The organism is Psychrobacter sp. TWR1-1-1 (assembly GCF_049895865.1).
GTDB classification, from domain to species: Bacteria; Pseudomonadota; Gammaproteobacteria; order Pseudomonadales; family Moraxellaceae; genus Psychrobacter; species Psychrobacter immobilis_A.
Genome location: NZ_JAFCTE010000013.1, coordinates 1 through 57,671, shown reverse-complemented (window position 1 = coordinate 57,671; position 57,671 = coordinate 1). Strand labels below are relative to the sequence as shown.

The window sequence follows — 57,671 nt, the reverse complement described above, 5'->3', positions numbered from 1 at the left end:
AGCTTGAGCGGTACCGATGCGGCAAACTATGACTTAGTCAATACCACAGCGACCACACGTGCGGATATTTATGCACCAACGCCTATCGCTTCTGCACAACCAACAGCGGCTTATCTGCAAGCCTTACCAACCAGACAAGTACAGGCACTACCTGTCGCTTCTAGCCTCACCATAGCAGCCATAGACGTCATCAATGGCGGTGTTAATTTGACTGGCCTTACTACGTTAACTGGAGTGCGTTAATCCATGAAATCATACTATCAATACAGCACCCTTGCGTTATCCATCACGGCTTGCTCCATGCTGATAAGTACCATGAGTCACGCAGCGCCCGTACCTAATTCAGGCCAGTTGCTACAGCAGCAGCAACCGCCTGTATCTACGCTACCACAAACTGCTGTCGATGTTGAACGTGCACAACCTATCCCGAGTATGACAGACTCAACCTTACAGATACCCGTACAGAAGATTACGATTGAAGGCAATCGCCAGTTTAGTACTGACCAACTACACGCACTTGTTACCGATGCTGAAGGTCAACGCATGAGTCTGGCCGGTCTTCAAGCATTGGCCCAGCGTATTACTGACTTCTATCAAAGCCAAGGCTATATCTATAGCCAAGCGTACTTACCACAGCAAACACTGAGTGACGGTGTGGTACGAATAGCCATATTAGAAGCGGTTTATGATCAAACTCAAATAAACAATCAAAGCCGAACGCAAGATTGGCTGCTTGATGCCACTGTTGCGCCCTTAACACCTGGTAGCCATATCGAACAGCAACAGATGCAGCATCAGCTTAAACGACTAAATCGTTTGAACGGTGTCACCACTCGTAACGTACTGATGCCTGGCACTACCACTGGCAGTAGTCAGTTGAGTATAGACGTGCAGAACACCTCGTTAGTAACAGGTTATTTGGGTGCAGATAACTTTGGTAATGAATATACAAAAGAAGCCAGACTGAGCGCAGGTGTCGCAGCCAACAATCTTGCCGGACTAGGCGATCAGTTTAGCATGGAAGGACTGACAACAGGATCAGAACTTAATTATGGCAAATTTGGCTACGAATTTACCTTTACTGGTATGGGGACACGTGCAGGTGCAAGTCACTCTTATCTAGATTATGACCTAGGTGAAGAGCTTGAGGATATTGGGGCTGAAGGCAGCGCAGCTCAAACCAGTATGTGGTTATCACAACCTGTTTTACTCAGCAACTCAGCCGAGTTGTCAGTGTCATTACAATATGACTATAAGCAACTCGAAGATGACATTAGTGTTAGCCAGTACTATAATCACCGTGACATCGATCTGATTACGGCTCGTTTAGATGGGTCGCAGTATGATCAGCTCTTTGGTGGTGGTCTGAGTCAATATGGGGTGTTTAGCAGTTACGGACAGGTTGACTTTAAAAACGACGATGCTGAGGCGTTAGATGCGCAAGCCGCTGACACTCAGGGCAGTTTTTATCGCATTGGAGCCAATCTTTCTCGACTACAAAATCTTGGCAGTAAAGGTACCCAAGCGTATGTAGGGGTGTACGGTCAATACAGTCCTTATAACTTAGATACGTCAGAACAGTACATTGGGGGTGGCCCATTTAATGTCCGTGGTTATGACTCTAATGTATTGGCAGGCTCAAGTGGTTATTATGCTACCTTAGAGCTGCGTCAAATGCTTATAAGTGATGAGAGCAATCAGCTTGGTGCCAAAGCCTTTGTCGATACAGCGGATGTGACGCTCAATGCTAATAAATGGGAGGGGTTAACCGGTAGTAATACAGGCCGATTAAGCAGTGCTGGAGTGGGCTTTAATTGGAATAGTGCCTCAAATATTCAGGCCAGTGCTGAGGTGGCTTTTCCTATTGGTAGTTTACCGGATCAACTTCAAAGCCGTGATGATGGACAGTACTGGTTAAGTCTGCGCAAAAATTTTTAGGCGTATAATAGATGAATTGTAGTCATCCATTTTAAAAATGCCTTGCTATTGTTGAGTCAAGCCATCAATATGATAGATATTGATGTAGGAGGTTTGAATAAAGCCTCCTAATGATAAGAATCAGTGATTAATAAGTAGTATTTCAATATGTTTTTAAAAGAATGTGCGTTTAGATTTAGCTAAGGCTCACCATCTAATCAGCTTAAAAAGCTGAGAAAATAGATTGATATTTGATCTCTATCTACAACAATATCCTGTCCTAGTTAACCAAATACCCGCCATAATATCCAAAATAATCCAGCCATAATGATGGCAATCACCAATAGCCGTTTCAGCCAATAGGGTATCAGCGGTTTTTTATAGCCTAAATCATTAAGCTGGCTGTCCACACCATTTTGTAGGCTCTTGAATCCTCGACTTTGCTTAGTTGTTTTGACGCGATTTTTTATCAGCTGTCCAGTTTCATCCTCAGCACCTTGCTCTCTATCAAAGCTAATAGCATGGTTAGGAATGCCTTGCTTACTGGCGATAGTGTTGAGTTTTTGCTGCTGCTTTACCTTTAGTTGTGTCTCATAGGCATCAATCCTATTCTTGGCATCATCCATACTAATGTCTTCATCTGCCGCCAAAGTTTTGATCGCCATCACTAAATTGTTTTTTTCGATCATCATGATGACGTCTCTTGACAGCTTCGGATTGACTGATTTTGAGCTAGGGTCGGGGTTAAACATGACTGTCCTTATGGCGATATGAAAAATAGGCATCGATAGTGTTGATTATTATAACCATTTTACAGCAGTAATATTCAATCAAAAAAATACCGCAATCACGATAATGACTGCGGCATTTTAATAGTTATCCTTTATTAGCATTTCTGCCAATTTTTGATGGCCTATAGGTCTTTCCAGCGTTGGATAGACTCTTTGATGACTTCTTTTGCTTCTGCAACGTCGCCCCAAGATTCAACGACCGTAGTGCCTGGTTTTTTCAGATCTTTATAGTGGCTGAAATGGAACTCTAACTGGTTGATTAGCTGCTTTGGTAGATCCGCTAGGCTGTTATAAGCATTGCCTGTATCACGGTCGTCAGCAGGTACGACGACGATCTTGTCATCGACTTCGCCATCATCAACGAATTTCATCACACCAATGACTTTGGCTTTTAAGAAAATACCAGTTGGTAGCGGCTGCTCAGTCAGTAATAACACATCAAGCTCATCACCATCTTCGTCAAGCGTTTGCGGGATAAAACCATAGTTACAAGGCTTGGCAAAAATCTGTGGATCAATACGATCAAGCTCAAATACCGCCAGTTCACGATTCCACTCAATTTTATGGCTGCTACCAGCTGGGATTTCTACTACTACGTTGATAATACCGCCGTTTACATCGCCTGCGTCCAAAATTTTGTTAAAATCTGCCATAAAGTACTCCAATTTGCTTTTGTTTTAAGTGCTTGAATAATAAGTGATGATAAAAGAATAACGTCGCGGCACTGCGATATTATCACTGTGCCCAATATGTGCCGCCTGCGATTATAACAAGTTTGACTCAAATTTTCTCACAATGCTTAAGTCTAAGCGTGCACGATATTATGCAAAAAAAGATTATGCAAAAACGGACTCAAAGAACTCACTTGGGTACGAGTGCGCGTAGCTCAATGAGTCCAGCATGACGCTTAGCAATGTTATCAATAAGTTTTTGGGTCACTTGCTCATAGCTTAAGGCTTCGCCAGTTTGTTCATCTGAAGCTTTTTGCATAGCCACAAAGTCGGATAACCGTAACATTTGCATCCCCGCATAGCCGCACGGATTAATCGCATTAAATGCGGACAAGTCACAATTTAAATTAAGCGCGATACCGTGATAGCTAAATCCATGTTTAATTTTGAAGCCTAACGATGCCATTTTTCCAAGCATAATTTTATCATCCGCTACAGATGTATCAGCATATAGATAAACACCGGGTGCGTCACGGCGCGCATGGGCGCTGATGGCTGTTGTGTCTGATGAAGCAGGATTTTGCAAACAGTCATTAATGACATCTTCGATTGCTTGCTCGGCATGCGAGACCAAGTTGCGCACACTCCAGCCCAAGCTATTCAAATCGAACAACCAATAAATAACTAGCTGCCCGTGACCATGCCATGTCACTTGACCGCCGCGATCCGTTTTTATAATAGGCGTATTGGTACGTTGCAAGATGTGCTCTTCTTTACCTGCTTGCCCTAAAGTATAGACATCATTGTGATCGACAATCCATAACTCGTCAGGTGTGCGCAGTCCTTGCTGTTTTTTTAAGTCAATACGCGCAAGTGTACGTGCTAGCATCCCATCGAGAGTGGGAACGTAATCGGCTGTTGTTAGAGATTTGCTGATCAGTGTGTCATTAAGCTGTTGCGTGGTGTTTTGCATGAGAGTCGCAGTCTTATTGTGGTCTGGTTCGAAGAGGTGTATCACTGATATTCAGTCGTGATATCGATAGTGAGTGTAGCAGTTTTTGCGATTGGCACCCAAGATTATCTCTGGTTACGCTGTAAAATTCAACAATCAAAACACTGATAAATGCCCTAACGGAGTAGCCATAATAAGCAAAATTTCTCATTGCTTAATATGAAATTTCTAGCATTGTGATGCGTGTTTCTAGACACTTATTTCATACAGACGCAGTAGTCAACTTAATGTGCTGTTCATTGATTCGTTGATGCGCTACATTAAAGTGCAATGAATGGAATCGCATTACTTATATTCAGGGGTGACCATCAATGTAACCCGCTGATTAGGGCGTGTCCTCAATTCAATCGATTATGCTTTAAATGGGCTAAAAATGGGCTAAATTTTGCCAAACATCGTCAAATAGCTTCTTAATATCTCGATATTATTTGCGCTACTTTCCTTGTTTGACGGCAATTTATCTCATGTTTATCACCATTTTTAAAATGAGGACAAGCCCTAGAAATACAGAGTCTCTAACCCAATATAATATATTGACTCCAACGCAGATGACAAGGAAGATAAATGACAGATAATAATCAAAACATGAATGAGCAGACCTCAATCGACACGGATATGTTGCAGCAACCAGTGCCAAAATCGCCTAGTATTGCTAATACGGTTGATGAGATGCGAGCGCAATTTTCACGCTTACAAACACTCAGTCGCACGCAGCCAATCAATGACTGGGCCACCCGTGAAACCCAACTAGACAGTCTAGAGGTTATGCTTAGCGATAACCAAGCCAGTTTCGCCAAAGCGATCAGTGCCGACTTTGGTTATCGTAGCGAATCAGAGACCCAGTTCGCTGAGTTGTTTCCTAGCTTTACTGGTATCAGTCATGCCAAAAAGCACGGTAAAAAATGGATGAAAGTTCAGCGGGCTTCTATTTCAGCGCTGTATATGCCAGCTCATAATGAAATCCAGCCTCAGCCATTGGGCGTGGTTGGTATCATGGTGCCTTGGAACTATCCGCTATTTTTAGCAGTAGGACCGATGATTGATGCACTCACTGCTGGCAACAGAGTTATGATCAAGATGAGTGAAGCGGCACCGCAGTTCGCCCAAGCATTTGCCAGTGCGATTGCTCGTTATTTTTCACCAGACATGATTTGTGTCGTATTGGGTGAGGTAGACATTGCGGTTGCTTTTAGTGAGCTGCCTTTTGATCATCTGCTTTATACGGGCTCTACAGCTGTGGGCAAAAAAGTCATGGCGGCGGCGGCTCCTAACTTAACACCCGTCACGCTCGAGCTGGGCGGTAAATCACCGGTCGTCGTGTTAGAGGGTGCAAACTTAGAAAACGCTGTCAATCGTGTGATGATGGGCAAAACACTAAATGCGGGTCAGACTTGTATCGCCCCTGATTATGTACTGATTCAGCGCCAATATCATGAAGAGTTTATCCGTTTAGCAAAAGAGTGGATGGAAAAGCACTATCCAAATATTGAGAGCAATCCAGATTACTCACGTATTATCAATGGCGAGCAATTTAAGCGTGTCAAAGGCTATCTAGATGCATTATCGAGCGATGGGATCCATAAGCTCACTGATGCTGAGTCTAATATCGAAACGCGTCTAATGCCGCCTGTCATCGTGAGTGAGCCTGCCCCTGATAGTGATGTGATGCAGGACGAGATTTTTGCGCCGATTTTGCCATTGATGCATTACGATACGCTTGATGATGCCATTCATTTTGTCAACGAGCGACCACGCCCACTGGCGTTATACGTTTTTGGTGATAACTATAACGCCCTAGAGAAAGTACGTAACAATACGGTCTCTGGTGGCCTATGTATTAATGAAGTGCTGATACATGTTGCCCAGCATGACTTACCGTTTGGCGGGGTTGGCGACTCAGGAACCGGTGCTTACCATGGTAAAGCGGGATTCGAGCGTCTTAGTCATATGAAACCAGTATTTGTACAATCCAAGTTGAATGGGTTGAATTTGTTGTTGCCACCTTATGGCGGGTTGTTTAAAAAAGCCATGGCAATGTTTTTAAAACAACAAATGCTAAAGCGAGCAAAGTTGACATAGCTTTCTTTCGAGCGAAAAAAACACTTAATCATTGTGAGCAATCATACAAGCAACATTAAAAAACAGCATCTATCTCAATAGGTGCTATTTTTTTGTATAAAAGTAAGCGATAAAAAATTAATGAGCATTTGTCATCTTGTCTATAAATCGCTACACTTTGTAGTAAGCCTAAACGATAGTAGTTTTAGATGAAGGCGTTGCCTAGTCTTCAACGACTGAATGAGCCATCAGCAGTATACGCTTGATGTAAAGCAATAATATTATTGCCTTGGGCGTTCATTTCCATAATAAAAATTATAAATAGGACATCTTATGCGCCAATGGATTGCGTTAAGTTTACTATGCATGAGCGTGTTGTTACTGCCAGTATCGGCATCAGCAGCCTGCGAATCACCAATCAAATTTGGCGCTCTGACATGGGAGAGCGGTCAATTTATCTCTGGGGTGCTTAAGTACATCGCTGAAGATGGCTATGATTGTACAATTGAAGAGGTGCCGGGTGCTGGTCCTGCACTCGAAACGGCATTGTCACAAAACGACATTCAAGTGATTGGCGAGCAGTGGGTTGGACGCTCGCCAATTATGGAACAAGCCATCGAGCAGAATAAAGTGGCGGTCATCGGTGATACGCTCAAAGGCGGCGCAACTCAAGGTTGGTATGTACCCAAATATGTATTAGAAGAAAACCCAGGTCTACGCCGCTATCAAGACTTGCCTAAATATGCTGAGCTGTTTAAAGATCCCGAAGACCCTAGCAAGTCACGCTTTATGAATTGTCCGTCTGGTTGGACGTGTGAGATTTTCAATACTCGCTTGCTGAAGAATACAGGTTTGGACAGTATCTTTAATAATGCCCACCCCGGCACTGGGGCGGCGCTCGACGCCGAGATTGCCTCTGCTTTTGAGCAACATAAACCACTACTGTTTTATTACTGGCAGCCTACGGGCTTGATGGCAAAATATGACTTTGCGCCTCTGGCGTTTCCAGATCATAAAGATGCCTGTTGGCAAGACTTGTTACGAGCGGATGGCACCGCCGATTGTGTGTCTGGATTCCCTATCTCACCTTTAGGTATCGCAGTATCTACCCCTTTTATTGAATCCAATCCAGAGCTTGCTGATGTTTTTAAAAAAGTTCAGTTTAGCTCCGATGAGCTCAATGGCGCTATCTTGGAGATGAGTGAAAATAAACGCAGTGGTGATGAGCAAGCACTAGCATTTTTGCATAAATATCCGAGCGTCTGGCAAGCATGGTTGTCTGATGAAGCAGCCAGTAACCTTGCGGCTAAGCTAGGCATCAGCTTAACGGGCGAGGCTATCACTGCAGATGCAACCGCCTCTAGCACTAATCGAGCGACCTCATTATCGAGCTTTCCTTCTTGGTCACTTGAGACGCCGCTTAATAATACATTGGCAAGCGTTGTCCAAAATTATGGCGATGTGTTTCGTACTGTCAGTACCATGGCGTTAACCTATCTATTGCTGCCGATTGAGCGTCTATTAACCACTATGCCGCCTTGGCTTATCATTGCGCTTGTGACCGTATTGGCATGGTTTGGCGTCCGTAAAATCTGGTTTGCACTGGCATGCGGCGCAGGACTGTTTCTCATTGGTGCATTTGGACTATGGGGCGCATTGATTGATACCTTGGCACTGCTCATCGTATCAGTGTTGGTGACCGTCGTGATTGGTATTCCTATTGGCATTGCTATGTCGGGCAGTAAAATTCTTCGCAAGGTTGTGACGCCGATACTGGATGTGATGCAGACCATGCCAAGTTTTGTCTATTTGATACCCGTATTGATGTTGTTTGGGATTGGCAAAGTGCCTGCGCTATTTGCCACTATTATTTATGCCTTGCCGCCACTGATTCGGCTGACGACATTGGGGATTACCCAAGTCAATCACGAGATGGTCGAAGCAGGGCGCTCGTTCGGTAGCACACACTTGCAGCTGCTCATTTGGATTAAATTGCCGCAAGCATTACCTAGTATTATGGCGGGCGTGAATCAAGCGGTGATGATGTCGCTCTCTATGGTGGTGCTCGCTTCTATGATTGGCGCACCGGGGCTTGGCGAAGATGTGTTGCAATCGATTCAAACGCTTAATATCGGTCAGGGCTTACAAGCAGGCACGGCGATTGTCATCGTTGCCATTATCATTGACCGTATCACCCAAGCATTTGGTCAAGGCAAGCGTGCTCGGCAAAAAACCATCGATGCTGGCAGGCATCCCATTGGTTAATTATCAGTGCCCTGGTCGAATGTTCAACACGCCCTAATCATAATGATAACTAGAAAAATAAAAATGAGAGCCATCATGAATCATATTCAATTGGAAAATATCAGCAAAATTTATAATGCCAATAGCTCGCAAGCAAAGTCTGCATTGGCATTATTAGCAGAAGGTATGGATAGTATTCAGGTAAAGGAGCAAACAGGCTATTCGGTCGGGCTTTATGACATCAATTTGAGCGTTAAAGCAGGTGAGCTGCATTGTATTATGGGCTTGTCAGGTTCAGGAAAATCAACCTTGATACGCCATATCAATCGTTTGATTGACCCAACCAGCGGTAAAATATGGGTTGATACTTCTATTAATGCTAAGCCGTCTACTATTACTAAGCCCTCCACTAATGCCAAACCCTCTGCTGATTTATTAGAAAATGGAAAGTCATCGCCTGCTATTAATATTTTAGAGCTAAATGATAAAGCGCTACAGCATTATCGCCAGCAGACACTCAGTATGGTTTTTCAGCATTTTGGTTTGGTGCCACATATGACGGCGCTGCAAAACGTCGCTTACGGCTTGCGAGTGCGAAAAATGAGTATCAAAGAACGCCACGAGGTTGCTCGGCACTGGCTTAATGAAGTTGGGCTAGCAAATTTGGAGAAAAGTTACCCTGATGAGCTGTCAGGAGGGATGCAGCAGCGTGTCGGGCTGGCGCGTGCCTTAGCAACCGATAATCCGATATTGCTGATGGACGAGGCTTTCTCTGCCCTTGATCCGCTCATTCGTGCCCAATTACAAGACCAACTACTTGAGCTACAAGCACGGCTAAACAAAACCATCGTCTTTATCACTCATGATATCGATGAAGCGATTAAGGTCGGTCAGCGGATTAGTATTTTAAATGGTGGGCGTTTGGTACAAACGGATACACCCAGTGAATTGCGCCACAACCCAGCTGATGAGTATGTGGCTCAATTTATGGGTGCTAAAATTTAATTTAAAAATAACACGACGTTGTTTTATAAAATGTTGTTTTATAAATTACACCTGCAAAATGATAGATTTCTGTCTATATCATTATTCTTACACTGTTGTTAAAAAAGTGTAGCAGCCCATTAGTTACTATTAAAGTAAACTCCATCATCGATGTATACTATTAAGATACTCTAATAGTGTATTAGATTTGCTAAAATTTCGATTTATCCACTCTCATTGATCACGTAAGAAGACCATGAGCGAGCATAAAAACTCAGTATATGATCGTAAGACTTCGTAAAAAGGACCTCGCATGCCGCATAAGAAAATTCGCCATAATGATCGTAGTCATACTAATAAGTTAGCGACAGACTCACCACGTGATTCATCACGTTGGCTAAAGAATGTCAGTGCCGTTGGTGTCACGACAGTGCTGAGTGCTGGCATATTAGTCGCTTGTGGACAAATGAGTAGTGCGGAGAGCAATGCAAGTAGCACGACTAAATCAGCCAAGCAAAACAGTGGAGTGACTAGCTCACGTGATATGTTGCCCTCCGATATGCTTGGGCAAATGCGAGCGCTGCCGCAATTGACAAAAGGCTTAGGTGACACGGGGACAGCAGTCATTGATCCTAATAAACCAACCTTGATTAAATTTTGGGCAAGCTGGTGCCCATTATGCTTGGGCACGTTGGCAGAAACCGAAGAATGGCGTACCGATCCCACGTTCGCTGATTTAAATGTCGTGACTGTTGTCAGTCCCGGTCATCTAAACGAAAAAGCCGATGGCGACTTTAGCACTTGGTATGCAGGCGTCCAAGCTGACTATCCAAAGCTACCAGTATTGTCTGACGCTTCAGGCGAGCTGATTAATAAGCTTGGTGTACAAGTTTATCCAAGCTGGGCGATACTCGATAAAAGCGGCAACTTGGTACATTTGGTGAAAGGTAATATATCGGCAGAGCAAGCCTATGCTCTCGCTGAAAATGCCAATAATGATTTTGCTGAGCTTAAAGCAGGGAGCGCTAAATCAGCAAATGCGCAAACCTTAGACAACAACAGCAAGATTGAAACCATCAAACAAAAAGATGGCGTTTATTATAACGATAAAGGCAAAGCGATTAATACGCGCTCAATCTATTTGGCAGGCGGCTGCTTTTGGGGCGTAGAAGCTTATATGGAGCGCGTCGAGGGTGTGGTCGACGCTGTATCAGGCTATGCCAATGGCGAGACGGCCAATCCAAGCTACGAGCAAGTGATTCGTGGCTCAGGTCATGCCGAAGCTGTCAAAGTCACTTATGATGCGGACAAAACAGACCTTGATACTATCTTAAAATACTACTTCCGCGTGATTGATCCAACCAGCCTCAACAAGCAAGGCAATGATCGCGGTGTGCAGTACCGCTCAGGCGTTTATTACACCGATAAAGAAGATAAAGCAGTGATTGATGCTGCCCTCAAACGTGTGCAAAGCCAGTATAAACAAAAAATTGTGGTAGAAAATGAGCCGCTAGATAATTTCTACTTAGCTGAAATGTATCATCAAGATTATCTGGCAAAAAATCCAAACGGCTATTGTCATGTTGATTTAAGTTTGGCTGATGATAAGCCAGAAGGCACTGCGCGTACCAAGCTTGCACCTGTAAGTACCGTTGCTGAGACCTTAGATCCTAAGCGTTACGCAGGATTTGATAAAGGCGCATTGAAAAATACGTTGACCAAAGCACAATACAATATCACGCAAGATGCCGGTACTGAGCGCGCCTTTAGTCATGAATACGATAATTTATTTGCGCCGGGTATCTATGTCGATGTCGTAAGCGGTGAGCCGCTATTTTTATCAACTGATAAATACCAATCTGGCTGCGGTTGGCCAAGCTTTACCAAGCCGATTGATATGCAAGTCATTACTCAGCATGAAGACACCGCTTTTAATATGGTACGCACTGAAGTTCGCTCGCGAGTAGCAGACTCACATCTGGGTCATGTATTCCCTGATGGGCCAAAAGATCGTGGCGGGCTGCGCTATTGTATCAATGGCGGGGCGCTACAGTTTATTCCAGTCGATGTGATGCCGCAGTCAGGCTATGCGCCATTAGTGAAGTTGGTTAAGCCTGCAAAACCTTAACTATTAATACTGATAATCGACTTTATAAAAAGACGTTAAGGTAATTCTTAGCGTCTTTTTTATGATTGATGCCTTGAGCATAATTACTATCACAGCATGATGGTTCGTTTTATTATCGTTGTATTTTTGCTGTTATAGCCGTTGAATTATGAAAAACCAACCAAACTTCGTTATACTCAAAAGCTGAGCGTTTTCTATTATTACTACTTTTATCATCTAGCGCCGTAAGACCACGTCCTTCTAGGGCGTGGATATCAGGCGTCAACCGTTGTCACCTAAGATTGAACATACCTTGATAACCAAATACATTGAGATCATAATTACCCCATGAAAACGCTCAAACTACGCATCAAAGACAAACATGCCACTCAGCTAAATATCTTAGCGGGGTCGGTTAACTTTGTCTGGAATTACGTCAATGAGCTAAGTTTTAAACACCTCAAGCGTACTGGTCAATTCTTTTCGGCTTATGATTTGGCTACTTACACCAAAGGTGCGGGTGAATATCTAAACCTACACAGCCAAACCTTACAAGCAGTGACCGAAACCCATGCCAAGGCTCGTAAACAGTTTAAAAAAGCCAAACTCAACTGGCGCACCAATAATACTAAAGCCAAACGTAGTTCTCTTGGTTGGATTCCGTTTAAAAAGACCGCTATTAAGCATATCAGCACCCGCCAAAGTGGTAAAAAGTGTCTAAAAAGCACCCTGCAATTCAGCTTAGCTAAAGGTAAAAAACTCACTATTGACCTATGGGACAGCTATAACTTAGCGCTCTACACCATCAATACTTGCGAATTGGTACAGGACAATCGCGGTAACTGGTACGTCTGTGTGACGGTTAAAGAATTTCCAAAAACAGCGTGTGGCACTGGTCAGGTCGGTATTGATTTAGGCTGCAAAGATTCAGCAGTCAATAGTGATGGCGACAAACTACAAACCAAAATCACTCATCAATACGCTGAAAAACTGGCCACTGCTCAAAGAGCTAAGAATAAAAAGCGGGTCAAGGCCATTCATGCCAAGATTAAAAATACTCGTCAAGACCTCATTCATAAATTCACATCAAAGCTTGTCAAAGCCAACAGCCTAATTGTTGTTGGTAAAATAAAATCAACATCATTCACTAAGGGCAAACTTGCCAAATCCGTCTATGACGCAGGTTGGCTTGAAATTAAGCGGCAACTGGATTATAAATGCGCGAACGCAGGTTGCCACTATATCGAAGTGAATGAAGCGTACACCACCCAAACCTGCTCGTGTTGCGGCTCTCGTCAAGACAGTCCGAAAGGTAGATCAGCGCTTGGTATAAGAGTATGGTTTTGTCGTTCTTGTAAAACGACCCATAACAGAGACGTTAATGGAGCAAAAAACATTCTTGCGGTCGGGCTTGGCCGTCTTTAGTAGGAATCCCCTTCCTTTGAGGGCGGGGAGGAAGTCAAAGTTATGTATACCTATTTCGTCGCTGGATTTATTTGGCGGCTTTTCATTTTTGTATTTAAGGCTGTAACATGACCGTTACTCATACCTCTAAACCTTTTGAACCTATTATTACTTCTTTACTCGATAATGATTTATATAAATTTACGATGCTGCAAGCCATGTTGCATCAGTTTCCACAGACACATGGTGTTTATCGCTTTCGCTGCCGTAATAACAAAGACACGCTGTATCCATTGGCTGATATTAAAGAGGCGCTAGAGCAGCAGTTAGACAATTTATGTGAATTACGATTTTTAGAGGATGAACTAGAGTACTTACGTGGTTTGCGCTTTATGCGCTCAGACTTCGTTGACTATCTAGAATTGTTTAAGTTGAAACGTCGTTTTATTACCGTCAGTACGGATGATAAAGGTCGCTTATTTATCGATATCGAAGGGCCGATGATTCAAGCGATGTTCTTTGAAGTATTTGTACTCGCCATCGTTAATGAGCTGTATTTTGATGCGCTATCGAATGCCAGTGTGATTGAAGAAGGGCAGCGCAGATTGGATGAAAAAGTCACATTGTTGCATCAATATGCGATAGAGCAGGAAAAGTGTGATGCTAATACGCCGCCATTAATCATCGCTGATTTTGGTACTCGTAGACGTTTTAGCAAAGCTTGGCAAGCCCATGTGGTTGAGACTTTGCATAAAGCGGAACCAAAAATAGTGAGCGGTACTTCTAACGTGTATTTAGCGAAAAAGCTGGGAATGACACCAATCGGTACGATGGCACATGAGTTTATGCAGGCATTTCAGGCTTTGGATGTGCGTTTACGTGATTCACAAAAAGCGGCGCTTGAAGCATGGGTACATGAGTATCGCGGCGATTTGGGTATTGCGCTGACCGATGTCGTTGGCATGGATGCGTTTTTACGTGATTTTGACTTGTACTTTGCCAAGCTATTTGATGGTCTGCGTCATGATAGCGGCGACCCGTATATCTGGGGTGATAAGGCGATTGCTCATTATAAAAATCTTAAAATAGACCCAAGAACGAAGATTTTAACCTTTAGTGATGGCTTAGATTTAAATAAAGCTTGGGATTTACATCAGTATTTTAAAGGTCAAATAAAGACCAGCTTTGGTATTGGTACCAACCTCACCAATGATATGGGTATTACTCCGATAAATATTGTCTTAAAATTGGTTGAATGCAATGGGCAGCCGGTCGCTAAACTGTCAGACAGTCCAGGCAAGACCATGATTAATAACGACACGTATCTTGCCTATTTGCGCCAAGTATTTGAAGTCGATGAGCCAGAGTAATATTTTTTAAATATCGCTCTTTTCAGTGTTATCTTCTTCAGCGAAGGCGGCATCTAGTGCTTGCTGTACCGCATTGATACGGGTTTCGCAAACGCGATAAGCAGCAATTGACTCTTCCACTGTGGTCATCAGATTATCAATATCTGGCTCATCTTGTTGCTGTAATTCAGCGGCATTGGTTTTTAGAATATCATAAGCCGCCTTAAAGGTTTTTGGGGCGGCCTTTTTGCGTTTGCGAGTAGGGGTTGTCATAAGGTTTCCTAATTTTAAAATAAAGTTTTTGATTAAGTTGAATCGACGGTAGGTTGTACTTCTTATTTATTAATATTTACGTCAATAATCTGTGCTTTTGCTTTACCGTCCTTTAAGAGGATGTGCACCGTTTGTTCTGGATGGAGCTGCGTACCGCTGGTCAGTATTTGCTTATCTTTTGCATCAGTAAGCATGGTATAGCCTTGCTTGAGCACCCGAGAAGGACGGTGCAGGAGCACAATATCACGCAGATGTTCGCTATCACGCTGTGCTTGTATTAACTGCTGCTGTGCCGAATGCATAATCGTTTTTTGGTTATTTTGACTGGCGCTAGTAGCCACTGTTAACTGCTGATAGGCCGCCGCTTGAATCTGTGTGCGTAGCTCACTGGTGAGTCTGGCGGCTTGCTTGACCTGTCGCTGGGCGCTTTGCTGAATACTACGCCACGCATAATCACTGTCTTTTTGCAGAGCGGTTAATTGACCAATCGTTTGTGATTGTATTTGGCTCAACTGGCGTGTCGTTTGTTGTTCAGCGGTGTTTAATTGACGCTGAGCAGCTTGTTTGATTTGCGCTTGGTATTGCAGCGTTTGAGTGACGAGCTGGGCTAAATGCGTCATGATAGCGGCAATCACCTTTGATGGGGTATCAAAGCTAGTATGCGCGACTTCATCTAAGATAACTTTATCACGCTCGTGACCAATGCCAACCCAGACAGGGATGGGCTGCTCGGCAACCAATGCTGCCAATTCATAATCATTTAGATAGGCTAAATCACCGACCGCACCGCCGCCACGAATAATGACTAATAAGTCTGGCAGGTGCTCATAAGTGCCGTAAAACTGCTGTTGGGCGTTAACGATTGCTTGGCGGATTTCGCTTGGCGCATGATTACCCTGAAAGGTCGCGTTATGATAATGGAAATGACAGGCACCTGTGCGCGCTAAGCGATCAGCGTCGGCTTGAAAATCACCTAATCCGGCGGCTTTTTCAGGGGCAATGACCAGCACATGCTCAATATCAAACGGAACAGGCAGCTGTTGATTCAGGTTTAATAAACCTTCTCCTGTCAAGCGATCGACCATCTCTGCATATTGCCGCGCCAAGTCGCCTAACGTGTAGCTAGGGTCAATATCTTCAATAGTGAGAGAGAAACCATATTGCGCATGGAAGCCTGCGGATACTTTGAGCAATACCGTCAAATCACGGTCAAGCGGCATGCCAGTTGCGCGCTCAAATTTTGCTAAGACGCGTGCTGCTTTAAAGCGCCAAAGATTGCCGCGGCAGCTAGCAATGACCTTACCGTCATCATCTTTTTCTGCCAGCTCAAAGTAATAATGCCCGCCTTTGCTAGATAGATTACGAATCTCTGCTTTCACCCATACACGGTGGTTAAAGGTCTGTTTGATAACCATATCAACGGCTGATAAATAGTCACTCAACCGCAGAACGGTATCTTCTAAATTGACTTCTATATTGTTTTCTTGCTCAGCTAACTCGGCTTCCAAGGTCGCTAAATCTTTAGCAGGCGCTAATACCTTAGCTGGTTTCATATTTGACAGGTTGGGTTTGCGCATAATAATAGACCAAAAGTGAGGGAGCTTAAAAACGGGCTGTTTATAGAGTAAGAGTCATAAAAAATCAGAAAGGGTAGTTTACCCCAAAAGTGAGCACACAAAAAGAGAAGCCAACCCGTCAGCGACTAATATATTCTTATCGCTGATTGGTTGACTACATACTTTATTAAATAACAAGCCGCCAAATAAGTGCTTTATGAAATGATAATTATTTTATTGGCAACGAAAGTTGATTTTATACTCGTAATCGTCGTCACGTGATAAGTTCGGCGAGCCCGTACCAAGGATCGTACCGAGGACAGCACTGGCTTGCCCAATCATCCGACCGGTATTTTCATCTAAAATACCGTTATAAGTGACTTTGTCATCGACGATAATAACTTGCTTACCTCTGCAAGTCTTTTGTGCGCTGTCTATCGCATTTTGCTGTGCTTTTACTTTGCTATCGGCGATGCCAGTCGTCTCATAAATAGAGTTGGCACGCTGGATAACTGGTGATGAAGGCGTAGTTTGGCAAGCACTTAGGGCGAGTGCTGCCGCCAAAGTAGCAGTCAGTGCAGCGGTTTTATTAATAGTATTCATAAACGATTCCTAATGTCTGTCTGTCAGTCATACATAAAGTTGAATATCACAGCAAAGTTGAGGATACGCCATGCACGTATCCGTCCATAGGTGGCTCAACAACTATGATGAATCTACCCTATTCGGCTCTGGGGTGTCTAGTCGGTTATTGTGTGCGGTATTGCAGAGACCGCACATATTCATCATATATTCATAGGCGACGTTTACTTATGATGAGCGAAAATGAAAATAAGCGGTACTATGACACAGCAAATCACTTGAAATATAAACCATATCTAGGATAATTGACCTATTCATTTTTAATCAATAAGTAATTTTATGCCATTAATTCCTGCTCCTGCTGGCGTGCTCGAAGTCGACGCGCTTTGGCAACAAGACAATCCTAACAATCCAAATACCGATACAGTGGCGTTACTGTGTCATCCCAATCCGTTATTCGACGGCACGATGAATAATAAAGTGGTGACGACGATGTATCGCTTTGCTCGTGATAATGGTATGCACGTGGTACGCTTTAACTTTCGCGGTGTCGGGCAGTCGACTGGCGAGCACGATTATGCGGATGGTGAAGTCGTAGATGCAATGACCGTGCTACAATGGATTGCAGAGCAAACCAATGCGCGCAAGTTATGGTTGGGTGGTTTCTCTTTTGGCGGTTATGTGACAGCACGGGTGGCTGAGCAGGTACTTGAAGCCCCTCATATTTGGGGGCTAGGCGATTTTGAGATTACTAAAATCGCCCTTATTGCTCCATCCGTTGAAAAAAATAACAGCAGTGATATAAGCTTGCCAGCCGATAAAACGTTTGAGATTTATGGCAATGCTGATGAAGTGATTGACCCTGATAATATGCAAGCATTTGCGGAGCGATTAGGAATTGCTGTTAGCGTTGTAGATGGCGCAGGGCACTTTTTTCATGGGCGTCTGTCAGAATTGAAAGGCTTATTAGAAAAGCATACCTTTGGTAGCGACGCTTAGTTGTTACCTAGGGCGTGTCATCAATTAGCACATGAATACATTTAGTGGTCTTAAAATGGCTAAATTTTGCTAAACATCGTCAGAAATTTTGTCAATATGTTCATATTAACGGCAATTTCTTCCTTGTTTATCTACAATTTTTCTCATTTTAAGCCTCACAATCTAATTGATGACACACCCTAGTAATATTAGGATAGAGAACCGCTATTAAGTCATGAGCTCTGATCGCTTCACTTTAACGAGTTCATGCAGAATCAACCATTACTTTACTATTTATTTTGTCTAATGATGAGTCGTATTATGAGTTTATCTCCATTGCAACGTTACGAGCAAGCCGTCAGTACAGATGAGTTTACTCGAGATGAGCAGCAATTTAAGGCCATGAGCTATCTTGATGAGATACATCATCAGCTCATCAATAGTGCGCCACAGAAGAAAGGCTTTTTTAGCTTTTTAAAGTCCAAGCCGACAGCACCAACGGGTTTGTATATGTGGGGCGGGGTAGGTCGTGGTAAAACATGGATGATGGACATGTTTTATGATTCATTGACCATTGATCGCAAGATGCGTCTGCATTTTCATCATTTCATGCAGCGCGTTCATCAAGAGCTAAACAAGCTGCAAGGTGAGAGTGACCCATTAGAAAAAGTCGCCGACATCATTTATGCAGAAGCGGTTATTATTTGTTTCGATGAGTTTTTTGTTTCTAACGTTTCTGATGCCATGATTTTGGGTGATTTATTTACCATGCTGTTCAATCGTGGTATTACATTGGTCGCCACCTCAAATATTGAGCCATCAGGATTGTATAAAGACGGCTTACATCGTGACCGTTTCATGCCCGCTATCGCTGAAGTGGAGCGTCATACTACGGTGATGAATATCGATTCTGGTATCGACTATCGTTTGCGCGTATTGCAGCAGGCAGAGCTATATGAATCGCCTATGACGAAAGCGAATCATCATTGGTTAGCCAACCGTTTTGCCAGTTTATCTAATAATCAAAAAATCAGTAATGAGCCGATTACGATTAATGGTCGCGAAATTAGAATTAACGCTCGCACTGAGGATATTTTATTCTGTGATTTCCGTCATTTATGTATGGAGCCACGATCAGCGTCTGATTTCATCGAAATTGCCAAGCAGTTCAGTACAGTATTGGTCAATGCCGTGCCTGCCTTAGACGATGACTTACGTGATCCGACCCGTCGGTTTATTTATCTGGTTGATGAGTTTTATGATCGCCGTGTTAAGTTGCTGGTTAGAGCGCAGCAGTCGATTTTGGATCTATATCAAGGAGAGAAATTGGCATTTGAGATTGAACGGACACGCTCGCGCTTGCTTGAGATGCAGTCAGAGGATTATCTGCGCATGGAGCATCGGGTCGATGATGCGGCATAATCAAAGCCTCTTCATAGCCGATGGTAATCTACAAGTTGTCGATTAAAGCACTCATGGTTTTTCATTCAAGTCACTCACACTCAATATTGATATATATTCGTTTGACATAACGTGTTTTTTGACAGTATTGAGAGCCAACCAAAGCATTGGTTTTTTGCATAAAAGATAATAATAAATAAGGAGCGGTAATGACTACATCCGACGAAAATGATAAAAAACTGTCGACCAAAGACATCACCACAGACAGTATGCCGATTAGCAGTGAAGAAATGATTGGTTGGATCAACTCAAGGCGCAGTATGGGAAATTTAGATTTGCCCGCACCGACACATGCCCAAATCGAAATAGCGATTGAGTGTGCAACGACAGCGCCAGATCATAAAAAACTGCGTCCATGGCGTTTTATAGTGACACAGGGGGATGCCCGTCATGAATTGGGCAATGCTTTGGTCGCAGCGGCTCAAGCCAAAGCAGTGCAAGAGGGCGAAACGCTGTCCGAAAAGGACATCGCAAAAACTCAGGCCATGCCATTAAGAGCGCCCGTCATCATCACGGTTGTCACAAAAATACAAGCGCACAAAAAAGTTCCCCCTTTTGAACAAATGCTAAGTGCGGGTGCAGCTGTACAAAACCTGATTTTGGCGCTAAAAGCCCAAGGTTTTAGTACAGTGTGGCGTACGGGACTGCTATGTAATGAACCTGCTGTTAAATCATATTTTAACGTTGGTCCAGATGATTATGTGACGGCGTTTGTTTATACTGGCACCAGTCCCAAAAATGAACCCGCCCGTAAACCGATTGATATCGAGTCTTTAGTGCGATTTGAGTCATAATATATCTAAGCGCTGTTTAGTGGCGCTTTTCTCTTGACGAATACCGCTCTCTAAAAAGACAGTCGGTCGTATAGCAAAAAGATAGATAGCCTCAATACTCAATACTCTAAGCTCTAAAGCGTCATAAGTCATGATAAATAAACCATGATAAATTCTATTAATAATAAATCAGCCAATACGGATAACAGCAAATGACCAGCCCTAATGATAGCAACAAAGACATCAGTAGCGATAATACTGAGGTGAATACGAATGCCCCTGAAAAGCAAAACAGTCTGCTGGCAGGTATCATCGAACGTGCTACCAAATCGGGTATTGGTCGTAAAAAACTCAATCCTAGCGCGGTAGAATCAGCAGTGGCAAAAAACATGGCGGATATTCACAGTAATCCTACCAAGCTACGTTTGGCGTTTTTAGGCGGTGGTAGTTTTGGTACAGCAATGGCAAACTTGGCTGCACGCAATGGCTGTGATACCACGCTGTGGGTACGTAACAAGCGTACGGTAAAGGCGATGATAAAAACGCAGACCAATAAAAAATATTTACCAGGTTATAAGCTTGATGACAGCCTTAAATATAGCCATGACTTGGCAGCAGCCGTCAAAGATAAAGACATTATCTTTATTGCGGTGCCTGGTTTGGCTTTTCGTGAGACCCTAAAGAATATTGCACCATTTATCAGTGGTCAGTCTATTGTGTCATTGACCAAAGGTATGGAAAAAGATACTTTTGCCATGATGAGCGACATTATTAAAGATGAGCTACCTGAAGTGAATTTTGGTGTCATGTCGGGGCCAAACCTTGCGATAGAGATCATGAAAAACATGCCATCGGCGACCGTTATCGCCAGTGAGTCTGAGCCATTGCGCCATGCCGTACAAGCCGCGCTACATAGTGCGTTTTTTCGAGTGTTTGCCAGTGATGATGTTAAAGGTGTGGAGCTTGGCGGCGCGCTAAAGAATATCTATGCGATTGCAATGGGAATGGCGGCGGCCTATGATGTTGGCGAAAATACCAAAGCGATGATATTGACTCGTGCTTTGGCAGAGATGAGCCGCTTTGGGGTTGAGGCGGGTGCGAATCCGCTTACCTTCTTAGGATTGTCTGGTGTGGGTGATTTATACGCCACTTGTAGCTCAGAGCTCAGTCGTAACTATCGTATCGGCAACATGCTCGGTCGCGGTATGAGTATTGAGGCCGCGGTGAAAAAACTCGGTCAAACGGCTGAAGGGGTTAATACTATTCAGCAAGTGCATGAGAAAGCTACCAAGCAAGGCATCTACATGCCTATTACCCATGCATTGTATGCGGTCATTTATGAAGATAAAGCAGCATTAGGTGTGGCGTTACATCTCATGGAAGCTGGCTTCCGTAGTGACGTTGAATTTGTAATGGCGCATGATCATAGTAATGCGGCGCTAACTGCGCAGATGAAGACGTCAAGCGATAGCACTGATGATGAAAGTGGCGATACTGACAGTAAGTAAAAACCCCAATGTTAAATGATGACGTTGTTTTAAGAATTATTATTCTGCAAACAACGTCATCATGACAATGCATAAAGGAAGGTTATGAAAATTATACTAGTACGTCATGGTCAAGCAGAAGATGAATCGCGTCCAGACAGCGCGCGCCAGTTAACTGACTTTGGTCAACAGCAAGCAATGCAGACGGCAGAGTATGTGATGACTCACTATCATCCTGACTATTTTGTCGTCAGTCCTTATGATAGAGCGCAGCAGACGCTAGCAGCATTTCAGACGCGCGCGCCCAAGGTTCCAGCAATCGTACAGGAAAATATCACGCCTTCTGATGATGCGCGTCAAGCTTTAATAGATATTGCGGATATTGACGCTGAGTGTCTGGTAGTGGTGTGTCATATGTCTATCGTTGCTTATATCGCTGGTCTATTGACTGGTGATTATCCTGAATCATTTTCTCTTGCAGAAGCAAGGGTGTTTGAGATGGAATTTGTAATGGCAGGTATGGCAAAAGAGATTGCTCGTTTTGTGCCCGAGCAGCCGTATTGAGATTAGGTCGAATCGTCAGTGATACTGTTGACACTTAGTCTATTGACGCTTAGTGGTGTTAAATTGGTTAAAGAATGAAATTGTCTGAATCCTACCTTTAAAACAGCTTTAATAATTAAGGACACGCTTAGTGTTACATGTTTGGTTACGAGCGCAGCATAGCCCGCTAGCTGTCTGGCATGAAGATATTCAGCAATGGCAAACGGTTGATGGTTGGCAACAGCTGCAAACAATCTATGGTAATTATAAAACCAATGCGCAGAAGACTTTGTGTCTATATTTTCCATCAAGCCATATATTGCAGGTAGATACTGAGCTGAATGCGACTCAGCTTAAACAGCTGGGCAATAGCGGCAAGCAATATTTGTTTGAAGAGACATCCTTGACCCCTGTTGAGCAATTGGCGATTCGGCAAATCAGTGAAGCTGATAATCACCAACTGTATGCACTGGCGCAAAGCGATATCGAGTCATGGCAGCAGAGTGCTAAGCTCGCTGGCATGAGCATAACGGCGTTACTGCCTGATTTTTTATTGTTGCCAACACCAGATGAAGGGGCAGGTCAGCAAGTAACACTGTATCAAGATGAGCAAACCATGCTACTGCGTCAGTCATTGCGACAAGGTATGGCTGTCAGTTATTTGCCCTTAATTTTTGAACGTTTCCCGCATTTAAGTGAAGTGAATATATTGCCGCCCATAACGGCTTTAGATGATTTTTCAAAGCCAACAAATTCGGCAATGCCCATGAGCTTTATGGCAGAAACGGCCGCGCTTGTTGCAGATCACCAGTTATTATTAACCACATTGACCACGACGCCCAAGCCTGTTGACAGCCCTGAGCGTCACGCGCTTAACTTCTTTATTAAATCAACGGACTCAAAGCTCTCACCGTATTTGCGTGTGGCAGCGATGGTCGCGTTATCGGCACTGGTATTACAGATGGCGACCGATGGCCTGCAGTGGTATCAATATAATAAAGCGGCGGTAGCGACCAAAGCTGAGATTGCGGCGCAGTATCAAGCTTGGTTTCCAAACGAGCCATTAAGCTCGCGCACCAAACTGCAAGTGCAATTGCAACCAAAGCTGCGCAGTGACAGCCAAGCACCAGCCTCTCATATGGCAGCATTGACTCGCATATCCCCGTTAATCAAGCAGTCTTCACTGCGGGCGCAAGCGTTAGTGATGGAGCCATCAGCACTCAGCTTTACCTTGATTGCCCCTGATCGTAATAGTCTTGATAAATTTACGAGCACACTTGTTGCACAAGGTTTAAATGCCAAGCTTGCACAGGTAAACAGTAATGAACAAGGGCAGTTTAGTGGTCAGGTTACGGTGAATGTCGTAGAAAATAATAACACGACGCAAACCAATGTAGCGGCATCATAATTTATTTGCCAACTAGGCAGTGGTAATAAAAGTCAAAAAGGTTGGAAAATGAAACGATTGCAGCGCCGCACCAAACGTAATAACATCACGCCAGAGACCAGTAACAGTATTGGAACCAATGTGCTGTCAACGCGTGTAAATAATTTTCAACAGATGCTATCGTTACGCTGGCAGGCACTTTCGCCGCGTGACCAGTTGGCATTGGCCGTACTGTCTATGTTCTTATTATTGTTCATTGGTGGCTATGGTGGTTATAGTATTCATCAAGCGGCAAACGACAGTAAGCGCGACTATCAAGAGCAAGTGGCTGATTACTTTTGGTTGCGTGCCCAAGCTGGCAATATCGATAGTAATGCGATGAATGCAGCGGATGGTGAAGCGGCCATGCCACCTGCCAATAGTATCAGTGCATTGTTAAACAATTCAGGTATTGCCAACGCCCAAGTCGTTGCAACGGGTGATGCCGTGCAACTGAGCTTCAATCATGCCAGTCAAGCAGTGGTCAGCACCGCACTTGGCAAACTCGAACAGCAAGGTTGGCAATTCAGTCAGCTATCGATACAGCAAGACTTGGTTACCAAAGCCATTCAAGTACAAGCGACTGTCACCTCATAAATCGATATGCTGTGGAAACTGGAAGTATTTTAATTCTTGTCTATTGTCGCCCCAAATTAACTGATCATCAATTTCTAAAATAACCATTTGTCATTAGTGTCATTGAAAAATTGCACGTTTGACACAATTAATTAACTATCACACAGCCAGAGATGGATATTTAAGATGAATCAATCTTCTGATCGCAAACCTGACACGCGTAGTCATCAGCAGACCAGAACTGCTGAATACCAGAGTAATTCGTCAGTTGAAGCTGCATTTGATCATGAAATGACTCAGCAAAGGCAGAGCTATGGGGCGAGTGACAATATGAGCAACGGTAAGCGCCGTTCTTTAATCACTTATAATCACATTACTTATTTTTTATACGTAATCAGCTATTTTACCGCTGGATTACTGTGGGTTGTACCAATTGTGATGAACTATGCGAAGCGCCATGACGCAGAGGGTTCGTGGTTGTCCACGCATTTCGATTGGCAGATTAAGACCTTTTGGTATAGCATCGTATTTTTCTTCTTAGGTATTATTATCATTACCTTTGCATTAGGGGGGTTTGGCATTAGTATGCTGGCTGATAGCAATAATATTGCCATTGGTTCGGTATTATTAGCGGTATTTGGCCTGCTAATCATGATTTTCACCTTCATATGGCATCTTTATCGTATCGTCCGTGGTTGGATAGCCCTGACGGATGGTCGTCCTGTACCTTAGGGACTGTAGAATACATCTGTCAGTTCCTTAGCCAATATGTAGGTATAGCTATTAGCACTCTAATACAGAAATTTAGCGCATGAAACTTTGCTCTTATTTCTGTTAAGCTGATATAATCGCAGCGCTTGATTTTATTCGCACTATTCACTCACTATTTCTTTCGAGCAGGGTCTGCCATTACTATGTCTTATGCCTTACTTCGCCCTTTTTTGTTTAAGATGGATCCAGAGCACGCCCACGAGATGACCTTATCTTTATTAGATAAAGCACATAAAGCACGTGTTTTAGGTTTGGTATACGGTCAGTCAATGCAGCCAACAGACTGCATGGGCTTGCAATTCACCAATCCGGTCGGCCTAGCGGCAGGACTGGATAAAAATGGTGATTATATCGATGCGTTGGCTGAGCTGGGCTTTGGTTTTATAGAAGTGGGCACGGTCACGCCAAGACCGCAAATAGGCAATGATAAGCCAAGGTTGTTTAGAATCAAGCAAGCGGATGCTATCATCAATCGAATGGGTTTCAATAACCAAGGTATCGATTATCTGATTGAAAACGTCAAGCGCTGTCAATACAAAGGCAATATTGGGATTAATATTGGTAAAAATGCCGATACGCCAGTAGAGCAAGCCGCCGATGATTATGTCTATTGTTTAGAGCGTGCTTATCCGCATGCCTCCTATATCACCGTTAATATCTCCTCACCAAATACTAAGAATCTGCGTGATTTACAAAGTGGCGAGGCCTTGACTCAGCTTTTGGATACGATTAAAAATCGTCACAGCCAATTAGCCACTGAATATGGTTTTTATGTGCCACTGGTATTGAAAGTTGCGCCTGATCTAGAGCCGCTACAAGTGGATTATATCTCGCAGCAATTGCTCGATTTTGAGATTGATGGGTTGATTGCGACCAATACAACGTTGAGCCGTGTTGGTGTTGAAGATTTACCTGATGGTGAGCAAGCAGGTGGTCTATCCGGTCGCCCAGTCAGCCACATTAGTACCCAAATTTTACAACAGTTCTCCGATCAGCTAGATGGTAAAGTCGCTTTAATAGGCGTCGGCGGTATTGACAGTGGTGCAAAAGCCGTCAAAAAAATCGAAGCGGGTGCAGATATGGTGCAGCTCTATACGGGGCTCATTTATCGTGGTCCTGGGCTGGTACAGTCTTGTATTCAAGCAATCGGTGGCTATTACGACGCGATGGAGCTATAGCGGATCAGTATTCCTAGCTCATTACCTATCAGATGCACAAGACGACTGTATTTTGAGCTGAGTCATCAAAAATTAATATGTCACGAAAACGAAAGTAAACATCCGATAAAAATCAATAAGGTATGAGGCGTAGAACATGAGTGGTCTGGATATCGTGATTGCTATTGTTGTTTTGATCGGCTTATGGCGCGGCTTTCAAGTCGGATTGATTAAAACAGCCGTTGGTCTAGTCGGTTGGTTTATTGCCTTGATTGCTGCCACGCGTTTGGCAGGAGTGGTTTCGCCGCAACTATCAGGCATGGTACAAAACCCTGTTTTACAAATGGCAATGGCATTTTTATTGGTGGTGATAATCATATTGGCCATCATGCACTTAGTGGCATTTGTATTCTCAGGCGTACTTAAAACCTTACGCTTGGGTGTCGTTGACAAAATGGCAGGTGGTGTACTGGGTGCTGCTAAAAATGTACTGATGGTCTTAGTTGTGCTTAGCGTCAGCGCGCCGTTACTGGTGCAAATGCCACAATGGCAAACGTCAGTGCTCGCGCCTGAGCTATTGCCTTATGCCCCGATGGGTAAAGCGTTGGTCTCAGATGTGTTAGGTATGGCTTGGGATCAAGTCAATCAATCGTAAGTATTTTTACGGTTAACCTTTAATGTCTCAATGCTTCGATGCTGATAGCTTGGGTTTATGGTGCTAGAGGTTATCGCTTCTATCATATCCTCTTTGTAAGTTATCCTTGATAAAAAATTATTTAATCGCATTTAGAGACCACAAATGCCAATAAATAGTGCATTTTTCTAATAGTCAAAAGATAAATATTCGTTAAATTCTGAACAACAATCATCAGGTCGTCGGTGAGTGACAGTACGCATTTTTGATAATCTACTGTTAGCAGTCTTGCCACTATTGTAGTACTAATTAATGAGTCAAAATAGGATATAGCTATTATGTGTGGAGTCATTGGAGTTGCAGCTCACGAACCAGTCAATCAGATTCTTTATGACGGTTTGACGATGCTACAGCATCGTGGGCAAGATGCAGCGGGTATTGTCACTTTGCAAGATGGACGACTCTATCTACGTAAAGAAAATGGCATGGTACGTGACGTATTTATGAATCGTCATATGATGAAATTGGTTGGTAAGTTTGGTATTGGTCATGTGCGTTATCCAACAGCAGGCACGTCAAGCAGTGCCGAAGCTCAACCATTTTATGTCAACTCACCTTATGGTATTACCCTTGCACACAATGGTAACTTGACCAATGCTGAGAGTTTAGCCAAGTCTTTATACATCGAAGATCGCCGACATCTTAATACCGATTCAGATTCAGAAGTATTGCTAAACGTACTTGCCCATGAAATGCAAAACTTGGGTAAAACCAAAGCAACGCCTGCTGATATCTTTGAAGCAGTCACGGCTGTATATGGTCGCGTCGAAGGCGCTTATGGCGTGGTCGCTTTGATTACGGGTCATGGTTTGCTCGCATTTCGTGATCCAAACGGTATTCGTCCGCTTATTTTCGGTAAGCGCATGGCACCGAATGGCGGCACCGAGTACATGGTTGCCTCAGAGTCAGTTGCGCTGACAGGATCAGGATTTAGTATTATCCGTGATGTAAAACCTGGCGAAGCCATATTCATTGATTTAGATCATAAATTACATACCCATCAGTGTGTTGAGCAGCAAGAATACACGCCTTGTATCTTTGAATATGTGTATTTTGCCCGTCCAGATTCTATCATGGACAACATCTCAGTTTACAAAGCACGCTTACGTATGGGTGAAAAGCTGGCTGATAAAATCCTTGCTGAATGGGGTGAAGATCACGATATCGATGTGGTGATTCCTATTCCAGATACCTCGCGTACGTCAGCGATGGAGCTGGCACTAAAAATGAATATTAAGTACCGTGAAGGGTTTATGAAAAACCGCTATATCGGTCGTACCTTTATCATGCCAGGTCAACAACAACGTAAAAAATCAGTTCGTCAAAAACTCAGCGCCGTACCACTTGAGTTCAAAGGTAAAAACGTACTGTTGGTTGATGATTCTATCGTTCGTGGTACCACTTGCCATGAAATCATCCAAATGGCACGCGATGCTGGTGCGAATAAAGTATTTTTTGCTAGCGCCGCGCCACCAGTTAAATATCCAAACGTCTATGGTATCGATATGCCAGTACGCAGTGAGCTTATTGCCTCAGGTCATACGGTAGAAGAAGTACGCGATATCATCGGTGCTGATAGATTGATTTTCCAAGATTTGGACGACTTGATTGATGCGGTAAAAGATACCAAGTACAGCAAAGTTGAAGGTTTTGATTGTGCCGTATTTAATGGTTGCTACATCACTGGGCAGATCAATGAAGCGTATCTTGAGCACTTACAAGAGCAGCGCAATGACACTGCCAAAACAGGTAAAAAAGGCGTACAGATAGTGGCTGATACCCCAGTTGATATGATGGGCGTCGAAGAGCTTTAAGTTATCAATTTCTTAAAAGTATCAGTTTTTTGCAGCACTGTTAGAAAGTAAAAGGCTGGATTCTCATAAGAATCCAGCCTTTTTTCTATTTTGAATATAGTTCAATTACAGGGTTTAAAATTATTCATATGAACTATATGCTGTCATCCATTCATGTGTTCATCAATTTTCTAGGACACGCCCTAGTATCCACTTAAAAAATTGGTAAATACCCATAGCAAGCCATTAATGGCAGCGATGCCAACGACCATACTGACCAATAATTGACGGCTGATATGATAAACGAACAACACCAAAATAAGGGCACCAATTTGTGCCATCAATAAATGGAGTTCAGCGTTATTTAGCCTAGTCGTTGCCGATAAATTTTGATAAGAAAGGCTGGTTAAAATAAGCAATACCATGACTGATAGTGGCAAGCTCTCATTGAGCCGATGCAGCCAAGGTGTGTCTAACAGCTTTCTGGGTATTAAGGCGGGTAGCGCACGGGTAATAAAGGTCACGGCGGCCATCGCAAAGGTTGCGAAAATAAGGTAACTACTGGTCATTGTTGGCTCCTGTCATATTACGCTGCGTCCAAAACCCACGAGCTAAAATCAATAGCATACAGATGGTGATTGCCACCAATAACAACCAATTACTAGTAAATAAAGATGCCACCGCTAAAGAAATGACAGCAATAGCAATGGGGAAATAACGTTTGATACTTTGGAACTGCTCATAAGCTAAGATCGCAAACAGACAGACTAAGGCAAAATCCAAATGTGGTACCAAATCGCTCAGAGTACTGCCGATCATGACACCAACTGTGCTTGCTAATACCCACCAGCTTTGATTAAATAAGCTCAATGGTAGTATCAACGCTTGTCTTGACTCATTAGGTAAACTGGTCATAACAGAGAAAGTTTCATCAGTCAGGGCAAATAGACAATAGGTTTTGGCAAGCTTATGTTCTGGTAGGTATTGCAATAATGGCATACCATAAAATACATGACGTAAATTAATAGCGGCAATATTGGTTGCGATGCTACCAATCGGTAAACCAGCGCTCAGCATTGGCAAACAAGCATATTGAGCGGCGCCCGCATACAGTACAACACTCAACATAATCGTTGCCCACACAGGGATGCCGGCAACTTGTGCCAGCACACCAAAGGCGATACCCGCAGGTAAATAGCCCATCGCCACAGGCAGGCTTTTTTTGAACCCCGCCACCCAGTCGTAGCTGGTCTCATGCTGTTGATGTAATTCTTTTGAATGAGTAGTCACATGACATCCTAATTTTTGCTGTTTTTTGGTTATTATTAATATTTTGCTGAAAGATTAATGTTAGAAAACTGGTTTTAAAATGAAGACAAGCCCGAGCAATGGCAAAAACACCCTAGAAAAAATGCACTTAATCGAAGAACATTACACAGTTGGTTGGAGTTTTTCATAGCTGGCTGTTTGATGAGCTCGGTACAAGAAGCCACCCAAAATAACCAGCCGAAGTAATAATAAACACCACACGCTTAGCCAAATACCAGTCATATCCCACTGTTGGTAGAGCAACCAGCTGAGTGGAAAAAAGATAGCGGCGAGTATCAAAGCTGCGTTACGAATCACATTGCCGGCAGTTAAGCCAAAAAATATACCATCTAGCCAATAGGCACCAACGCCAACGAGAGGTAGTAATACCGCATAAAGGTGGTACTCATATGCCAACGTAAAAACGGACTCGATATTGGTCATAAATTGCAAATATGTTGGCATTGCCAGCCACCATATCGCACTTAACATGATGGCTAAACCATAACTGACGATACCGGTGCGCTTGACGATAATACGAAAACGTGGCCAATCCCGTCTTCCTGCTGCTTGACCGCTTAACGTTTCAGCCGATACCGCAACGCCATCAAGAGCAAAGGCTGAGATACTTAATACTTGAAGCAAAATAGCATTGGCGGCTAGGATGACGTCACCACTTTGAGCCGACAAGCGGGTAATCCAAGCGAAACTCAACGTCAAGATCAGAGTACGGATAAAAATATCTTTATTTAATGAAAATAGCCTAAGCATTTTTTCTTTAGAAAAATGTTGCTTGTCGGCAGTGAATAAGGCTTGCCAAGATATTTGCAAATGCTGACGGCTGAGCCACAACGCTAATATCACGCCCAGCCAAAAGGCAATAGTGGTTCCTAACGCCACCCCAACCAAGCCCATCTGCATCCCGTAGACAAAAAACAAGGTCAGAACGATATTCAGCATGGCGATAAAGCCTTGCTGGTAAAGCATGTAGCGAGTCTTACCTTGACCAGCAAACCAACCAATAAAGGCAAAGTTCATTAGCTCAGCGATGACGCCCCAAAAGCGTACATCCAAATAAGTCTTTGCCGCTTGCCCACTGTCGGGGTTGGCAGATAGAGCTTGCAAGCCAAAATCTATCAACCAAGGCTTTGCCAGTAACAGAATGCTACCGATAGCAAACGCTAATAACAAGGCACGTTGCAAGATTGATAGTAGGGGTGATGGGGTTGGGGTTAACAACTTTGTGGTATGAGTAGAATTATCAACATGATTGAGCGATTGTCCTAGCGCTTGAGCCGATAGCCCAGACGAGGCATATTGTAAAAAGTTAAAACTCACGAGCAATAAAGACAATAATTGTATCGCCAAGCCCATCCCGGCAAGTTTAGCCGTGTCATTCATATTACCCACGATCGCGGTATCGATGACGCTTTGTAGTGGCATTGCTAGGTTGGCTAATAAAACGGGCAACGCAATAGCAATGATACGTGTATAGCGAGTATCAATCGGTGGCATAGCACTAGGTGGCGAGGTGGTCATTGACATTTTTGGCTCGTTTATCGATGAAAAACAAGAAGGACAGAGTTAATGTCATTAACGCTATGACATTACCGTATAGTCAATTCACTATAAAGGCATTACGGCATTAACCTTACTTGAAGTATGACTTATATATTTGTACTTTGTTGCCTTGACTCTGTTTTAAATGGAGTTAGCTCTAGCAAGTGTGATATTCAAGGCAAAAATAGCTACAAAGACAAAAGCACCTAGACTCATTATTCACGAGTCAGGTGCTTTTTTTGATGCTTGCTTAAATACTATCTTAGCTAGCGATTAGCTTTAGAAAGTATAAAATTTATTAAGCATTGTCTTGTTCAAACATTTTTGGATCATTGAAAGTGACAATTTCTTCTTCAAACTCAGGTTTTACTTTCACAATAAAGTCATCGCGTGATAGACCCATACGTAATGGAATCGAGCTTGCAATATACGTTGATGAGTAAGTACCGGCAAGCAGACCAATGAAGAGCGCTACTGAGAACCAGAACAGTCCATCGCCGCCTAAGAATAGCATGGCAAGTACAACCAGTAAAACAGTGGAAATGGTCATAATGGTACGGCGCAACGTTTCGGTCAAAGACAGGTCAACGGTCTGGCGAGGTGTGATACCACGGACACGACGAAAATTCTCACGAATACGGTCATACACAACAATTGTATCATTGATAGAATAACCAACCAGTGCCAAGACGGCCGCCAAGACGGTTAAGTCGAAAGGAAAGCCAAATAAGGCAAAAACACCAATGGTCACGATAGCATCATGAAACAGCGATAATACCGCACCAAGAGCGAGTTTAAATTGGAAACGTAAGGCAACATAGCCCAACATACAGACCAATGCTAATACCAGTGACATGACTGAGTTTAGATAAATTTCATTACCAACTTGGCTGCCAATAATATTAACGTTACTGATTTCAACATTATTATTAGGCAGGGTTAATGCTTTAGTCAGGCTACTATTTAGGCCGTCTACGTTATCAGACTGTGGTGGCAAGCGTACGAGGAGTTCTTCTCGCGTACCAAGATACTGTACCACGGCATCATCAAAGCCATTATCGGCCAATGCTTGTACGACTTCAACTTGCTCAACAGGCTGCTCGTAACGCACATCTGCGGACACACCACCCGTAAAATCAAGTCCTAAGTTTAGACCGTTTACTGCAATTGCAATGATACTACCAATAACCATCAATAGAGATAAAAGTGCCATTGGCTTTTCTATCTTCATAAACGGAATAATACGCTGGTTGCCAACGGCTTTGATACCGCCTTCAGCGATTGCAGCAGCATCATCAGCGGCATCACCCGATTCTATCTCAGGATTGGCTGACAGTGCTTGACTGCCTTTACCCGCATCCTTACCACTGCTCAGAGCTTTGTCTTTTTTTGATTTAGCGGTAGTTGGGTTATTGGCTTTGGTATTACTACCTTTCCCATCACGGCGTGGTTTTTTACGGCGGTGTGTGCTTGCCTCAACATTTGAGCCACTTGAACCATCTCGATCTGGATTATTCTGCTGTTCTAAAGGATTGTTCTTATCAATCGTCATAATGTTCTCCTAACCGATGCTCAAACGTTTGATAGATTTACGCTTACCATAAGCAATCTGTACCAGCGCACGTGTCACCATAATAGCGGTAAATAGTGAGCTGACAATACCAATAGCCAATGTAACCGCAAAGCCTTTAATCGGACCCGTGCCAATTGCAAATAGAATAAAAGCAATCAATAGGGTGGTGATGTTGGCATCGAAAATACTACTAAAGGCTCGATCAAAACCTGCCACGATGGCGGATTTGGGCCGTACCCCGTTTGCTAGCTCTTCACGTATTCGCTCAAAGATCAGTACATTGGCATCGACGGCCATACCGATGGTCAAAACGATACCAGCAATACCAGGCAAGGTAAGTGAAGAGCCTAAGATTGACATAATAGCAATGATGATAATAACGTTCACGGCCAGCGCCACGTTGGCAATCACGCCAAATAGACGATAGAAGATAATCATAAACGCAAACACTAATAGATAACCGACTTGCGTAGAGAATAGACCTTTATCAATATTGTCTTGACCTAATGATGGGCCAATAGTGCGTTCTTCTACAAAGTACATCGGTGCGGCAAGTGCGCCTGAGCGTAGCAGTAGTGCAAGCTCGGCAGCTTCCGCGCTACTATCTAGCCCAGTAATACGGAAAGAGGAGCCAAGGACCGCTTGAATATTGGCACGGTTAATGACTTTGGTTTCAGCATAAGGCGTTCTAACTTCGCCAGTTTCGCCAGTTTCTGGATCTTCTTCGTAAGTGATTCTTTGCTTGTTTTCGATGAACAATACAGCCATCTGTTTGCCAACGGCGGTACGAGTGGCATTTTGCATGAGCTTACCACCAGCACTATCTAAAGTAATGCTGACTTCAGGAGAGCCGCTTTCATCCACACCAGTTTGAGCATTAGTGACTTTATCACCCGTGACAATCGCTTGACGTTCAAGCAGTACCGGCGGACCATCAAGCGTCTCAAACGGGAAAGCTTCGGTACCCGCTGGAGGGATGCCGCCCGTATAGTTTTCGCTGTCTTCAGCAACCATACGGAACTCAAGGTTTGCAGTGCGCCCTAAGACACGTTTTGCCTCAGCAGTATCTTGTACACCAGGAAGCTCGACGACGATACGGCTAGCACCTTGAGACTGTACTAAAGCTTCAGTCACACCAAGTTCAGCAATACGATTGCGAAGGGTGGTCAAGTTCTGATTAACCGCATAGCTATTGATTTCATCAAGCGTTGCATCATTGTACGCTAAAATCAGCGCAGGACCTTGCTCATCAATAGAGGATTGCAAGCTAAACGTATTGCCCATTGAGCCTTGCAGAACATTCTGTGCACGGTTACGAGCATCTGTATCAGCGAAATGTAATACCACACTTCGATCTTCTGTCTTAATGCCTTTGATCGCAATTCGCTCAGCACGTAGCTCGCGACGCATGTCACGACTGGCACTGGTCAAACGCTGTTCAAGCGCCTTGTCCATATCGACTTCTAGTACAAAACGTACACCGCCACGTAAATCAAGGCCGAGCTTCATCGGTTTTGCCCCGATATCACGTAGCCACTGCGGCGTCGTTTGCGCCAAGTTAAGCGCGACGACATAGTCTTCGCCCAAGTTTTGACGCAGTACTTCCTGAGCTTTGAGCTGATCGACTGGATTGTCAAGACGTACCAGTGCACTGTTGCCCTCAAACGTTCCATCGTGGTTATTGATGCCAGCCTCTTCAAGCAAGCTTTGCGACTCAGTCAAGATACCTTCAGACAGCTGTGTACCTGCAGCGGCGCTTGTAATTTGCACGGCAGGTTCATCAGGATAGAGGTTAGGAGCAGCATATAGACCGGCAATGATTAGCACGACGGCAATAAGTAAGTATTTCCAAGCGGGATATTGCATAATCACTTCTTTAGGTTGATAAACGACTGGCGACGTAGGCCACAAGTTAGCAGATGGGAAGTTAGCGATAGCAATGGTTGAGTGCTGTATCTAGCAGTCGTCATCATGCACCATTGCGATCATCCGCGATGATAGTAAAACAGTAGAGCAAATAATACAGACGTATCTTTATATAGTCATCAAAAATATATAGTCAGCAAAATATCACTGATAAAATCAATAAAGAAAGCATGGTCAAAAGCATAAACATAAATTGTCTATACTCTATGAGACTGTTTTTACATCATTGCTCTATAGCGAAAAATGACCGTAAATAAGGTACGGTCATTCTTAGGCACTGTATTAATCACTATATTTATTAATGACAGATGAGGGCGTGTCCTCAATTCAATCGATTATCCTCTAAATGGGCTAAAAATGGCTAAATTTTGCCAAACATCGTCAAATAGCTTATTAATATCTCGATATTATTTAAGCTACTTTCCTTGTTTAACAGCAATTTATTTCATTTTTACCACCATTTTTAAAATGAGGACATGCCCTAGTAATCATTAATAAAACGCGACTAATATTTCAATCAATCATTAAACGCTTTCGATTGTGCCAGCAGGTAACACTGAAATAACAGAAGCACGTTGTACTTTGACATCAGTATTATTGTTCAGGCTGACCACCGCATAGTCACCTTCAATGGCTTTGATACGACCCATCAAACCACCAGCAAAAATGATTTCGCTACCGACAGTCAATGCATTGACCATGGCACGATGTTCTTTGGTACGCTTAGATTGCGGACGAATGACTAAGAAGTAAAAAATCGCAAAAAAAGCAACAGGCAATAGTATTTGACTAAATAGTGACATCGCACCAGCAGCTTCTGGTGCAGCATGGGCAGCTTGGATAAATAACAACATAATTTCTCTCAGTAAGTCATAGATAATAATAAAATTAAACGCATAGTAACAAAAAATCCCAGACTTGGTAACTGTTAATCATAGGCTGAGTATGTTTTTCTTAAGGTAATGGCATGCTAGCGGTCATCACTTTTTGCGGCAATATTTTTGCCACATCATATAAGTGACGCCAAAGCGCTGAGAGTATAACAAAATTCAAGCAGCGAATGGATGCTAGGTAGTAGTAGCGTAGCAAAAGGTATGGTCAAGGATACCAAAAAACAAAGACTTAACAATAGCGTCTTATTGTGAAATGGCATCATCAATGCTACTATCAAATGGCAATAATTCCCTGCATTTAGCACACGGTTTATTAGTATATAATAGATCCTATTATCTGCTGCTAAATCAGTTTTGAGCAGCGAGTTACCATCGTTTTAGCAGATAACTAATAGCTAATTAATCATGTTTGTTTTGTTGTTTGCTGTTAATGATTTAGTATCGTTTGCTCATTATATTATTATCCCTTTTACTTTTTTCTGTTTAGGTTACCTAACTTGTTTACCACTTTTATGTTTGTACCTCGTTTGTGTCGTCCGCGCGCTTGTAAAGAAGCGTCTGCTAAACCTCCTCCGACATCACGCTATTCAAAGCGTCTTCGTCGTACCAATTCAATTGCTGGGTTATCAGCGCTGACGGCGATGCTGCTATTGCCATATCCAGCTTTTGCCGCTGATGCTTTAGCAGAGCCTACCGCGATCAGTGTGCTATTACTCATACTTTTTGTGGTTGTCGCTATCGGTATCTCGTTTGTCTGTTCATTGGCTGAGTCTGCATTACTGAGCATGACGCCGTCTTATATCGCTGATGTTCAAGAAAGCAATCCGAAAAAAGCAAATATGCTAAGACGCTTAAAGGTTGATAACATCGATCAGTCATTGGCGGCTATTTTGACTTTGAATACAGTGGCTCATACATTAGGTTCTATCGGTGCTGGTGCCCAAGCCACGATTGTGTTTGGTAGTGCATGGTTTGGACTGTTTTCTGCCATTATGACATTGGCGATTTTGTTTTTATCTGAAATTATTCCAAAAACGCTTGGGACACTGTACTGGCGTCAACTAAGCGGTATGGTCGCTTATTTCGTTCGAGGCATTATTCTGCTGTTGTATCCACTTATTTGGATATCAGAAAAGTTAACCAAATTGCTAGTACGTGGCAAAGAACCCCAAGCATTCAGTCGTCGTGAATTTGCGGCACTTGCCAGTATCGGTGAAGAGTCAGGACAGATTGACCCATTAGAATCGCGCATTATTCGCAATTTGCTGGCATTTGGTGCGATTAAAGTCGAAGATATCATGACCCCGCGTTCGGTGATGCTGGCGTTTGAAGAAAACAAAACAGTCGCTGAATTGTTGGTCGATCGCCCAAAACTGACATTTTCACGACTGCCAATTTATGATGGTGACTTAGATAACATCACAGGTTTTGTATTAAAAACAGACATGTTATTAGCAAAAGTAAACCATGCGATGCACAAGCCATTGACTCAGTTTAAACGTGACATTACTTTTGTTTTTTCAAAAATGAAACTGTTTGATTTGTTAGAGCTGATGCTAAAAAACCGTATTCATATCGCTATTACAGTCGGTGAGTATGGTGAAGTCAAAGGTTTGGTTACTTTAGAAGATGTGTTTGAGACTTTATTGGGACTTGAGATTGTGGATGAAATAGACCGCGTCGAAGACATGCAAGCACTAGCTCGACAAATGATGGACAGACGAGTAGAGCGATTGGGTATGAAGCTTAGTGATGATGAACAACAATACGAAGATAATAGTACGGACGCTAAGTAAGATTCCGTTTGGCTTATTAAATTGAGATTGGATTGACAGAAAGTGAATCAAAACTGGAGCAAAAACTGAGCTGTGTACTGCGTAAGCGGCTCAGTTAGTATATTTTGTATTTATGATAACGATGGGCAGTGACTCATATTTTCAGAAATAATTGTGCCATATGGTTGGTATTTTAGTATTCGCAATAATTACACAGGGTGTCACATAGCTGTGAGAATTGAATGATAGTCTCACTCTATGGTAAAAGTACACTGTGATCATTAATAAGTAGGTGATGATTAAACAGATATTTTTCACAAGTAAAATGAAGAGGCACACGCTAGCTAGTGCTTGCTTCATTTGTCATGATGTTAATGAGTAATAAACGACTACTATATTTAATCAATAAAAAACGTTAGTCATCAAAAGATGGCAACAACGATAACAGCATTGCTAAGGATTATGATGAAACGATTATGGGGAAAAGGGCTTTTGGCATTATTGCTAAAAAGTGCCAGCGTGGCGGCGGTAGTGACCGTTGTAAGTACTGTGAGTATCAGTGCACAAGCGGCAGCCATGACCGAAGCTTTGGTGCAGAATTATATAGCAGCAATGAAGTCATCAGCGAATAGCCAAAATGTCAATCAGGTCGCCCGTCTTGTCTCTGACGATGCACTGATTTCATTATCTAGAAAAGGTAAGTCTACCAGTTTAGATAAAGATGCCTATTTGAAGTTGTTGCAAAATAGTTGGAATAACACCTCTAATTACCGTTATGATATTTCTGTGGATAATATCATTATTACGGGCGATCAGGCCAAAGCCAATGTAACGACCAATGAGAGCTGGGTAAAAGATGGTAAAAATGTCTCATTTGTCACCACTTCAAGAGTGACGCTGACGTTATCGACTGGTAATGCGGTACTGCTACGTGCCGTATCACAAGTAACGATTAATTAATCGTTACTCGACCAATAACTCAGTACGAGCTAGTCAGCAATTAGGCATTATCAACAATTAGGTATTAATGGATAAGCATTGATTAAGAAATGTCTTGATCAGTGGATGATCAAAAAAGATAGTGCATTAATCAGGCTCTTCGAAAGCTAAGCATTCCATCATAAATAGCCATACAGATTCACAATGTTGAATAACTAAATGATTGATGGCATTTCGTGAGAGGTCTGAAAATTGACTCAACTTATGATGATTATCTTTTTATATTAGACTGGTCTTTGCTTCACATTGCATACTATACTAGCAAGCAACTTTATCTTATCATTTTCTGTCGTTAGGAAACTTCCAATATCATGTCTACTGTGCTATCAAAATCTCGCTCATTTATTGCGTTGCCATTGACGCTTGCGGTATCAACTCTACTTATCAGTGCTTGTAGCAATACGTCAGCGGTAAAAAAGGGTGCGACCAATAGCTCATCTGTTATTACTAAACGCCCAGCTACTAAAGCGCCTGCAGCAAGCAGCAGTACGGACTATTCAACGGCATATTTAGATGCAGATAGCTTGGATGAGTTAGCCGATTTACTCGAAGCCACTGACATGACTATGGTGGAAGGCAACAAACTTGCTATTCAGCAGTATGGTGATTTATGGAGTCGCTTACGTGCTGGCTATCGTATGAATGGCGGTCAGCCGACTTATAATCAACGTATCGAAGGGCAAAAAAGCTGGTTTACCAGTCGACAAGACTATTTAAACCGTTTAACTGCACGTGCTAGTCGCTATATCTATCACACTGTACGAGAAGCTGAGCGTCGTAACATCCCGACAGAGCTGGCTTTGTTACCTGTTATTGAGAGCTCTTACGATCCAAGTGGTACCAGTAGTGCAGCAGCAGCAGGCTTATGGCAGTTCATTCCAAGTACGGGTCGTATTTATGGTTTGAATCAAAGTAGTACCTATGATGGTCGCCGTGATGTCATCGAATCAACTCGCGCCGCTTATGACTTCTTGACCGCACTACATAACCAGTTTGGCAGTTGGGAGTTAGCATTAGCCGCTTATAATGCGGGTCCTGGCCGCGTGCAAAAGGCCATTGATGCTAATAGAGCTCAGGGTTTACCGACAGATTATTGGTCTCTGAGATTGCCTACTGAAACGATGAATTACGTGCCGCGTTTCTTGGCGGTAGCGGAAATTGTTGCCAAGCCTGAGCAATATGGTGTTTATTTGCCAGCCATTGCCAACCGTCAGCATTTCCGTAGTGTACCTGTGAACTATGGCGTGAGCTTGGCTGAAGTTGCGCAAATGACAGGCGTGAGCTACGACGAATTAGAAAGGTTAAATACGGCCTTAACGTCAGGGCGTGTAGACTCTTCTGGTCCCCAGCGTATTATTATTCCTAATGATGTGAGTCTTAATACCGATGCTAAATTGAGCTCATTGAGAGGCAATGGTACGGGCAATATACTGGCATCGAGTAATACAAGCACACCAAGTAGCACGACCACGACGCCAAGCTATAACAACAAACCCTATACTGGCTCCTCATTACCATCGACAGGTAGCGCCTTGGCTGATTATGCTGCAAGTGCTAGTGTGCCGCAGCAAACGACCAGTTATATATCACCGTCAGCCACGCCTACTAGCAGCTCTGTCTACAGTAATAACGCCTCGGTGCGTACTGAGCCACCATTGAGCACGGCAGAAACCAACAAGATCAATGCTGAGCTAAAAAGCAGCAACAGTCTACCGACCACCTCTGCTCAGATTACACAGAATAATACGATTGTCCAAGAACCACCACTGAGCAAAGAAGAGCGTGATTTTATTGCCAATCAAATTCGCAGTAACACGCCTGAAACCAATGTGATCAATGCTGATGGTAATATTAATTTATCCGCAGTACAGACGCAGCAGTCTATTCTAGAAGCCAGTGGCGAAGAGAAAAAGCTTAGCTTTGCAAAAACATCAGTAAGCAAGCCAAAACCCCAAGGTGCACGTACCACTTATACCGTCAAGCGTGGTGATACCTTGTCTAATATCGCCAGTCGTGCGGGTGTCAGTTGGCGCGATATCGCTGAATGGAATCAAATAGATGCCAGCTCTAAGCTGCTATCAGGCAGTACCTTATACTTATACAATGCAAAAACCATCGAACCGTTGAGCACAGCTAACAATGCCGCGGCAAGCCAACCAGAGAGCTATGTAGTACAAAGCGGCGATACGCTAATTGGTACTGCTAACCGCTTTGGTCTATCGGTGACTCAGTTGGCAACCTACAATAATTTGAGTAGTAGAGCGGATTTACTACGTGGTCAGAAGCTATGGCTGATACCAGGTAAGGTGACTGCGCCAGTGACCACGCCTGCTGCTCCCTCGACCAAGCCAAGTAAATCAAGCACCGCTACTAAGAACTATAAAGTAAAAGCGGGCGATGGCTTGATTGCTCTCGCACGTCAGTTCAATGTTTCAACTGATACACTTGCCAGCCTCAATAATATGAGCACTACAAGCTCACTATATGTTGGTCAAACTCTAAAAGTACCTGCAAGTGTCGATTTCGATGCAGCAAACACCTCAAGCTCTAGTAGCCGTAACAGCAGCTCAAGTTCGGTGGCAACCACCAACTATAAAGTAAAATCTGGCGATACTTTGATCGGCATTGCCAATAGCGTGGGTATCAGTCCAGCTGAGCTTGCGGCGGTGAATAGCAACTTTGATGCAAAAGCACGCTTACAACGTGGTCAAACCATCAAAGTACCCGTGTCTAAAGGATTGGTTGATCGTCAGCTAAATGATAAAACTGTCAGTTATAAAGTAAAATCAGGCGATACGTTAACAGGCGTGGCGCAACGTTATAATATCGGTCTTAGTGACTTGGCAACAGCGAACAACCTGAAAACCAACTCTAATTTGATACTCGGTCGTACGATTACGATTCCTGCCAGTGGCAGCGTTGTAGCTACCTCTAGTAGCAATAACCAAAGCAGTAGTTCGGCTAGTAGCACTGCCGCAACTAGCACAGCGAGCAGTGGCAAAAAATTGGGCAACACCGAGAGCTATAAAGTTAAATCAGGTGATGGTTTGATTGCTTTGGCACGTCAATTTGGTGTTTCGATAGACGATTTGGCTGCCACCAACGATCTCGCGACTAATGCCCAGTTGCAGCGTGGACAAACGCTTAAAGTACCAAAGCTCACAGTGAGCTACACCGTTGGGTCAGGAGACAGTTTGATTGGCTTAGCACGTAAATATGGCGTCTCTACGCAAGAATTGGCTGAAATGAATAATATCGCGGCGGATACGATGCTACAGCGCGGTCAGCGCTTGACCGTACCTAATCGTTAAGAGTAAGTTGCTTAGTGAAATAATAGCTAAGTAAATACGATTAAGACAGATCATTCTGCACAAAAAAGCTGCTCTTTATAAGAGCAGCTTTTTTTATCTGTGACATTCAATTCTCAAAATATTTAATAATATTTATCAACTAAACGGTTTGAGTTTTGATAGTTTCAAGATAACTTCTAATATTGCTAACATAATGCATCGCTTGACCATAACGACTATTGGCAGCTTTATTATCAGCTAAGTACGCATAAACGTTCGCCCAGTTTTTATCATCAATACCTTGATCTCGCAGTTTACGCTGAATACTCTTTACTGCATTTGGTCCCATGTTGTAGCCGGCAAGCGCAAACCAAATACGATCTGTCTTTGGCACATCAGCAAAGTCATCTTTCATTTGCTCTAAATAACGCGCGCCGCCGCCGATACTTTGGTAGGGATCGACGCGATCTGAGACGCCCATTGCTTTGGCTGTATTATTGGTCAACATCATGAGACCACGCACACCCGTTGGCGATACAGCATTGGCATCAAGGTGTGATTCTTGATAACCCATGGCCACCAATAATTCCCAATCATGATTATAATTGCGTGCTTGCTCTTCAAAAGACGATTGATAATCAGGCAGTTTTTCGGTCAACGTTTTTTGGAAATGATCTTGGCTATAGGCGTCTTTCAGCAAGTTTTGATTGTAAAAGGCAGCAAGTTTTTGTGTGTTTTTCAGCTTAATGCTGTCACATAAAAAGTAACTGGCTTTTTGTGATAATGGGTCATTGGATGAATTGAACGTCCAACTGACTTTTGGATGTAAACCATTCTTTGTTAAGCTGGCGTCATAGCCGCAACTGATGTTGATAGACGATAAGTTAAACTTGCTCTTTAACTGCGTACTGGCCGTTGTTAATGCCATGTCTACCTCGCCCGATCTCAGCGCCTTTAGGGCAGTTTCTTCATTGGCATACGCTTTTAGATCGATATCAACGCCAAGCTCGTCAGCATAAGTACGTACCAAATCAAAACCAAAGCCATGTTGAAAACCGTCAGTCGCAAAATAAGTGCTGTCACCGGGGACGGCAGCGATGGTTAACGTGCTTTCTAGCATGACGTTATCATAGGCTGGCACTGGCGCACGCATCGTCGTCAGACTCTCAGCAGGTAAAGAGAGAAGGGCGATACTAGAAACTTGCGCAAGCTTTTTGGTTCTAGAAAAACGACTCGATGTCGTCGGGGTAACGGATGAAACGATGTTACTTTTAGTGTTCGGTAGGCGTTTAGATGGACGAAGTAAATAAGAAATACGGCGTCTAGCCCCTTGCGCAGATACTTTCACACGATAAGTAATACGCTGCATGGATGTCTCCTGATTTTAGCCATCCTGCTTACCGTAAAACGCTTATGAATGTATGCTTATAAAGTAGTCATACATTGATGTCGCATTTTAGACAACCACACACTTCTTAATAAGATAAGTGCGTCGTCATCTTGTTTAATAATAGTGCCGCTAATGAATTTTTATCAGATGTAGCGGTGCAGTTTTTAATTAGCTGGTTATCTACTGGCGTATTCAGTGTATCAGGTAAGAGGGCTAAAAAATCTCTCAAAATATCAATATAAAACATCGATATAAAGTATCAATACAAAATGATGAACGCACGACACCACGAAGGATATAAATCGGATGATTCCTTCATCGATGCATAGATAGGGCTAAGAATAAAACAACTATATATTAAACATAGGTAAGGTCATGAACTAAGTTATTGAGACAAAAACATAAAATGAGCGGGGTGCTTATACACTCAGCTTTTCTATGCTGATATTAATGACCATGTCGTCTTTAAATCATTTGTAATAGAGTCAACAGTGATTAATTTTTTGTCCAGCAATAAGGGTAAGCAAGTCACTATTCTCATTATTAATAAAAAAATGATAGAAAATTTACTCAAACATTCTATCAATCAGCGGTTGCTAACCCAGTATCGCGACACTTAAATCAAGATAAACCATGCTGCTGAAAATATATCACGCACAGTGTGTCTATTAGTAAACCGTCCAAAATCTCGTTATCTATATGACCTCAATAGCTATACAACATAGTGAGATTTTAGGCGGCTATACTTATTTAAGTACCATAACCGGAAGCTGTAATAAATGGGAAGCCTCATGACAAGACATTCTTTCTTCGGATATTAATATGCGGATATTCCCTGGATTATTCAAGTGTGGTTAAGAAATTAGCGATAAAACTTAACAATTGGGCTATAGACGGTTAAAAATGCCCTTGTTATTGGTACACCATTGAAAATTGAAGCAGTAAAAATCATGCATACTGGGCAACCATACTGCTTATTATTAGCTTTTTTTTCTGAAAATTATTCTAAATTTAGATAGCTATGAGTAGAGTTGAGGGCACAGCTTAAGCAGGGTTATCAATATCTATAAAGGTCACGGGTATGCCAAATGCCTGAGAAACTAGGTGACCAAGTGCTTGAATACCGCCGCGTTCTGTCGCGTGATGTCCACAAGCGAAATAATCAATGCCCAGCTCACGGGCAATATGGGTGGTACGTTCTGATATTTCGCCAGAGATAAAAGCGTCACAGCCCATCAATGCAGCTTGTTCGATCATATCTTGTGCGCCGCCCGTACAAATGCCCACGTGTTCGATAATTCTGTTATTATCGATATGAGCGCTTGTACTATTCGGTGCGCTATAATTGGCAGAGATATGCAATGGCAATCGTCCTAGCGTCTGAGTAATGTGAGTAATGAGGCTTTGAGCATTCTGCGGGGTACAAGTGGCGATATTACCCACTGGATGCGACTCACTAGGGTATAAAGCGCCGATAACGGTCATGTTTAATGCGTCAGCCAGCTTGGCATTATTACCAATGACGGGATGGGCATCGAGCGGCAGATGATAACCAATCAAAGAGATACCATGCTGCATAAGTTTACGGATACGCTGACCTTTCATACCAGTGATGGGGGCAGGTTCGCCTTTCCAAAAACAACCATGATGCACCATAATGGCGTCTGCATTATCAGCAATCGCCGCATCAATCAACGCCTCACAAGCCGTTACACCAGTGATGATGCGTTTGATAGGTCGACCCCCATCTACTTGTAAACCATTAGGGGCATAATCTTTAAAAGCATCTGCTGATAAATAGTCATCACAGAATGTGGTTAGCGCTTGAACGGTAATGGCGGTATTTGAGGGCTCGGTTGCGATATTGTGTGTGGTCATGGTATTCCTTTATAATTGATTCAGTGGGGCAAGCATTTATCGCTAACATGTGGCTTTTGATAATGAGTATTTTAACATGTGGCTACAGTAGGATAGACAATCCTACTCACTGAAATGGTACACGATACGTTACAACTGGGTAGTATTGGCGGTTATAATTTATACATGTAAGCGTGCCGTATAGATAGTGCAAAAAAACAACCATCTAGTGGACTGTGAACGTTTGATAAATGCTGCTCAATGCGTCCTAATATATACCATGCTTCTCACCTTATTTATCTTCGTCTGTTTGTATCAAATTTATAGAGGTTTTATATGTCGTCATCTCGGAACACCAGCAGCAAGGCGTCTGTATTAAAATGGTTACCTTGGGTTTTATTGCTAGTCGTGATTGCCGCATTTATTTGGTTGTTTGCGAGTATGAAGACGGCATCAGAGCAGGCATGGGAGCCGCCCAGAACCACACCTGCTGAGCAGCAAGCGTCAGCACCGGTTTCTGATACACCCGCAGCGATTTCTTCTTATCATAATGCGGTTGCTCGCGCCTCACAATCAGTCGTGAATATCTACACCACGCAAACGATGGCAGAGCATCCTTATATGAATGATCCTGTGTTGCGCCGCTTTTTTGAGTTCCATGGTGCACCGTCAGAAGAGCAGGGCAATACCAATTTAGGCTCTGGGGTGATTGTCTCAGAAGATGGCTATATCGTGACCAATGCCCATGTGATCGAAAAAGCCGATGAAATTACGGTCGCCTTTAATGATGGTCGTAAGAGCCGCGCTAGAATCGTTGGCACAGATCCAGACAGTGATTTGGCAGTGATTAAAGTAGATATGACCGGTTTGGCACCACTTGGTTTTCGTAAAGAACCTATCCGAGTTGGCGATGTTGCATTAGCGATTGGTAATCCGTTCGGTGTCGGTCAAACGGTAACGCAAGGAATTATCTCGGCGACAGGACGTACTGGGCTTGGGGTCAACAAGTTTGAAGACTTTATCCAGACCGATGCAGCGATTAACCCAGGTAATTCGGGCGGCGCACTCGTTGATGCTTATGGCGAATTAATTGGTATTAATACGGCCATTTACTCACGCTCTGGCGGCTCTATGGGTATCGGTTTTGCTATTCCTACCGCTATCGTTGAGCAAGTGATGAATGCCATTATCAAAGATGGTAAGGTGAGCCGTGGTTGGTTGGGGATTGAGATACAGTCACAGTTACGTGACCCAACGCAGCTTGAAACCTCGACTGGGGTAGAAGTGCTTAATGTCGTTCCTAAGAGTCCTGCTGCTAAGAGTGGTCTGCGTATCGGCGACATTATTTTGACGATTGACGGTGTTGAGATGACGGATGCCAATACCTTGATTCAGTATGTCGCTCGTAAAGCACCGAATACCACGCTGAATGCGCAAATATTACGCCGTGGCAAAAATGCCCAAGTTAAAATCCTGTTAGAAGAGCGTCCAGCGCAAGAGCCGATGGAACGTCCGGTCGTGATTCTTGATGAAAATGTTGGTGGTATAGAAGATCCAAATTTACAAGGTGAGAGACAAGATGTGCCGATGATGTCAGAAGCCGAGCGCGACCGTATGCGTGAAGAGCTGTTGCAGCTGTTTGAAAGAGATGGCGCGCCTTTATAAGGTGATTCTTCATCACATAAAGCTCAATCAAAATAAGCTTAGTCAAAATGGCTTGAACGATGTATAGACAGTAAAAAAGCGCGTTATCTTGAAGATAACGCGCTTTTTGTTTCGAATTTTTTAGCACTACTTTTGTTAGTATTACTCTATAGTAGGCTCGTGATTGATATAAATCACACCCTGCACACGGCAACAGCAGGGCAGTATCTCGTCTTCATCAATCATGGCAAGGGGTGCAAACGGATAGTCAATAACGTGTGAGCTGGCGATACGCTTTATTCGGCAACTGCCACAATAGCCTTCCTTACATTGATAATTTATATCATGTCCGGTGCGTAGCAATCCATCAAGCAAGCTTTCATCGTCATGCAAGTAAAATTGTTTCTTACTCGTCATTACCCAAGTCATAGTTTTATCCTGTTTGTTTCCCTAGCATTTTTCGCTGTCTTTCATACTGCCTCTAAAGCTCAAAATCATCAAAATCACTGTCTGATAAGTCTGAATCAATTTGACCAACCAAGTATGAGCTGATTTCCGTCTCTTGCGGGGCAACTTGTACGTTGTCAGAAGACAACCATGTATTAATCCACGGGATTGGGTTTGATTTAGAATTCGGGAATGCGACTGGTAAGCCAACCGCTTCCATACGTAAATTGGTGATATATTCGATATATTGGCACAGAATGTCTTTATTGAGACCAATCATTGAACCGTCTTTGAACAGATAGCCTGCCCATTCTTTTTCTTGTTCAGCTGCTTTACGGAATATCTCGATGCTTTCTTCATAGCACTCTTTGGCAATGTCGACCATCTCAGGATCATCACGACCGATGCGCATGAGATTCAAGATATGCTGAGTACCCGTTAAATGTAGCGCCTCATCACGAGCAATCAATTTAATAATCTTGGCATTACCTTCCATTAACTTACGCTCGGCAAAGGCAAAAGAGCAAGCAAATGACACATAAAAGCGAATGGCTTCTAAGACGTTGACTGCCATCAAGCACAAGTAAAGCTGCTTTTTCAGCGATTTTAAATCGACGGTAATTTGCTTGCCATTGATCGTGTGTGTGCCTGCACCGTATAGGTTGTATAGCGATGAGTTATAATATAAGTCATCGTAGTACTTGGCGATGTCTGCGGCGCGCTCTAGGATATGATCGTTTTGCATGATGTCATCAAAGACGATAGCAGGGTCATTGATAATATTACGAATGATATGGGTATAGCTGCGCGAGTGAATGGTCTCAGAAAACGTCCACGTCTCAATCCATGTTTCAAGCTCAGGAATCGATACCAGTGGCAATAGCACGACGTTTGGGCTACGACCTTGGATAGAGTCGAGTAGCGTTTGATACTTTAGGTTACTGGTAAAGATATGCTGTTCGTGTGAGGACAGATTGCCATAATCCATACGATCACGTGATACATCGACTTCTTCTGGACGCCAAAAGAACGACAACTGCTTTTCGATCAATTGCTCAAAGATGGGGTGCTTTTGTTGGTCGTAACGTGCTACGTTGACCGGATTACCAAAAAACATCGGCTCTGTTAGCGCATTGTTTGGCGTTTGGGAAAAAATCGAATAAGTCATGAGACTGCCTTTATCATTGATATGGTTATTAAGTTATAGGGTTTTGACTAGATTTGGTTTGACTGAATTATATTACAAGTTCTCTAAAGATATCTGTTCTGGCGTCTGTCCATCATTCATATACGCTTTAAATATCTCACTTAGCTCACTATCGTCCAAACCTTCCAATTCATCGATCGCACTCTTACGCAGCGCACTCAAGCCATCATCATCTGATAGTTGCTGCATTTCTTTCTGTGCGTCTTTTTTAGTCGTTCTCTTTATTGGTTTTTTCAATACTTTTGTGGCGACTTTCTTCAATGCTTCTGGTTTTGCTGCTGCGCCTTCGCCTAATTGCTCACGGACGTCTGCGATGTCGACTTCCACTTGTACGATATGCGAGCCACCATCGTTTAGGTCTGAAAATACGTTTGGGATAAACAAACCACCGTCTTTGATGATTGCGGTATATTGCACATGACCTCCGTCGTTTTTATTGTTTGTGTTTCTATATTTCTATGATAGCGCTGGGCGCTGTCTATAATGACTGTCTCAATATCTTAGCTTCATCATGGCTGACGCGTCGCAAGATTGTCATATACTTTGTTGTTTTCTCTTTTGCCGACTGCTAATACATAAACCACTACCACATCATCTTTTACGGTATATACCAGACGATAGCCTACGGTGCGTAATTTGATTTTATAAGTATCGGTATGTCCCGATAGTTTTGACGCAGGCACATGAGGGTTTGACAATCGCTGCTGTAATTTTTTCTTAAACTGTTGCTGAATACTGGGCGCTAATTTTTTCCATTCTTTTAACGCGAGAGGATGAAACTCAAGATTATAAGTCATCCAATGTGACCTTTATAGATGTTTGCCCGTCATTCATCCGTGCGCTAACGGTTTGGCTTAATGCCATGTCGTCCATCGCTTCCATCATGCGCTCGAATACGTCTGTGGAAACTAAGTAAGCCACGGGTTTATTGTGGTTTAGAATAGCAATGGACTCGCCGTCTGACTGTTTAATCAGTGCCGAAGGGTTGGTCTTTAACTCTGATATACTGGCTGTTTGTGTTGCAAATATTGGCTGCATAATTTATTCTCCACTAATATTAGGTCTATATATAGGGCTAATATTAGCACAGAAATTAGGTCTTATTTGTTAATCTATATATTTTGTAGGGTGCGCCTCGCGTATGGTTAAACACAATTTTCATGTTGTCGGTGCGCTGGGCGCACCCTACAAATACTCATGATTTAAAAAGGTATATCATCATCAAACCTTTTAGCCTTATCTAGTCTTTGCCAAACGTGGTTTATAATTATCTTTTGTTTCTCTTTGGATGATTCGCTTAAAAATTTATGAAATTTAGAGACAGTGCCAACTTCTAAAGTTTCTGCCGTTCTATATTCGAAACCTCCTTTGATGAAGCATTTCACTAGACTGCCATTGTTCTGAATGAAGTCTTCTAACATAGAGTTTTTGTATAATATGCCAAGGTTTCTGATTATTTCTGATGTTTCAGTTATATATGAGGCACTCATATCAATATGTATTATTGAATATTCCAATCCACTTGCGAATGCCTGATAAATATCTTTTTCATAATCATTAATAGGCTCTTGTAGGACTGTTGCATCTATTATTTCTCTTTCAACATCAAAAAAAGAACTAATTCTATTTGAGGGATTTATTCCAATCATTCTATTCAAAATATCTGAATAATTAAAAGAGTTTAATTCATTAATATGAATGATTTCTTCAAATAACTTTCCGACAAAATATACTTCTGTTTTAAAATCATATCTTTGATTAGAAAAGTCTATAGGGAGAGAGTATCTCCAATTTAGTTCAATACTTCTCATAAAGTCTGAATCGATATTAATTTTTTTACTAAAGCCAAAATCAATTATCTTCACAATACCTTCGTCAGAAATCAGTATATTGTTAGGTCTAATATCTCTATGTAATATACCTGCTTGCTCTAGATGGGCAAACCCACTTATAACCTGCCTAAATATTTCATTAAGCTTATCAGGGTTATCAATCAAGTATTCATTGATATTTTTGCCTTGAATATGCTCCATTAAGATGTAACCAGTATAAATCTCTGGGTACAAATAGTAGTTAAATACACGAACAATATTCTTATGGTTTAAGAGGTGTAATAGCTTAATTTCATCTTTGAAATTACCAAAAAAAATTTGTTTATGCTCGTCATAAAAAGGTGAATACTTCTTACAAACGAATCGTTCATTGATAATCTCGTCTTCAAGAAGAACTGTACGTCCAGTACCGCCTTGTCCAATTTCTTCTATAAACTTGTAATCTTTCTTACGAATAAATTCGATTAATTTACCTTGCATCTAGCTACTCTCTGAAAAGTCATTCCAGTGACTTTATGATAAATGATGACTTGAGTTAGATTACAGAAAATAGCGGGCTTAACCCAAAAACTAAACCCGCTATCCATCAAAAACTCTAGATCTTACATGCACCGCCAGCACAATCATCTTCCATATCCGCTTGGGCATCGTTCGCACCATCACGCGTATTATGATAATACAACGTCTTCACGCCAAGCTTATAAGCGTTTAATAAATCTTTAAGCAATATCTTCATTGGTACACGGCCACCTTCATAACGAACGGGATCGTAGTTGGTATTGGCAGAGATACTTTGATCGACGAATTTCTGCATGACAGCGACCAGCCTTAGGTAACCGTCATTGTTTGGCATTTGCCATAGTAGCTCGTACTGATTTTTTAGCTTATCAATCTCAGGCACGACTTGCTTTAGGATGCCGTCCTTTGACGCTTTGATAGAGACCAGACCGCGTGGTGGCTCGATACCGTTGGTCGCATTGGCGATCTGACTAGAGGTCTCAGATGGCATTAAGGCGGTTAGGGTAGAGTTGCGCAGACCGTGAGAGGTGATTTCAGTACGTAGCGTTTCCCAATCGAGATGTAGCGGCTCTTGGCAGATTTTATCCAAGTCGGCTTTGTACGTATCAATCGGCAGGATACCTTGTGAGTACGTCGTCTCGTTGAACGCAGGGCAAGCGCCTTGCTCTTTTGCCAATTTGTTTGACGCTTTCAAGAGATAGAATTGCAAGGCTTCAAATGTTTGATGCGTTAGACCAAGCGCGCTGTCATCTGAATAGCGCACGCCATTTTTAGCCAAGTAATAAGCGTAGTTAATCACGCCAACACCGAGCGTACGGCGACGCATGCTGCCGTTTTGAGCTGCTTTGACTGGATAGTCTTGATAATCGAGCAGGGCATCAAGCGCACGGACGATGAGCTCAGCTGGCTCTTCGATATCGCTGACGTTTTCGACTTTACCTAAGTTGACCGCTGATAGCGTACAAAGGGCGATTTCGCCTTCTTCGTCATTGATGTTATCAAGTGGCTTGGTCGGTAGGGCGATTTCCATACATAGGTTTGACTGGCGAATCGGTGCAACCGTCGCGTCAAATGGGCTATGCGTGTTGCAATGATCGACGTTTTGGATATAGATACGACCCGTGCTGGCGCGTTCTTGCATCATTAGGCTGAACAAGTCGGCTGCTGGGATTTGACGGCTACGAATGCTTGGGTCATTTTCGTACTTGGTGTATAACTCTTCAAACTTATCTTGATCTTCAAAGAACGCATCATACAAGCCAGGGGTGTCACCTGGTGAGAATAGCGAGATGTCTTGACCTTTGATGAGGCGGGTATACATCGTTTTATTTAACTGGACGCCGTAATCCATATGACGCACACGGTTGTCTTCCACGCCGCGGTTGTTTTTGAGTACCAAAAGTGACTCAACTTCCAAATGCCATAATGGGTAAAACAACGTCGCCGCACCACCACGGACGCCGCCTTGTGAGCAGCATTTAACAGCAGTTTGGAACAATTTATAGAATGGGATACAACCCGTATGCTGTGCTTCGCCGCCACGGATAGGGCTACCAAGGGCGCGGATACGACCCGCGTTGATGCCGATACCAGCACGCTGTGACACATAGCGTACGATGGCGCTGGTGGTCGCGTTGATCGAGTCTAAGCTATCACCGCATTCAATCAATACGCATGAGCTGAACTGGCGCGATGGGGTACGCACGCCTGCCATAATAGGTGTTGGTAGTGAGATTTTAAATTGTGAGGTCGCATCGTAAAAACGCTTTACGTAGTCCAAACGGTCTGACTTGTCATAACGGCTAAACAAACACATACCAACCAGCATGTACAAGAACTGCGGGCTTTCAAAGACGGTCTTGTTGACGCGGTCTTGGACGAGGTATTTACCTGCCATTTGCTCAACGGCGGCATAAGCAAGGTTCATATCGCGCCAGTGATCAAGATATGCTTCTAATTCATCAAACTCAGCACGGCTATAATCAGCTAGGATATGCTGATCATATTTACCAGCGTCGGTCAGTTTTTTGACATGATCATAAAGGTGCGGCGGGGTAAATTTATTGTAAGCAATTTTACGCAGATGGAAAATCGCCAAACGCGCAGCCAAATACTGATAATCAGGCGTATCTTCAGAGATAAGATCTGCTGCTGACTTGATGATGGTCTCGTGAATATCGCGAGTCTTGATACCTTCATAAAACTGAATGTGCGACTTTAGCTCAACTTGCGACACAGACACATTATCCAAATTGTGAGCTGCCCACTCGATTACCTTATGAATTTTATCCAAATCAATAAGCTCTAATCGTCCGTCACGTTTGGTCACTTTGATTTTGTCGATGTGTGTCATATTGCCCTCTTAAGTTGATAACTTGGTAATTATTTATAATGTTGCTTATAGTGATGCTGCACAGTCAGTAAACGGCAGGCATTCTTTATAATGCTACGATGCTTGCGCCGCGATAGATGTTTTTTTAGGCAAAAATCTACCGCTACTCATAGTGACAATTAAATTCACTGAGTACTACATATAGCGTGTTTGTTAGTAGGTAGGCACAATATAGCGGGAAAATTTTGAAAATGCTATATTGATTTTAGCATCAAACTATGTTGCTGTGAGGTTGTGCTGTGTCCGAATTTTAGCAAAGGACGATGGGGTAAGGGTTAGACGCGATTGACTCAAATAATAAGTTTTTTGTAAAAACGGGCTGACAGTTTGCTTTTCATTCGCGAGTAAATGACCCACCAATAAGGGGACATAGAACAATAATAATGAGGGCGCAGATTGTACAGCAAACCACAAAAAATCGCCACCCGTATGTGATTAATAGCGAGTGACGATTTCGACGGAAAAGCGGCTGGCTTTTTTTAAACGACAATTATCTGTCTATACGACCAAACGAACTGTTTTGGCAGCGTCGAGTGAGGCATACAGCACATTGACCTGATCGGCTGCTGTAAGATATAGATTGACCCGTGCTGAATGGAAGCGACCCGTTTTAGACGGTTTCACTTCTATCGAGGCCAAATCAAAATCAGGGAACTGACTGCCCAAAATAAGCTTCACTTCGTTGAGTAAGTTCTCACGCTCGCCTTCATGACCAATGATGCTAAGTGGATAGTTCATTGGAAAGTCCCAGAGCTCAGGATTTTGAATATCCGTTCTTTTGCCTGTGATCACACCTTGATTGGGCGTTAGGTTGGTCATTTTTACTGATTTTTCATTTGTTGGTGCTTGGTTGTTGTTTTGATTGGTGCTGTCTTTTGGATCGTCAGTCATGATGTGTGCCTCGCTTTATTAAATGTTAGCTATTAGCATAAGAGCTTTATTCACCATTTATAGTGGCACTAAACTTATAATTCAAGTGCTAAAATGGCAATGACAGTATGCTATGGATCACTGTGATCTGTCATAAATTTTGCTAAGTCATCCATGATAATCAAATGCTAATACACCTATCAGCTTATTTTTTATAAGCACAAACAGCGACATAATCCCCACGGTCATAGCCTTCGATGACTTCTTGCACTTTGTCATTGGCATACATAGGATGGGTCAGTAAGGTTTGTGCATACTCAAAATCGACAAAACCATTGGCTTGCATCAGCGCGATTTTTTCATCAGAGGTGCGCCAATTTGCTGATTTAACCAGCTCAATAGGATAGGGATCAGCAGGAGAGATGTGCGCAAGCAGCGGATGCTCCCAAGTATTTAATGAGCTTGCCAAATTATATAAGCTCGCAAAACCGCTTTCTTTTGGCACATCGATAACAATCAATTTGCCGCCCGTTTTTAAGGCATCAAATGCTTTTTTAATACAGATATCCAAATCGTTGATGTAGCTGACACTGCCGTTAAACATGATGATATCAAACTTATTTGGCTCAATATCGCAAGTCTCGGCAGGACTAATATCCACTTGCAGACCGCGTTTTTCGGCAATGGCGGCCATGTCTTTAGAAGGCTCAATGCCGTGCTTGACATGGATATCATAATCCTGCGCCAATAGTGATTCAAATAACCCGCTACCACAGCCGATAGACAATATCTCACTGTCCTTATCTAAGAAATGAGCGACCAGTTTTAGCTCACTGGTCAGTAAGTTTTGGTTGTCAAAAAACCAGCTGTCATACGCGCTTGCGTGTTCATCGAATGCTGCCATGGTGTTTCTCCTTGAGTATTTTTTGTTGTATCGTTAATCCACTATAAAAGAGTGACAGCGTTAACTTCGCTTAAAGTATTACTCATACATCTGCACTCGGTTGTCTTATCACTGTTTTAAATTGAATCAACTATATTGAATAGTACGTGACGTTAAATTTGCCATAAAGCTAGCACTTTGCATAGGGGCTAGGACAGATCAAGCGCTTGCTGCCAAAAATTCACTTCCATACGTGAAGCAGTATTAAATAACTGTTGGAACTTGTCTGCCTGAGCGGGGTTAGCCTGTGCTAGTAGCGTGTTGATCTGCGCGGTAATCGCTTGAAATTCGTCACTGGCAAAGACATCAATCCATGGCTGGTAAGGATTGTCCGCGACAAAACCTTGTTCTTTAATGCGTTTGCCAATTTCGCCATAACCCATCAAACAAGGAGCAATCGCCGCATAAAGTTCAGCCAATGAGCCTGACATCGCAGCGTCCAATAGGTAGCGGCTATATGCTATAGTCACGGTAGATTCAGGGGTGCTTTCTACTTCTTTAAGTGGGATATCCCACTCATGACATAAATCGAGATACATGCCAATTTCCATGTCGAGCATGGCGTTAATGCCTGCTTGACCGACACGCATTTGTGCCAGCGTATCACTCTTATACACGCTCAACGCCATCACACGGGTATAGTGAATAAGATATAAATAGTCTTGCACAAGATAGTGACGAAAGCTGTCAGGGGCGAGCGTACCTGCCGTTAGCTGTTTGACAAAATCATGCTGAATGTAGCCATCCCATGTGGGGCAATTGTGGCGTAACGTTTGGTAATTCATAATGTTCACTTACTGTTATAAAATGCGAGTAAGCAAAGAGTAGGAGGTGATCAGTGAGCAGGCACAAAAAAACCTTACCAGATTATGTGAATAAACTGGCAAGGCTTGCTTAGCAATAAGATGCTTAAGAGGTGTGCTATAAAATGTCACGCTTGTTTCCTACGTCAGTGCTAACTGCATCAGGTTCGCGGGTCACTCTCAGCCATGATTTTGAACTGTAGTTAAAGCATCAAAATCAAAGCACCCCGACAAGGTTTATTTTTCAGAAATAGATATAAAGTTTACATAAGTTTAAACTGCTCGTACTTAAGCAATCGGCTCTATGGTAGACGAATTCAGCCATCATTAGCAAGTGATGCGCAAAAAACCATGAATAAAGGTTGTCTTGCAAGCGTAAATAGACAGGATTTTACCTTTTATTAAGCTGGTCAAGTACCACGATAATGGCGAGAGAAATCACTATTTTCAAATGCATTTTTTATTCATAAAAGCTCTACTATTGCCTATATTATTTAGCGACCCAACGGTAGGATATATAAAAAATATCTCATAAATTAAGGCAACACGTTTATGGGACACTGTCTCATTTAGCATTGATTGCTTTATGATTTATAGGTGTTCAGCTAAGAGGCTATGGTAAATAGCCATTGATAGGAGTGATCTCAGGCGGAATATCTGCCTCTTCTAGTGCTTCTCGCAGATTGATCTCGATAGTACGCGACAATGCAGTCAGGGGTAGTTTGTTGGCGGCTAAGCCGAAAGGCTCTTCTAGCTCTTCACTGAGGGCATCCAAACCAAAAAAGGTATAAGCGATCACGGCACAAATCAGTGGGGTCACCCAACCGAGCGAGGCCACCAAGCCAAAAGGCAACATGATGCAATACAGATAGGTCGTGCGATGGACCAGCAGCATATAAGCAAAGGGCAGCGGTGTATTATGAATGCGCTCGCAGGCCGCCAATACAATGGTCATAGACGTCAGGCGCTCGTCCATGTTCTGTATGACTTGCTCTGACACCAGTCCTTGACGCCGAATGTCGCCGAGCTGCTTACCCATGAGGCGCATGATGTAATCAGGTAGGTTGCGCGCTTGGCGCATACTATCATGGTGTTTCGATGCGACAAAAGGCTCGACATCATGCCAAGGTGACGAGCCGCGCAGGCGATGGCGCACAGCATGCGCAAAAGCAATGGTCAGGTAAACCATCGTTCGCCCAGTCTCGTGCCCAGTCTCGGTATCAGCATCTATAAAAGAAAGCACTTGACGGGTTAAGCTACGCGCATCATATACTAACTGACCCCAAAGCCCTCGAGCTTCCCACCAGCGTTGATAACTGGCATTGTTACGAAAACCAAGAAATAGCGACAACGCGATTCCTAGCAAGGTAAAAGGAGCCATACCATAATAAGGAAAAGAGTCAGGAAGCCAGTGCTGAATAATTGTTATAAGTGTGCTGAGAAGCGCGATCAGCAAAATTTGCGGATAAATTTTTGGAATGACAGAGCCGTGCAGGGTAAAAAGTATCTTGAGAGCGTTTGGGGTTTGCCGGACAATCATGGTGTTTCCTAGCGGTGGTACGTATATATTTCTGGCATAGTATATAGTGTAAGATTGCATTATAGGATAAAAACCTACTAATTTTTCGCTCTGATGAATGTGTCAGAATTTGATGGTTTTATAGCTCTTGATAAAAAATAGATAGAACGTATATGGTTTTATCTATATGTCATGGTCTGAACCGCCCCGGGATTGTCGGAGACCTAATATTCTGAGAGAATACGACAATGAAAAGACAAACCTATACTCCTGAGATTAAAGAACGCGCCGTTCGCATGCTGATTGAAGCGGCAGGC

The 57,671-nt window shown here is 43.0% G+C and carries 48 protein-coding genes and 1 pseudogene (1 of these 49 running past the window's edge); 23 read left to right on the top strand and 26 right to left on the bottom strand.

Annotation, left to right across the window (positions count from 1 at the left end):
* Both ACP69U_RS11695 and ACP69U_RS11690 read left to right on the top strand, forming a co-directional pair.
* Nucleotides 1-243, top strand: the end of a protein-coding gene (locus ACP69U_RS11695; protein WP_426138610.1) for a YDG domain-containing protein. It extends 3,501 nt beyond the left edge of the window; only the last 243 of its 3,744 coding nucleotides appear in the window; the start codon falls outside the window, past its left edge; the stop codon is at nucleotides 241-243.
* A 3-nt stretch (nucleotides 244-246) separates the two neighbouring features.
* The gene (locus ACP69U_RS11690) at nucleotides 247-1,938 is read left to right on the top strand and encodes a ShlB/FhaC/HecB family hemolysin secretion/activation protein (RefSeq protein WP_426138609.1); all 1,692 of its coding nucleotides are present in this window, start codon (nucleotides 247-249) and stop codon (nucleotides 1,936-1,938) included.
* Between the two features lie 263 nt (nucleotides 1,939-2,201).
* On the opposite strand, the gene ACP69U_RS11685 is transcribed toward ACP69U_RS11690, so the two are convergent.
* The 3 genes from ACP69U_RS11685 to lipB all read right to left on the bottom strand — a co-directional run bounded on the left by ACP69U_RS11685 (nucleotide 2,202) and on the right by lipB (nucleotide 4,352).
* On the bottom strand, nucleotides 2,202-2,669 hold the full coding sequence (locus ACP69U_RS11685; protein WP_426138608.1) for a hypothetical protein: 468 nt from the start codon (nucleotides 2,667-2,669) through the stop codon (nucleotides 2,202-2,204).
* Nucleotides 2,670-2,830: 161 nt separating this feature from the next.
* Complete coding sequence (locus tag ACP69U_RS11680) at nucleotides 2,831-3,361, bottom strand: inorganic diphosphatase (RefSeq protein ID WP_426138607.1); 531 nt, start codon at nucleotides 3,359-3,361, stop codon at nucleotides 2,831-2,833.
* A 208-nt stretch (nucleotides 3,362-3,569) separates the two neighbouring features.
* A complete protein-coding gene (lipB, locus tag ACP69U_RS11675; RefSeq protein ID WP_426138606.1) occupies nucleotides 3,570-4,352 on the bottom strand; it encodes a lipoyl(octanoyl) transferase LipB in 783 nt (260 codons plus the stop codon).
* 603 nt (nucleotides 4,353-4,955) lie between these two features.
* Between lipB and ACP69U_RS11670 the strand changes: the two genes are divergently transcribed.
* From ACP69U_RS11670 to pncB, 6 genes and pseudogenes are all read left to right on the top strand, one after another.
* On the top strand, nucleotides 4,956-6,470 hold the full coding sequence (locus ACP69U_RS11670) for a coniferyl aldehyde dehydrogenase (RefSeq protein ID WP_426138605.1): 1,515 nt from the start codon (nucleotides 4,956-4,958) through the stop codon (nucleotides 6,468-6,470).
* A 312-nt stretch (nucleotides 6,471-6,782) separates the two neighbouring features.
* Entirely contained in the window at nucleotides 6,783-8,714 is a 1,932-nt protein-coding gene (locus tag ACP69U_RS11665; protein WP_426138604.1) for a glycine betaine ABC transporter substrate-binding protein, read from the top strand.
* 75 nt (nucleotides 8,715-8,789) lie between these two features.
* Entirely contained in the window at nucleotides 8,790-9,698 is a 909-nt protein-coding gene (locus ACP69U_RS11660) for an ATP-binding cassette domain-containing protein (RefSeq protein ID WP_296242467.1), read from the top strand.
* A 292-nt stretch (nucleotides 9,699-9,990) separates the two neighbouring features.
* Entirely contained in the window at nucleotides 9,991-11,805 is a 1,815-nt protein-coding gene (msrAB, locus tag ACP69U_RS11655; RefSeq protein WP_426138603.1) for a bifunctional peptide-methionine (S)-S-oxide reductase MsrA/peptide-methionine (R)-S-oxide reductase MsrB, read from the top strand.
* A 327-nt stretch (nucleotides 11,806-12,132) separates the two neighbouring features.
* A pseudogene (locus ACP69U_RS11650) lies at nucleotides 12,133-13,229 on the top strand (RNA-guided endonuclease InsQ/TnpB family protein).
* 87 nt (nucleotides 13,230-13,316) lie between these two features.
* Nucleotides 13,317-14,558 (top strand): nicotinate phosphoribosyltransferase, encoded by a 1,242-nt coding sequence (pncB, locus tag ACP69U_RS11645; protein WP_201605627.1) that lies wholly within the window; start codon nucleotides 13,317-13,319, stop codon nucleotides 14,556-14,558.
* A 6-nt stretch (nucleotides 14,559-14,564) separates the two neighbouring features.
* On the opposite strand, the gene xseB is transcribed toward pncB, so the two are convergent.
* The 3 genes from xseB to ACP69U_RS11630 form a co-directional block, all read right to left on the bottom strand.
* Nucleotides 14,565-14,810, bottom strand: a complete 246-nt coding sequence (gene xseB, locus ACP69U_RS11640; RefSeq protein ID WP_045452190.1) for an exodeoxyribonuclease VII small subunit — start codon at nucleotides 14,808-14,810, stop codon at nucleotides 14,565-14,567.
* Nucleotides 14,811-14,872: 62 nt separating this feature from the next.
* A complete protein-coding gene (xseA, locus tag ACP69U_RS11635) occupies nucleotides 14,873-16,387 on the bottom strand; it encodes an exodeoxyribonuclease VII large subunit (RefSeq protein WP_426138602.1) in 1,515 nt (504 codons plus the stop codon).
* A 213-nt stretch (nucleotides 16,388-16,600) separates the two neighbouring features.
* Nucleotides 16,601-16,969: a hypothetical protein gene (locus tag ACP69U_RS11630; protein WP_045446124.1), complete on the bottom strand. Its 369-nt coding sequence runs from the start codon at nucleotides 16,967-16,969 to the stop codon at nucleotides 16,601-16,603.
* Nucleotides 16,970-17,287: 318 nt separating this feature from the next.
* Here ACP69U_RS11630 and ACP69U_RS11625 point away from each other — a divergent pair, with 318 nt between their 5' ends.
* From ACP69U_RS11625 to ACP69U_RS11615, 3 genes are all read left to right on the top strand, one after another.
* Entirely contained in the window at nucleotides 17,288-17,947 is a 660-nt protein-coding gene (locus ACP69U_RS11625) for an alpha/beta hydrolase (protein ID WP_426138601.1), read from the top strand.
* 300 nt (nucleotides 17,948-18,247) lie between these two features.
* A complete protein-coding gene (zapE, locus tag ACP69U_RS11620; protein WP_193007911.1) occupies nucleotides 18,248-19,348 on the top strand; it encodes a cell division protein ZapE in 1,101 nt (366 codons plus the stop codon).
* Nucleotides 19,349-19,596: 248 nt separating this feature from the next.
* Entirely contained in the window at nucleotides 19,597-20,181 is a 585-nt protein-coding gene (locus ACP69U_RS11615; protein WP_413786968.1) for a nitroreductase family protein, read from the top strand.
* Here the strand turns inward: ACP69U_RS11615 and ACP69U_RS11610 are convergent.
* The gene (locus ACP69U_RS11610) at nucleotides 20,176-20,313 is read right to left on the bottom strand and encodes a hypothetical protein (RefSeq protein ID WP_426138600.1); all 138 of its coding nucleotides are present in this window, start codon (nucleotides 20,311-20,313) and stop codon (nucleotides 20,176-20,178) included. The two genes, ACP69U_RS11615 and ACP69U_RS11610, sit on opposite strands and share 6 nt — an antisense overlap.
* A 59-nt stretch (nucleotides 20,314-20,372) precedes the next feature.
* Here ACP69U_RS11610 and ACP69U_RS11605 point away from each other — a divergent pair, with 59 nt between their 5' ends.
* From ACP69U_RS11605 to purF, 8 genes are all read left to right on the top strand, one after another.
* Nucleotides 20,373-21,668 (top strand): NAD(P)H-dependent glycerol-3-phosphate dehydrogenase, encoded by a 1,296-nt coding sequence (locus ACP69U_RS11605; RefSeq protein WP_426138599.1) that lies wholly within the window; start codon nucleotides 20,373-20,375, stop codon nucleotides 21,666-21,668.
* An 84-nt stretch (nucleotides 21,669-21,752) separates the two neighbouring features.
* Nucleotides 21,753-22,211, top strand: a complete 459-nt coding sequence (locus ACP69U_RS11600) for a SixA phosphatase family protein (protein ID WP_426138598.1) — start codon at nucleotides 21,753-21,755, stop codon at nucleotides 22,209-22,211.
* A gap of 130 nt (nucleotides 22,212-22,341) precedes the next feature.
* Entirely contained in the window at nucleotides 22,342-23,598 is a 1,257-nt protein-coding gene (gspL, locus tag ACP69U_RS11595) for a type II secretion system protein GspL (protein WP_193011027.1), read from the top strand.
* A 48-nt stretch (nucleotides 23,599-23,646) separates the two neighbouring features.
* A complete protein-coding gene (gene gspM / locus ACP69U_RS11590; protein ID WP_193011026.1) occupies nucleotides 23,647-24,213 on the top strand; it encodes a type II secretion system protein GspM in 567 nt (188 codons plus the stop codon).
* 165 nt (nucleotides 24,214-24,378) lie between these two features.
* Nucleotides 24,379-24,924 (top strand): DUF4870 family protein, encoded by a 546-nt coding sequence (locus ACP69U_RS11585; RefSeq protein ID WP_226914222.1) that lies wholly within the window; start codon nucleotides 24,379-24,381, stop codon nucleotides 24,922-24,924.
* Nucleotides 24,925-25,106: 182 nt separating this feature from the next.
* Nucleotides 25,107-26,141 carry a quinone-dependent dihydroorotate dehydrogenase gene (locus ACP69U_RS11580; RefSeq protein ID WP_060490895.1) on the top strand — a complete coding sequence of 345 codons (1,035 nt, stop codon included), beginning with the start codon at nucleotides 25,107-25,109 and terminating at the stop codon, nucleotides 26,139-26,141.
* 136 nt (nucleotides 26,142-26,277) lie between these two features.
* Nucleotides 26,278-26,775 carry a CvpA family protein gene (locus tag ACP69U_RS11575; RefSeq protein ID WP_045446136.1) on the top strand — a complete coding sequence of 166 codons (498 nt, stop codon included), beginning with the start codon at nucleotides 26,278-26,280 and terminating at the stop codon, nucleotides 26,773-26,775.
* A gap of 317 nt (nucleotides 26,776-27,092) precedes the next feature.
* The gene (purF, locus tag ACP69U_RS11570; protein WP_055124190.1) at nucleotides 27,093-28,628 is read left to right on the top strand and encodes an amidophosphoribosyltransferase; all 1,536 of its coding nucleotides are present in this window, start codon (nucleotides 27,093-27,095) and stop codon (nucleotides 28,626-28,628) included.
* Nucleotides 28,629-28,810: 182 nt separating this feature from the next.
* Here the strand turns inward: purF and ACP69U_RS11565 are convergent, their stop codons facing one another.
* From ACP69U_RS11565 to yajC, 6 genes are all read right to left on the bottom strand, one after another.
* Nucleotides 28,811-29,176: an AzlD domain-containing protein gene (locus tag ACP69U_RS11565; protein ID WP_426138597.1), complete on the bottom strand. Its 366-nt coding sequence runs from the start codon at nucleotides 29,174-29,176 to the stop codon at nucleotides 28,811-28,813.
* The gene (locus ACP69U_RS11560) at nucleotides 29,166-29,897 is read right to left on the bottom strand and encodes an AzlC family ABC transporter permease (RefSeq protein WP_426138596.1); all 732 of its coding nucleotides are present in this window, start codon (nucleotides 29,895-29,897) and stop codon (nucleotides 29,166-29,168) included. Before ACP69U_RS11560 ends, ACP69U_RS11565 begins: the two co-directional genes overlap by 11 nt.
* 141 nt (nucleotides 29,898-30,038) lie before the next feature.
* On the bottom strand, nucleotides 30,039-31,460 hold the full coding sequence (locus tag ACP69U_RS11555; RefSeq protein WP_426138595.1) for an MATE family efflux transporter: 1,422 nt from the start codon (nucleotides 31,458-31,460) through the stop codon (nucleotides 30,039-30,041).
* Between the two features lie 313 nt (nucleotides 31,461-31,773).
* Entirely contained in the window at nucleotides 31,774-33,027 is a 1,254-nt protein-coding gene (gene secF, locus ACP69U_RS11550; RefSeq protein ID WP_296242431.1) for a protein translocase subunit SecF, read from the bottom strand.
* A gap of 9 nt (nucleotides 33,028-33,036) precedes the next feature.
* Nucleotides 33,037-34,914, bottom strand: coding sequence for a protein translocase subunit SecD (secD, locus tag ACP69U_RS11545; RefSeq protein WP_296242429.1), 1,878 nt, complete (start codon nucleotides 34,912-34,914; stop codon nucleotides 33,037-33,039).
* A 584-nt stretch (nucleotides 34,915-35,498) separates the two neighbouring features.
* Nucleotides 35,499-35,828 carry a preprotein translocase subunit YajC gene (gene yajC, locus ACP69U_RS11540; RefSeq protein WP_045446152.1) on the bottom strand — a complete coding sequence of 110 codons (330 nt, stop codon included), beginning with the start codon at nucleotides 35,826-35,828 and terminating at the stop codon, nucleotides 35,499-35,501.
* A gap of 551 nt (nucleotides 35,829-36,379) precedes the next feature.
* Here yajC and ACP69U_RS11535 point away from each other — a divergent pair.
* The 3 genes from ACP69U_RS11535 to ACP69U_RS11525 all read left to right on the top strand — a co-directional run bounded on the left by ACP69U_RS11535 (nucleotide 36,380) and on the right by ACP69U_RS11525 (nucleotide 41,952).
* Nucleotides 36,380-37,663 carry a CNNM domain-containing protein gene (locus ACP69U_RS11535; protein ID WP_087945572.1) on the top strand — a complete coding sequence of 428 codons (1,284 nt, stop codon included), beginning with the start codon at nucleotides 36,380-36,382 and terminating at the stop codon, nucleotides 37,661-37,663.
* Between the two features lie 444 nt (nucleotides 37,664-38,107).
* Nucleotides 38,108-38,602: a nuclear transport factor 2 family protein gene (locus ACP69U_RS11530; RefSeq protein WP_426138594.1), complete on the top strand. Its 495-nt coding sequence runs from the start codon at nucleotides 38,108-38,110 to the stop codon at nucleotides 38,600-38,602.
* Between the two features lie 350 nt (nucleotides 38,603-38,952).
* Entirely contained in the window at nucleotides 38,953-41,952 is a 3,000-nt protein-coding gene (locus tag ACP69U_RS11525; RefSeq protein WP_426138593.1) for a LysM peptidoglycan-binding domain-containing protein, read from the top strand.
* Between the two features lie 139 nt (nucleotides 41,953-42,091).
* Here the strand turns inward: ACP69U_RS11525 and ACP69U_RS11520 are convergent, their stop codons facing one another.
* On the bottom strand, nucleotides 42,092-43,300 hold the full coding sequence (locus ACP69U_RS11520; protein ID WP_060490901.1) for a transglycosylase SLT domain-containing protein: 1,209 nt from the start codon (nucleotides 43,298-43,300) through the stop codon (nucleotides 42,092-42,094).
* A gap of 1,065 nt (nucleotides 43,301-44,365) precedes the next feature.
* Nucleotides 44,366-45,199 carry a Nif3-like dinuclear metal center hexameric protein gene (locus ACP69U_RS11515; RefSeq protein ID WP_426138592.1) on the bottom strand — a complete coding sequence of 278 codons (834 nt, stop codon included), beginning with the start codon at nucleotides 45,197-45,199 and terminating at the stop codon, nucleotides 44,366-44,368.
* 315 nt (nucleotides 45,200-45,514) lie between these two features.
* Between ACP69U_RS11515 and ACP69U_RS11510 the strand changes: the two genes are divergently transcribed.
* Nucleotides 45,515-46,843 carry a S1C family serine protease gene (locus ACP69U_RS11510; protein ID WP_193007952.1) on the top strand — a complete coding sequence of 443 codons (1,329 nt, stop codon included), beginning with the start codon at nucleotides 45,515-45,517 and terminating at the stop codon, nucleotides 46,841-46,843.
* 141 nt (nucleotides 46,844-46,984) lie between these two features.
* On the opposite strand, the gene yfaE is transcribed toward ACP69U_RS11510, so the two are convergent.
* The 11 genes from yfaE to ACP69U_RS11455 form a co-directional block, all read right to left on the bottom strand.
* Nucleotides 46,985-47,251 carry a class I ribonucleotide reductase maintenance protein YfaE gene (gene yfaE, locus ACP69U_RS11505; RefSeq protein ID WP_045446158.1) on the bottom strand — a complete coding sequence of 89 codons (267 nt, stop codon included), beginning with the start codon at nucleotides 47,249-47,251 and terminating at the stop codon, nucleotides 46,985-46,987.
* A gap of 52 nt (nucleotides 47,252-47,303) precedes the next feature.
* A complete protein-coding gene (nrdB, locus tag ACP69U_RS11500; protein ID WP_426138591.1) occupies nucleotides 47,304-48,437 on the bottom strand; it encodes a class Ia ribonucleoside-diphosphate reductase subunit beta in 1,134 nt (377 codons plus the stop codon).
* A 72-nt stretch (nucleotides 48,438-48,509) separates the two neighbouring features.
* Entirely contained in the window at nucleotides 48,510-48,893 is a 384-nt protein-coding gene (locus ACP69U_RS11495; protein ID WP_426138590.1) for a hypothetical protein, read from the bottom strand.
* Between the two features lie 92 nt (nucleotides 48,894-48,985).
* Nucleotides 48,986-49,273 carry a type II toxin-antitoxin system RelE family toxin gene (locus tag ACP69U_RS11490; RefSeq protein WP_263240093.1) on the bottom strand — a complete coding sequence of 96 codons (288 nt, stop codon included), beginning with the start codon at nucleotides 49,271-49,273 and terminating at the stop codon, nucleotides 48,986-48,988.
* On the bottom strand, nucleotides 49,263-49,514 hold the full coding sequence (locus tag ACP69U_RS11485) for a type II toxin-antitoxin system Phd/YefM family antitoxin (RefSeq protein WP_193007957.1): 252 nt from the start codon (nucleotides 49,512-49,514) through the stop codon (nucleotides 49,263-49,265). Before ACP69U_RS11485 ends, ACP69U_RS11490 begins: the two co-directional genes overlap by 11 nt.
* Before the next feature lie 164 nt (nucleotides 49,515-49,678).
* The gene (locus ACP69U_RS11480; protein WP_426138589.1) at nucleotides 49,679-50,788 is read right to left on the bottom strand and encodes a protein kinase family protein; all 1,110 of its coding nucleotides are present in this window, start codon (nucleotides 50,786-50,788) and stop codon (nucleotides 49,679-49,681) included.
* A 115-nt stretch (nucleotides 50,789-50,903) separates the two neighbouring features.
* Nucleotides 50,904-53,180: a class 1a ribonucleoside-diphosphate reductase subunit alpha gene (nrdA, locus tag ACP69U_RS11475; protein ID WP_426138588.1), complete on the bottom strand. Its 2,277-nt coding sequence runs from the start codon at nucleotides 53,178-53,180 to the stop codon at nucleotides 50,904-50,906.
* A 537-nt stretch (nucleotides 53,181-53,717) separates the two neighbouring features.
* Nucleotides 53,718-54,038, bottom strand: a complete 321-nt coding sequence (locus ACP69U_RS11470; RefSeq protein ID WP_045446256.1) for a YbeD family protein — start codon at nucleotides 54,036-54,038, stop codon at nucleotides 53,718-53,720.
* Nucleotides 54,039-54,294: 256 nt separating this feature from the next.
* Nucleotides 54,295-54,993: a class I SAM-dependent DNA methyltransferase gene (locus ACP69U_RS11465; RefSeq protein WP_426138587.1), complete on the bottom strand. Its 699-nt coding sequence runs from the start codon at nucleotides 54,991-54,993 to the stop codon at nucleotides 54,295-54,297.
* A 188-nt stretch (nucleotides 54,994-55,181) separates the two neighbouring features.
* A complete protein-coding gene (gene tenA / locus ACP69U_RS11460) occupies nucleotides 55,182-55,817 on the bottom strand; it encodes a thiaminase II (protein ID WP_426138586.1) in 636 nt (211 codons plus the stop codon).
* Nucleotides 55,818-56,448: 631 nt separating this feature from the next.
* Nucleotides 56,449-57,375, bottom strand: a complete 927-nt coding sequence (locus ACP69U_RS11455; RefSeq protein ID WP_426138585.1) for a bestrophin family protein — start codon at nucleotides 57,373-57,375, stop codon at nucleotides 56,449-56,451.
* Nucleotides 57,376-57,671 lie beyond the last annotated feature (296 nt).

Bases quoted from the DNA above. Each gene is read 5' to 3' on its own strand.
- ACP69U_RS11690 (WP_426138609.1), top strand. From the start codon at position 247: ATGAAATCATACTATCAATACAGCACCCTTGCGTTATCCATCACGGCT.
- ACP69U_RS11685 (WP_426138608.1), bottom strand. From the start codon at position 2,669: ATGTTTAACCCCGACCCTAGCTCAAAATCAGTCAATCCGAAGCTGTCA.
- ACP69U_RS11680 (WP_426138607.1), bottom strand. From the start codon at position 3,361: ATGGCAGATTTTAACAAAATTTTGGACGCAGGCGATGTAAACGGCGGT.
- lipB (WP_426138606.1), bottom strand. From the start codon at position 4,352: ATGCAAAACACCACGCAACAGCTTAATGACACACTGATCAGCAAATCT.
- ACP69U_RS11670 (WP_426138605.1), top strand. From the start codon at position 4,956: ATGACAGATAATAATCAAAACATGAATGAGCAGACCTCAATCGACACG.
- ACP69U_RS11665 (WP_426138604.1), top strand. From the start codon at position 6,783: ATGCGCCAATGGATTGCGTTAAGTTTACTATGCATGAGCGTGTTGTTA.
- ACP69U_RS11660 (WP_296242467.1), top strand. From the start codon at position 8,790: ATGAATCATATTCAATTGGAAAATATCAGCAAAATTTATAATGCCAAT.
- msrAB (WP_426138603.1), top strand. From the start codon at position 9,991: ATGCCGCATAAGAAAATTCGCCATAATGATCGTAGTCATACTAATAAG.
- pncB (WP_201605627.1), top strand. From the start codon at position 13,317: ATGACCGTTACTCATACCTCTAAACCTTTTGAACCTATTATTACTTCT.
- xseB (WP_045452190.1), bottom strand. From the start codon at position 14,810: ATGACAACCCCTACTCGCAAACGCAAAAAGGCCGCCCCAAAAACCTTT.
- xseA (WP_426138602.1), bottom strand. From the start codon at position 16,387: ATGCGCAAACCCAACCTGTCAAATATGAAACCAGCTAAGGTATTAGCG.
- ACP69U_RS11630 (WP_045446124.1), bottom strand. From the start codon at position 16,969: ATGAATACTATTAATAAAACCGCTGCACTGACTGCTACTTTGGCGGCA.
- ACP69U_RS11625 (WP_426138601.1), top strand. From the start codon at position 17,288: ATGCCATTAATTCCTGCTCCTGCTGGCGTGCTCGAAGTCGACGCGCTT.
- zapE (WP_193007911.1), top strand. From the start codon at position 18,248: ATGAGTTTATCTCCATTGCAACGTTACGAGCAAGCCGTCAGTACAGAT.
- ACP69U_RS11615 (WP_413786968.1), top strand. From the start codon at position 19,597: ATGCCGATTAGCAGTGAAGAAATGATTGGTTGGATCAACTCAAGGCGC.
- ACP69U_RS11610 (WP_426138600.1), bottom strand. From the start codon at position 20,313: ATGACTTATGACGCTTTAGAGCTTAGAGTATTGAGTATTGAGGCTATC.
- ACP69U_RS11605 (WP_426138599.1), top strand. From the start codon at position 20,373: ATGACCAGCCCTAATGATAGCAACAAAGACATCAGTAGCGATAATACT.
- ACP69U_RS11600 (WP_426138598.1), top strand. From the start codon at position 21,753: ATGAAAATTATACTAGTACGTCATGGTCAAGCAGAAGATGAATCGCGT.
- gspM (WP_193011026.1), top strand. From the start codon at position 23,647: ATGAAACGATTGCAGCGCCGCACCAAACGTAATAACATCACGCCAGAG.
- ACP69U_RS11585 (WP_226914222.1), top strand. From the start codon at position 24,379: ATGAATCAATCTTCTGATCGCAAACCTGACACGCGTAGTCATCAGCAG.
- ACP69U_RS11580 (WP_060490895.1), top strand. From the start codon at position 25,107: ATGTCTTATGCCTTACTTCGCCCTTTTTTGTTTAAGATGGATCCAGAG.
- ACP69U_RS11575 (WP_045446136.1), top strand. From the start codon at position 26,278: ATGAGTGGTCTGGATATCGTGATTGCTATTGTTGTTTTGATCGGCTTA.
- purF (WP_055124190.1), top strand. From the start codon at position 27,093: ATGTGTGGAGTCATTGGAGTTGCAGCTCACGAACCAGTCAATCAGATT.
- ACP69U_RS11565 (WP_426138597.1), bottom strand. From the start codon at position 29,176: ATGACCAGTAGTTACCTTATTTTCGCAACCTTTGCGATGGCCGCCGTG.
- ACP69U_RS11555 (WP_426138595.1), bottom strand. From the start codon at position 31,460: ATGTCAATGACCACCTCGCCACCTAGTGCTATGCCACCGATTGATACT.
- secF (WP_296242431.1), bottom strand. From the start codon at position 33,027: ATGACGATTGATAAGAACAATCCTTTAGAACAGCAGAATAATCCAGAT.
- secD (WP_296242429.1), bottom strand. From the start codon at position 34,914: ATGCAATATCCCGCTTGGAAATACTTACTTATTGCCGTCGTGCTAATC.
- yajC (WP_045446152.1), bottom strand. From the start codon at position 35,828: ATGTTGTTATTTATCCAAGCTGCCCATGCTGCACCAGAAGCTGCTGGT.
- ACP69U_RS11535 (WP_087945572.1), top strand. From the start codon at position 36,380: ATGTTTGTACCTCGTTTGTGTCGTCCGCGCGCTTGTAAAGAAGCGTCT.
- ACP69U_RS11530 (WP_426138594.1), top strand. From the start codon at position 38,108: ATGAAACGATTATGGGGAAAAGGGCTTTTGGCATTATTGCTAAAAAGT.
- ACP69U_RS11525 (WP_426138593.1), top strand. From the start codon at position 38,953: ATGTCTACTGTGCTATCAAAATCTCGCTCATTTATTGCGTTGCCATTG.
- ACP69U_RS11520 (WP_060490901.1), bottom strand. From the start codon at position 43,300: ATGCAGCGTATTACTTATCGTGTGAAAGTATCTGCGCAAGGGGCTAGA.
- ACP69U_RS11515 (WP_426138592.1), bottom strand. From the start codon at position 45,199: ATGACCACACACAATATCGCAACCGAGCCCTCAAATACCGCCATTACC.
- ACP69U_RS11510 (WP_193007952.1), top strand. From the start codon at position 45,515: ATGTCGTCATCTCGGAACACCAGCAGCAAGGCGTCTGTATTAAAATGG.
- yfaE (WP_045446158.1), bottom strand. From the start codon at position 47,251: ATGACTTGGGTAATGACGAGTAAGAAACAATTTTACTTGCATGACGAT.
- nrdB (WP_426138591.1), bottom strand. From the start codon at position 48,437: ATGACTTATTCGATTTTTTCCCAAACGCCAAACAATGCGCTAACAGAG.
- ACP69U_RS11490 (WP_263240093.1), bottom strand. From the start codon at position 49,273: ATGACTTATAATCTTGAGTTTCATCCTCTCGCGTTAAAAGAATGGAAA.
- ACP69U_RS11485 (WP_193007957.1), bottom strand. From the start codon at position 49,514: ATGCAGCCAATATTTGCAACACAAACAGCCAGTATATCAGAGTTAAAG.
- ACP69U_RS11480 (WP_426138589.1), bottom strand. From the start codon at position 50,788: ATGCAAGGTAAATTAATCGAATTTATTCGTAAGAAAGATTACAAGTTT.
- nrdA (WP_426138588.1), bottom strand. From the start codon at position 53,180: ATGACACACATCGACAAAATCAAAGTGACCAAACGTGACGGACGATTA.
- ACP69U_RS11470 (WP_045446256.1), bottom strand. From the start codon at position 54,038: ATGACCAACCTAACGCCCAATCAAGGTGTGATCACAGGCAAAAGAACG.
- ACP69U_RS11465 (WP_426138587.1), bottom strand. From the start codon at position 54,993: ATGGCAGCATTCGATGAACACGCAAGCGCGTATGACAGCTGGTTTTTT.
- tenA (WP_426138586.1), bottom strand. From the start codon at position 55,817: ATGAATTACCAAACGTTACGCCACAATTGCCCCACATGGGATGGCTAC.
- ACP69U_RS11455 (WP_426138585.1), bottom strand. From the start codon at position 57,375: ATGATTGTCCGGCAAACCCCAAACGCTCTCAAGATACTTTTTACCCTG.